Here is a 57,492-nt window from a genome sequence, read left to right as displayed (position 1 = left end):
GGGACGCGGGCCATGACGACGAGCAGGTCGGCGACGACGCCGTTGGTGGTCCACAGCTTCACGCCGTCCAGGACGTAGTGGTCCTCGCCGTCCGGGACGGCCGCCATCGCCATGCGGGCCGGGTCCGATCCGACGTCCGGTTCGGTCAGCAGGAACGCGGTGATGTCGGTGCGGGCGCACCGGGGCAGGAAGGCGTCCTTCTGCTCCTGGGTGCCGAAGATCTTCAGGGGCTGCGGCACGCCGATGGACTGGTGCGCGGAGAGCAGCGCACCGATCGCGGGGCTCGCGGAGCCGACGAGGGCGAGGGCCTTGTTGTAGTAGACCTGCGTGAGCCCGAGCCCGCCGTACTTCGTGTCGATCTTCATGCCGAGCGCGCCGAGCTCCTTGAGCCCGTTGATCACCTCGTCGGGGATCTTCGCCTCGCGCTCGATGCGGGCCCCGTCGATCTTCGTCTCGCAGAAGTCGCGCAGCTTGGCGAGGAACTCCTCACCGCGCTGCGCGTCCTCGTCGGGCGGCATCGGGTGCGGGTGGATCAGGTCGAGCCGGAATCGGCCGAGGAAGAGTTCCTTGGCGAAGCTGGGCTTGCGCCAGTCCTGCTCACGGGCGGCCTCGGCGACCTGCCGGGCCTCGCGTTCGCTCACGGACGGTTTGGGGGTTGGTGCGGTCATGAGGAGCTCACCTCGCCGCGAAGTGGGGCGGGCGGGCCCGGGGACCCGTCGCGCCCGGTCGGTTACTGACTGGTGCTACTGGATCGTTGGTACCCGATCCATCCCGACCTCACCAGTCTTCGCGCAGCGTTCGGCGCAGAGGGGGCCGTTCGGGGCGGCAGCCGGGGTGCGACTTCACTCCACGGTCTGCCCGTGCCGGCCGCGGCGAGGGCCGATCACCACCGGCGCTCGCGCCGGTCGCGTCCTTGGTGCTGGTTCGTCACGAGCCAGATGACGCCGAGGATCACGGCGCCGGTCACCCAGACGAAGATCAGCATGCCGGTACCGATCAGCGTGCCGAGGTCGTTGCCCGCGGCGCACGCGTCGTCCGCGCACGTCTCGCCCTCGCCGCTCGCCGCGTTGACGCCGACGACGACCCACACCAGCATGAGCGCGTTGAAGGCCAGGATCACCCAGGTCAGCACGCGCCAGTGCGGGCGTCGGAGGCGACCGTGCGTGCCGGGTGGCCGGTTCGGCGGGGGCGGGATCGGTCGGGACCACTGTGGGTGTGCGCCGTGCTGGGCCATGGCGAGCCTCCAGATGCGCAAAGGGCTCTTATCCGAACGATACGCCCGTACCGGGGAGTTCGGCCGGGCCGCCGGACCGGGACCTCGGACCCGAACCTCGGACCGCACACGAGAACGGCCGGAGCCCCCGCACAGTGGGCTCCGGCCGTTGGTTTGCGTGGGGCGGCGTTACAGGGCCAGGCCCGTCAGGACCATCACGCGCTCGTACGTGTAGTCGTCCATCGCGAAGCGGACGCCCTCGCGGCCCACTCCGGACTGCTTCACGCCGCCGTACGGCATCTGGTCGGCGCGGTAGGAGGGCGCGTCGCCGATGACCACGCCGCCGACCTCCAGGGCGCGGTGGGCGCGGAAGGCCGTCTGCAGGTCGTGGGTGAAGACGCCCGCCTGGAGGCCGTACTTGGAGTCGTTCACCGCGTCGAACGCCTCGGTCTCGCCCTCGACCTTCTTCAGGGTGAGGACCGGTCCGAAGACCTCCTCGCAGGAGATCGTCACGTCGGCCGGGACGTCGGCGAGGACGGTCGGCGCGTACGAGGCGCCGTCGCGCTCACCGCCGACGAGCAGGTTCGCGCCCGCCTTGACGGCCTCGTCGACCCAGGACTCCACGCGCTTGGCGGCGTCCTCGCTGACCAGCGGGCCGACCTCGGTCGCCGGGTCGGACGGGTCGCCGGTGACCTGGGCCTCGACGGCCTTGACCACGCGCGGCACCAGACGGTCGTACACCGCGGCGTCCGCGATGACCCGCTGCACGGAGATGCAGGACTGGCCGCCCTGGTAGTTGGAGAACGTCGCGATGCGCGAGGCCGCCCAGTCGAGGTCCTCGTCGGAGGCGTAGTCGGCGAGGACCACGGCCGCGCCGTTGCCGCCGAGCTCCAGCGTGCAGTGCTTGCGCGGCACCGAGTCCATGATCGCGTAACCGACCTGCTCGGAGCCGGTGAAGGAGATGACCGGCATCCGCTCGTCCTGGACGAGGGCGGGCATCTTGTCGTTGGCGACCGGCAGGATGCTCCACGCGCCGGCGGGCAGCTCGGTCTCGGCGAGCAGCTCGCCGATGATCAGGCCCGAGAGCGGGGTGGCCGGCGCCGGCTTCAGGATGATCGGCGCGCCGACGGCGATCGCCGGGGCGATCTTGTGCGCGCAGAGGTTCAGCGGGAAGTTGAACGGCGCGATGCCGAGGACGACGCCCTTGGGGAAGCGGCGGGTCAGCGCGAGACGGCCCTGGCCGCCCGCGTCGGTGTCCAGGCGCTGGGCCTCGCCGCCGTTGAAGCGGCGGGCCTCCTCCGCGGCGAACCGGAAGACGGATACCGCGCGGCCGACCTCGCCGCGGGCCCACTTGATCGGCTTGCCGTTCTCGGCGGAGATCAGCTGGGCGATCTCCTCGGTGCGCTCGACCAGGCGGTCGGAGACGTGGGCGAGGGCGGCGGCGCGGACGTGGGCCGGGGTCGCGGCGAACTCGTCGCGCACGGCGTACGCGGCGGCGACGGCCTCCTCGACCTGGGCGTCGGTCGGGACGGCGGCCTTGCCGACGAGCCGTCCGTCCCAGGGCGAGGTGACGTCGAGGGTGGTCTCGCCGGTGGTCTGGCGACCGGCGAGCCAGAAGGCGTGGATGGAAGTCATGTCGATTCCCGGCCCTTCCGCGGAGGTGTGTCTGGGGGGTACGTCCCTCACCGTAGGGGCAGGGGGAGGTAGGGGCGTTTGTCCGACGCGGAGTGCTGGCCGGGGGCCTCGCGCCGGTTTGTACGTGTCGCCCTTGTTTCCTCGCTCTTCCCCTGCGGGGCGCCGGGCGTGCGGGGTCGCTTGCTCTTCGGCCGCGAGTCCGCTGGGGCTGGGCGCGCCGTTCCCCGCGCCCCTGTCGGGGCGCCCCCTGCAGGTTTTCGTGCACCCCGCCCGGGGCCGTCAGTCCGAGCCCATCGAGGTTGCCTTCAAGGAGAGCCACAGCTCCATGCGGACGTCCGGGTCGTCCAGGGAGCGGCCCAGGATTTCTTCGACCCTGCGCATGCGGTAGCGCAGGGTGTGGCGGTGTACGCCCAGGTCGGCCGCCGCCGCGTCCCACTGGCCGTGGCGCGAGAGCCACGCCCGCAGCGAGGCGACGAGGTCGCCGCGGCCCGTCGCGTCGTGCTCGTGCAGCGCCCGCAGCAGCCCGTCCGCGAAGGCCCGCACCGCGTCGTCCGCGAGCAGCGGCAGGACGGAACCGGCGGCCAGCTCCTCGTGCTCGACGAGCGCGCGCCCGCGCCGCCGCGCGACGGACAGCGCCTGCTCGGCCTGCTTGTACGCGGTGGCCGCGGCGATCGGCCCGGCCGGCGCGGAGAGCCCCATCACCAGTTCGGCCTCCTCGCCGGATGCGGCCGGTTCGCGTCCCGAGGTCCCGCGCCCCGCCTCCAGGGCCGCCGCGTACTCCGCGCAGGCCGCCACACCCGAGCCGCCGTCCACCACGAGCAGCACGAGCCGTTCGCCGTACGGCACCACGAGCAGCGCCTCGCCGGAGCGCGCGGCCGCCGCCTCGACGACGTCGACGAGCGCGGCGAGCGGGTCGCCGCCGGCCGAGGCGTCGGCCACCGCGGCGCGCACCGCCGCCGACGCGCTGCCGGGTCCGGCCTCCGCGGCCCCCTCCCCCGAAGCCGAAGCCGATGCCGAAGCCGCCGCCGACGCCGCGTCGGCGCCCACCCGCACCCGCGCCGCCGAGGCCGACGCGACCTCCGCCACGATGAGCCGGAAGGGCGCGTCCAGGAGCCCGCCGTACAGGTTCCCGGCGACGGTCCGCGCGTGGTCGGGTTCGCCGGCGAGCAGCATCCGCAGCACCGCCGCGCCGATCCGCTGCTCGGCGGCGTGCAGCGAACGGGAGCGCTCCGTGGTGAGGGTGAGCAGCGCGATGGCGGAGTGCACCGCGTACCGCTCGGCGGTGCCGAGGGTCGATGCCGTGCCGACGGCGAGCGCGGCGCGCGGCCTGCGCCCGGTGCCGAGCGAGTGCAGCTCCACACGGTCCTCGGCGCCCGCGACGACGGAACTGGCGGGCGCCGGGCGCTCCCTGAGCCGTTCGACGTCGGCGGTGAGCCGGGCGGCCCGCCGGGTGGACCAGTCCGGGGCGGAGGCGACGACGGCGCCGGACGCGTCGTACAGCGCGGCCCAGCCGTCGACCTGCCCGGCGAGGGCGAGCAGCAGCCCCTCGGGGCCCGCGCTCAGCGCCTGCTTGGTCAGTTCGCGCTGGGCGGCGAAGCCGGCCGTCACGGCGCGGTACTGCTCGGCGGCGATGGCGGCGGAGACGGCCTTGCTGATGGCGAGGAAGGGGGTGCGCCGGGGCACCTCGATGAGCGGCAGCTCCGCTTCGGTGGCCGCGTCGAGGAGGGCCTTGGGGACGTCCGGATAGTGCACGCCGACGGCGAAGCCGAGGCCGACGACGCCGGCGCCCGCGAGCCGTTTCACGTAGCGCCGCATGGCCTGCGGATCCTCCGCGTCCAGCTTCAGCGCGGTGATCAGGAGCAGTTCGCCGCCCTCCATGTAGGGCACGGGGTCGGCGAGCTCACTGGCGTGCGCCCAGCGGACCGGGGCGTCCAGGTGTCCCTCACCCGCGCGCACGGTCAGCTTGAGCGCGGAGTGGTGGACGAGCGAGGCGAGCGTGGGCGGCATGGGACCTTCAGGTCTGCGGCTGGCGGGGCGGGCGGGCTTTTCGGCGCCCGGGGGTGCGGGCGGGCTTGTCGGCGCCCGGGGGTGCGGGCGCCGGGACGGAACTGCGTCGTACGGTTCGCCGTCTGGCGTTCTTCAGACGATGTGGATCTTTTGGCCGGTCCGTATGAACGACCTGTGTCGATTCTGCCTCACCGTACGGTCCGCTCGGGACCGAACACCACGTACGTGACGATCCGGAAACCTGTCCGCCGCAGGACCGGCCGGATACCCCCCGCCCCGCCGCTTCAGGCCCGCAGGTCCACGAGGAGCGGGGGCGCGTACTCCCCTCGTACGTCGGTCAGCGAGAGCACCGCGTGCCCCGGCGGCACCCCGTGCGCCAGCTCGGACGCGGACCACCGCTCACGCTCGACCTGGCGGACGGTGACGGCGCGGGCGGTCGGGGCGTTGCCGGTGATGACGCGGCGCAGGACGTGCACGGTCTTGCCCAGCGGGGTCTCGGCGATGATCTGCCGGTCGGTGACGTCGCGCGCCTCCGTCCACTCCTTGCCCCACACCTCCGCGAAGTCCTGGCCGTCCCACGGGGTGAGGCCGGACAGCGCCATACGGCAGCCGATCGCGCCGAGCAGCGGGGTGCGCAGCGGCCGCGGTACGTCGTCGAGCGTACGCAGGGTCATGACGACGCCCGCGTTGGCGGACCGCAGGCGCTGGATGCGGCGTACGGCCTCGGGCGTGACGGTGCCGGACGCGTCGTCCAGGACGAGGCAGGCGAAGAGCGAGCGGTCGTCGCGTGCGGCGGCGCTCGCCGTGAACTGCGCGAGGACGAGCCTGGCCAGGATCCGTGAGGCGTCCGCGTGGCCTCGTTCGGGCAGGTCGATGCGGACGCGCACGGGGTGGTCGAGGGCGCGCAGCGAGAACGGCGTGGTCTGGCCCGAGGTGTCGAAGAAGGGGGCGAAGGCGGGGCGGTCGAGCAGCGCGATGCGGTCGGCGAGGACCGCGCCTGGGTCACCGGGGTGCCCCAACTGGCGCTCGCGGGCGTCGAGTTCACGGATCATGCCGTCCTGCCCGGCCTGTTGCAGCGCCTTGCGCAGCGCGCTCAGGGGGGCGGGCGAGCCGTCGAGCAGGGCGCGGAGTTCCGGTACGGACGGGAAGCGCCCGTGCACGGCCCGGTAGGGGCCGAGGAGCTGGGCGAGGCAGGTCGTGGAGCGGCGGCTGTCACCGCTCGGGTGCGGGTCGACGAGGTCGCCCACGAGGGCCTCGGCGAGCACGGCGGCGGCCTCGTCCGGGTCGCTCGTGCCGCCGTACAGATCGAGGTCGTACAGCGAGTCGGGCTGTCCGACCCGCACCACCACGTCGTAGTCCTCGACGGGCCCGAGCCCCGCCCCCGCCGCGCCCACGACCACCACGGCGGCCCGTCCCGCGAGGGCGCCGAGACAGAGCGACTCGGCGAGCGGCCAGACCACCCGGGCGGTCTTGCCGGAGCCGCCGGGCCCGACGGCGAGCAGCGAGGTGCCGAGCAGATCGGGCCCGAGCGCGAGCCCGGTGGACCGGTAGGCGTACGGGTTACGGGGGTCGTCGACCGTCGTCCCGATCCGCACCTGCGCCGTGGCGAGGTCGTGGCGCGCGGCGCGCTGGGGCAGGTCACGGTCGCCCGAGGGGTGCATGCAGGCGCCGGCCCCGTCCCGTACGACCGCGTCGCTGAAGACGGCGAGCGGGCTGCGGCCGGCGCGCACGGAGCGCCAGGCGCGGGCGATCCGGGCGTGGTCCACGTCCCGCATCAGCCCGGCTCGGGCGTCGGCCGCGAGCCGGTCGGCGGCGGCTTCGGCGCCCGCGGCCCGCAGCTGGGGCCAGCGGGCGGGGTCCTCCTCTGGGGCGGGCGGCGGCGGGGGCGCGTCGGGGCGGCGCAGCCGGGGGGCGACGAAGCGGCGCCAGACCTCGGACCAGCGGCCGAGCCGGCCGACACCGATCATGATGGCGACCACGATGACCGTGTAGTAGCCGTACCAGACGACGGCGTTGCCGATCCGGTCGCTCGTGTAGATCCAGGCGTCGGGCAGGAACAGTTCGAGCGGCAGCACCCACCAGCCGCCCAGGTAGCCGTTCCAGAGCAGGGACCACAGGAGCCAGCCGACGAGGAAGGCGATCAGCGCGCCGCTGAGCAGCTGCCGGGTCGGGATGACCTCGGGCTCCTGCTCGGGGCGGGGCCGGTGCGCGAACCGCCAGACGCCGGGCGGCGCGGCGGGCCGTGGCGCCCTCAGCCAGGCGAGGAAGGCGGCCCCGTCGGGCAGCGGCGCCGCCCCGGGGGCCTGCGCGGGCCGGGGCGGCAGCCCGGGCTGCGGCGCCCCGCCCCGCGGCGCCGCAGCCCCTGGTGGAGAAGCCGCGGACCCCTGCGGAGGCGCCGCCGGGCGCGGCACCGGTGTGGCGTGAGTGCCGCGAGCGTCGTGCGTGCCGTCGGAGTCCATGCCCCTTGCCCCCTGACCAGCCGATCTGTCGTTTCGCGGGTCAATCTAGTGCCCCGGCAGGGGGAGTTCACCGAATACGCGCCCGGGCCTGCGGCGATCCGTGCCGCCGCGGCTCGACCGGCCGAGCCCCTCGCCGGCCCCGCGCGTACCCCCTCGCTATGTCCACCACGGACAACCGCCACGCCCGACGACTCCCCGATGGAGCATGCCCGCCCCCTGGCGCCGCCCCTAACCTGCGAAGAAAGCAGTGAAGCGTCCGTATCGTCGCCCACCCCCCAGGAGCCCTCATGACCGCCCTTCCGCAGGAGCGCCGCGTCCTCACCGCCATCCCCGGCCCGAAGTCGCAGGAGCTGCAGGCCCGCCGTACCGCCGTGGTCGCCGGTGGCGTGGGGTCCGTGCTGCCCGTGTTCGCCGCGCGCGCGGGCGGCGGGATCATCGAGGACGTCGACGGCAACCGTCTGATCGACTTCGGCTCCGGCATCGCCGTGACCTCCGTCGGCGCCTCCGCCGAGGCCGTGGTGCGCCGGGCGTCCGCGCAGCTCGCGGACTTCACGCACACCTGTTTCATGGTCACGCCGTACGAGGGCTACGTCGCCGTCGCCGAGGCGCTCGCGGAGCTCACGCCGGGTGACCACGAGAAGAAGTCCGCGCTGTTCAACTCGGGCGCCGAGGCCGTCGAGAACGCCGTCAAGATCGCCCGTGCGCACACCAAGCGCCAGGCCGTCGTCGTCTTCGACCACGGCTACCACGGCCGCACCAACCTGACGATGGCGCTGACCGCCAAGAACATGCCGTACAAGAACGGCTTCGGCCCGTTCGCCCCCGAGGTCTACCGCGTGCCGGTCGCCTACGGCTACCGCTGGCCGACCGGTGCCGAGAACGCCGGCCCCGAGGCCGCCAAGCAGGCCATCGACATGATCAACAAGCAGGTCGGCGCGGAGAACGTCGCCGCGATCATCATCGAGCCCGTGCTCGGCGAGGGCGGCTTCATCGAGCCGGCCAAGGGCTTCCTGCCGGACATCGTGAAGTTCGCCAACGACAACGGCATCGTCTTCGTCGCCGACGAGATCCAGTCCGGCTTCTGCCGCACCGGCCAGTGGTTCGCCTGCGAGGACGAGGGCATCGTCCCCGACCTGATCACCACCGCCAAGGGCATCGCGGGTGGTCTGCCGCTCGCCGCCGTCACCGGCCGCGCCGAGATCATGGACGCCGCGCACGCGGGCGGCCTCGGCGGCACCTACGGCGGCAACCCGGTGGCCTGCGCCGGCGCGCTCGGCGCCATCGAGACCATGAAGGAGCTCGACCTCAACGCCAAGGCGAAGCACATCGAGGCGACCATGAAGGCCCGCCTCTCCGCCATGGCCGAGAAGTTCGACGTCATCGGCGACATCCGCGGCCGCGGCGCCATGATCGCCATCGAGCTGGTCAAGGACCGCACCACCAAGGAGCCCCACCCGGAGGCCACCGCCGCCCTGGCCAAGGCCTGCCACGCGGAGGGCCTGCTCGTGCTGACCTGCGGCACGTACGGCAACGTCCTGCGCTTCCTGCCGCCGCTGGTCATCGGTGACGACCTCCTGAACGAGGGCCTCGACATCATCGAGGGCGCCTTCGCGGGCGTCTGACGCCCAGACCTTCGGCGAGCCGATGGCGGCCTCCCACCGTGGCCGGTCCGCCGTGACCTGCGCGGATTGCGTCCGGTGGGGCGGTCGCGGCCCCGCGTGACCGTCGGGGCGTGTGAAGAAGGTGTGCGGGCCCCATGTCGGGTTGCCGTTCCCGCTGTCGGGCCGCGACCAACCTGCCGTACGGTTTCCGCAGTTGAGAGGAACACCCCGCCCACGGGGGGCCGTGGGCGGTGCTTCGGCGGAGCCTCCCCAGCCCCGCCCTGGCCGTGCCCTTGCGCACACACCCGGAGTCTTCGGATCCGGAGATCCTCACCGATCGGACGGCCGCCCGCCCCAAACCCCCCGGGGCGCGCGGACCCCGATCCGGAAGGCCGCCTCGGCACCCCACCCGACGGACCCGCGTCAGCGGGCCGGTTCGGACAGGCCGGGCCGGTCGGCCACCGAAGGGCCGGCACACCCCCCCCTTGTGCCGGCCCTTCGGCTTGTTCACCCGGTGCGCGGCGGGGTTCTTCCGCCCCGGGCGTCGAGCGGGTTCCCCGAACGTTTGACCGTCCGCAGCGTCACGCAGCGGTCCACGGTCCGCACACCCTCCAGGCCGTCCTCGATCTGCGCCTCCAGGCGGGCGACCTCGGCCAGGCCCCGCATCCAGACGCAGACCACCAGGTTGTACGTGCCGATGGTGGAGAGCACCAGGCGCGCCTCCTCCAGGCGGGCCAGGCGCGCGGCGACCCCGGCCAGCCGCCCGGCGGGGACCTGGAGGAAGTACCAGGCCTGCACGGGCCGCCCGGCCAGCGTGCGCGAGACGTCCGTCCACAGCGCCACCCGGTGCCGGGTGAGCAGGCGGTGCACCACGTCGCGGGCCCGGCGCACGGGCACGCCGGTGCGGGCCGCGATGTCGGTGGCGGACGCGCGTCCGTCCTCGCGCAGGGCGGCGAGCACCGCACGGTCCAGCGCGCCCAGCGGGCGTACGGCGGCCGGGCCGCGCGGGCCGGGGCCGGTGAACCGTTCGAGCTGGTCCGGGCCGAGCTCTCCGAGCCGCCAGTCGACCGTCTCCTTGACGAAGGCGGTGACGAGCTGGGTGCGTACGGCGCGGGCCCGCGGCACGGTGCCGAGCCGGCGCAGGACGTAGTCGGCGAGCGCCGCCTCGTCGGCCGCGCCCACGCCGAGCAGCAGGTCGCGCCCGCCCGAGACGACGTCGATCGTGAGGCACTGCGGGTCGTCGGCGAGCGCCTCGGCGACCGCCAGCGGGTGGCCCGCGCACTCCATCTCCACGACGGCCAGCCGCCCCGGTCCTGGCCCCGGCTCGTACGCCGTCACCCAGGCGAGGCCCGCGGCCCGCAGCCGGGCCCAGCGGCGCGAGACGGTGACGGCGTCCACGCCGAGCACGGCGCCGACCTTCGCCCACGAGGCCCGCGGCTCGATCTGCAGGGCGTTGACGATGCGCCGGTCCAGGCGATCGGTCCCGAACTCCGTTACGGGGAACGGGCCTTCGCCTGCCGTCGGCGCATCGGTGCTCACAACTGCCTGTATAACGCGCCTTCCTGCGGTGCGCAGATCATTTTCGTCCGGATCCTGCACGGCACTCCGCTCCGTCCGGCGTCTGCACGAAGATCGCGGGGCGGGGCCGCCCTCACCGGCGCGGCCCTCCCAACTCGCTGACGGGGGAAGTCAGATGTCCATTCCGCACATGTCGCGCCGCCGGTTCCTGCAGACGACGTCGGCGGCCGGCGCCGTCGCCACGACGGGCGCGCTCACCGCCGCCACCACCGCTTACGCGGCGCCCGCCACCGGCCCCACCACGGCCGGCAGGGCAGCAGCCGCCGGCGCCACCCTGCGCTTCACCGCGACCACCAACGGCGCCGCCTCCCTGGCCGGCGACCGGCTGGTCGCCGAGGTGCAGGGCGTGCTGTGGTCCCTGCCGCGCGCGGGAGGCGAGGCCGCGCCGATCACCCCGCCGGACCTGGAGCCGTCGCGTCCGGTGCACTCCCCGGACGGCCGGCTGATCGCCGTCTGCGCGTTCCGTACCGGCACCTTCCACATCTGGACGCTGAAGCCGGACGGATCCGAGCTGACCCAGCGCACCGAGGGCCCGTGGGACGCCCGCGGCCCCGCCTGGTCGCCCGACGGCAAGCGGATCGCGTTCGCCTCCGAGCGCGGCGGCGATCCGGTGACGGGCGCCCCCTTCCGCATCTGGACCCTGGAGCTCGCCACCGGCCGGCTCACCCGGCTGACCGGCCTGCCGGACCAGCGGGGGCCCGTACAGGACGGCGCGTGGGAGGACTTCGACCCCACCTGGTCGCCGGACGGCAAGCGGGTGCTGTTCGTCCGCGCCGCGCTCAAGGGCGGCGCGCTCGACGCCCGTACGATCGCCTCCGTGGCCGCCGACGGCAGCGGCCCCGTCACCGTGGAGCACACCGACACCGGTACCGCCCAGGTCTTCGTGCCCGCGCTCTCCCCGGACGGCACGCTCGCCTACCTGCGGTCGACGCCCGCGCCGAACGCCGGCTGCGCCCTCGTCGTGGCCGGTGAGCCGGTCGCGGTGGGCGGCGACATCGAGGCCGCGCCGCCCCGCTGGATCTCCGCCAAGGAGCTGCTCCTGACGGTGGACGGCCACTTCACCGTCGTACGGCCCGCGGACCCGGGAGAGCGCGAGGAGATCCCCTTCACCGCGCCCCTGCCCGTCGACCGCCCGAGCTACCGGCTCAAGTCCTTCGACCTGGACGGCACCGCGCGCCGGCCCGTCCGCGCCTACGACCTGCCGGTGCTCTCCCCCGACGGCAGGCAGGTGGCGTTCACCGCCCTCAACTCCCTCTGGGTGGGCGAGACTTCGGGCGGCCGGGCGCCGCGCCGGGTGACGCGGGCCAAGGCGACCGGTTACCTCTACGCGGCCGCGTGGACGCCCGACGGCACGGCGTTGCTGTACTCCGACGACCGCGACGGCATGCCCGCCGTCCACCGGCGGGAGCTCGCGGACGGCAAGGAGACGGTGCTCGCCCCCGGCGGGCGCATCCAGCCGGCCCTCTCCCCCGACGGCCACCGCCTCGCCTGCTTCGACCTCGCCACCAACCTGCTGGTACGGGACCTGCGTACGGGCGAGGAGAAGGTGCTGGCCACCAGCCCGCCCGGTGGTGAGCTGTCCGGCCGGCCCAGCTGGTCGCCGGACGGCCGGTACGTGGCGGTCAGCTTCCGCAACCGGATCAACCAGCGCTTCCGCGAGGGCCACAACCTCATCCGGGTGATCGACACCGCCGACGGCTCCACCGCCACCCACGCGGTGGCGCCGCACGCCTCCATCTCCGACCGCAACAGCAACGGCCCGGTCTGGTCGCCCGACGGCCGGTACATGGCGGTCGTCGTCGAGTCCGCGCTGTGGCTGCTGCCGGTGCGCGCCGACGGCACCCCCGACGGCGAACCCCGCACCTTCCCCGCCGAGGCCGCCGACCACCCCACCTGGTCGGGCGACAGCCGCCACGTCCTCTACCTCTCGGCGGGCCGGCTCCGGCTCCGCACCGTCGCCGACGGGAGCGTCCGCACGGTCAGGGTGCCGCTCGACCACCGGCGCCCGGCGCCCGCGGACACCGTCATCCACGCCGGCCGCTTCTGGGACGGCAGCGGCGGCGACGACTCCGTGCGCGAGAACGTCGACATCACCCTGCGCGGCGGCCGTGTCGCCGCCGTAGGGCCGCACCGGCCGGGACGCGGCGCCGCCCGCCGCGTCGACGCCTCGGAGCAGACCGTGATCCCCGGCCTGTGGGACGCGCACATGCATCCGCAGCCCGGTCTGTACGGCGGCAGGCAGGCCGCCCTGTTCCTCTCCTACGGTGTCACCAGCGCGATGTCGATGGGCGGTGCCGGTTACGAGGGGGCGCGGCTGCGCGAGGCCGTCGCCTCCGGTGAGCTGGCCGGGCCCCGGCTCGTCACGGCCAGCGAGGTGCTCGACGGGAGCCGCATCGCCTGGGACAACCGCGTGCACGCCACCCGCGAGGGCCTGCGCAGGACTCTCTCCCGCGGCAAGGCCCTCGACTGGGACTTCGTCAAGACCTATGTGCGGGCCCCGGCCTGGGTGATGGAGGAGGCCGCGCGCTTCGCCCACGAGGAGATGGGCGTGCGCTGCGGCAGCCACAACCTCTCCCCCGGCATCCAGCTCGGGCAGGACCTGACGACCCATCTGCAGGCCACGCAGCGCGCCGAGTTCGGGCACGCGACGTCCATCGGCGAGTTCGCCTACCAGGACGTCACGGAGATCTACACCGCCACCGGCGACTTCCATCTGATCGCCACGCCCTTCTCGGCCGCTCCACTCATCGGCGCGGCGCCCGCCCTCGCCGACGACGAGCGGGTCACCCGCCTGATGCCGCCGTGGGAGACCGCACAGGTGCGGGACCTGGCCGCGCAGCCGCCCACCGGGGCCCAACTGGCCACCCTGAACCGGGAGATCGACATCTACCGCCGCATCGCGGCGGCCGGCGGACTGCTCGCCGTCGGCACGGACTCCCCGGGCATCCCGACCGGCCTGGGCGTCCACCTCGCCCTGCGCGCCCTGCGGCGCGGCGGCCTGACGGTCGCCGAGACGCTGCGCACGGCGACCCTCGCCCCCGCGCGGATCTTCGGCCTCGACCGCGACCTCGGCACGCTGGAGGTGGGCAAGCTCGCCGACCTCGCGGTGGTCGACGGGGACCCCTTCACCGACTTCGACGCGCTGGTGCGGACGGTGTCGGTCATGCGGGGCGGAGTGCCGTACCAGGTGAAGGACCTCGTCTCCGCGGTCCCGGCGGTGCCGGTGACGGCGCGGGAACGGAAGCACTGGGCGCGTACGGGCGAGAAGCTGCGGGGGCGGTGCTGCGAGCACGGGGGGTGAGTACGGGGGGGTGAGTACGGGGGCCGGGGCGGGGTGGCACGGGTACTGAGTCCGGGGCGGGGCGCGCGCTCGGGCGGCGCTCTCCGGCGTGAGGCGCCACGCGCCGACCCGCCCCGCCCCGCGCGCGCCCCCGGGCGATCATCCCTGGAAGGCTGGGGCCATGTCCGCATCCCCGCCCCCGTCTCCGGCCTCCCGGGGCGTGCCCGCCCCGCCGGAGGGCCGGTCGCCCGCGCCGCGCCGCCCGGCCCTGGTCGTCTCCCTCTGCGTCCTCGCCTTCGCGCTGCTCACCTGGCAGGTCGTCGCCGGTGGCCCGCTGCGCCGCGCCGACGAACGCGCGGGGCGCGCCCTCACCGGCAGCCGGCTCCCGGACCGGGCCGCCGAGCTCCTCGCCGACCTCGGCAACGCCACGGTCGCCGTGCCGGTCCTCGTCGCCGTCGCCGCGTACACCGCGTGGCGCGCGCGGCGCGGCGGCACGGACCGCTGGTGGCTGCCCGCGGCGGCCGCGCTGCTCGCCATGGCGGCGGTGCCGGCGCTCGTGGTCTCCCCGCTGAAGGTGCTGGTCGCCCGCACGGGGCCGCCCGGCATGGCGGGCGACGGCTACTTCCCCTCGGGCCACACGGCGACGGCCTCCGTCGCATACGGCGCGGCGGCCCTGCTCCTGCTTCCGCTGCTCCGCGGCGCGTACGGCCGTCGCGAACTGCTCATCGGCTGCTGCCTGTTGAACGTCGCGGTCGGCTTCGGCCTGGTGCGACGGGGGTACCACTGGCCGCTGGACGTCGCGGCCAGTTGGTGCCTCTCCGTGGCGCTGCTCCAGGTCGTACTGGTGGCGGTCAGCCGAAGTACGCGTCGAAGTTCTTCGAGAACTCCCAGCCGTTGAAGCGGTCCCAGTTGATCGACCAGGTCATCAGGCCGCGCAGGTCCGGCCAGGTGCCGTGGGTGCGGTACGTGCCGCAGGACGTGCCCTTGGTCAGACAGTCCAGGGCCTTGTCGACCTCCGCCGTGGACACATGGCCGTTGCCCGCGTTGACCGAGGCGGGCATGCCGATGGCGACCTTCCCCGGCGGCAGGGGCGGGAAGACGTTGTTCTTGTCGCCCGCCACCGGGAAGCCGGTGAGCAGCATGTCGGTCATGGCTATGTGGAAGTCCGCGCCGCCCATGGAGTGGTACTGGTCGTCCAGGCCCATGACGGGACCGGAGTTGTAGTCCTGGACGTGCAGCAGCGTCAGGTCGTCGCGCAGGGCGTGGATGACCGGGAGGTACGCGCCCGCCCGCGGGTCCTGGCCGCCCCACTTCCCGGTGCCGTAGAACTGGTACCCGAGCTGCACGAAGAAGGTCTCGGGCGCCATGGTGAGCGTGAAGCCGGAGCCGTACTTCGCCTTGAGGGTCTTCACCGCGGAGATCAGGTTGACGATCGCCGGGGTCTTCGGGTTCTTGAAGTCCGTGTCGTCGGCGTTCAGGGAGAGCGAGTGGCCCTCGAAGTCGATGTCCAGGCCGTCGAGTCCGTACCGGTCGATGATCGCGGAGACCGACGAGACGAAGGTGTCGCGGGCCTGCGCCGTGGTGAGCCGCACCTGGCCGTTCTGGCCGCCGATGGAGATCAGCACCTTCTTGCCCGCCGCCTGCTTGGCCTTGACCGCGGCCTTGAACTCCGCCTCGGTCTCGACGTTCGGGCACTCGGACGCGGGACAGAGGCCGAAGCGGATGTCGCCGGAGGTCGCGGAGGTCGGCTCGCCGAAGGCGAGGTCGATGATGTCCCAGCTGTCGGGGGTGTCGGCAAGGCGGGTGTAGCCGGAGCCGTTGGCGAAGCTGGTGTGCAGATAGCCGACCAGGGCGTGGTCGGCGGGGGCGGCCGGGGCCCCGGTGGGGGCCGGCTGTTCCGGGGCGGCCGTCGCGCGGGTGGAGAGCAGGCCGGACGCGGTGAGCGCGCAGGCCGCGACGGCGACCGCGGCGAGGCGTCTGACGCGGCTTGCTCGGCCGGTGGGGGGCAACAAGGGACGGTCCACAACTGCCTCCGGGCATGGGGGGGATTGGAGGGCGGATCGCGCTCAACTTGGTCCAGACCAATCGAGTTGTCAAGAGGTCCGGCACCTCACTCGGGACATCGGCATCTCGCTCGTCGTCTCCGGCGCCTCACGCGTCATGTCCGGCGCCTCACTCGCCGTTCTCCCCGCTCTCCCGCGCTCCCCTGCCCTCCCAGCCCTGCCTGCCCTCCCGCGCGAGACGCGCCGCCGCCTCGTGCATCGCGCGTTCGAGCAGTGCCGGATCCGTGAGCGTGCCCGAGCCGTCGGGCAGGACCAGCCAGCGGACGCCGCCCGAGGCCCGTCCGGGGTAGGGCACGACGATCCACGTGCCGTCGCCGGCGCCCCGTACGCCCGTGGCCAGCCAGCGGGACGCGGTGCCCGGCGGCACGAAGAACCCCAGGCGCTCGTCACCGGGGCCCACGAGCACGGGGCCCGGCCGGTCCACGCAGCGGGTCAGCACGTCGAGCGTGGCGTAGCCGAGGCCGCCGGGCAGGATCAGCACGTCCCAGGCCCGCCCGGCCGGCAGCAGCGCGACCCCCAGGGGATGGCGCTCCCACTCCCAGCGGCAGGCCTCCGGGTCCGGCGCCACCGACACGAGCCATTCGACGGCCGCCCGCATCCCGGTGCCACCGGACCCCCCTGAGCCACCGAACCCACTCGTGCCACTCGAACCACCCGAGCCAGTCATGACAGAACCTCTCTCCTCTGCGACGACGGTGCGCGACAGCGCGCGTCACAAGGGAGAGAGGCTCCGGGGCCGGGCATTACGCGGGTTCCTGCTACCAGTTGGTAGCGAAACGGGGCGCGAGGGGCGGGCGGGGCGTGCGCCGGTCACGTACACCCCGCTCAGTCACCCTTCGGCCACGCCACCCCACAGCCGTCGGGCGTCCGCCGCTCAGCTGTCGAAGCCGAGGCCCAGCTTGTCCATCGTCTTGAGCCAGAGGTTGCGCCTGCCGCCGTTGGCGTCGGACCGGGCGAGCGACCACTTGGTCAGGGCGACGCCGGTCCACGCGAACGGCTCGGGCGGGAACGGCAGCGGCTTCGTGCGGACCATCTCCAGCTCCGTACGCTCCGTGCGCTCGCCGGAGAGCAGGTCCAGCATGACGTCGGCGCCGAACCGGGTGGCCCCGACACCGAGGCCCGTGTACCCGGCCGCGTAGGCGACGCGGCCCTTGTGCGCCGTGCCGAAGAACGCCGAGAAGCGCGAGCACGTGTCGATCGCGCCGCCCCACGCATGCGTGAAGCGCACCCCCTCCAACTGCGGGAAGCAGGTGAAGAAGTGCCCGGCCAGCTTGGCGTAGGTCTCCGGCCGGTCGTCGTACTCCGCCCGCACCTTGCCGCCGAACGGATAGATCGCGTCGTAGCCGCCCCACAGGATGCGGTTGTCGGCGGAGAGCCGGAAGTAGTGGAACTGGTTCGCGCTGTCGCCGAGGCCCTGGCGGTTCTTCCAGCCGATGGCCGCCAGCTGCTCGTCGGTCAGCGGCTCGGTCATCAGCGCGTAGTCGTAGACCGGGACGGTGTACGGGCGCAGCCGCTTGACCAGCGAGGGGAAGATGTTCGTGGCGAGGACGATCTGGCCGGCGAAGACCCTGCCGTACGGCGTGCGGACCGCCATCCCGGCGCCGGACGAGGCCAGTTCGAGGGCGGGCGTGTGCTCGTGGACGCGTACGCCCTTTTCCAGACAGGCCCGCTTCAGGCCCCACGCCAGCTTCGCCGGGTTGAGCATGGCGACGCCGTCGCGGTCCCAGAGGCCGCCGAGGAACGTCGGCGAGTCGACGTGCTCGCGCAGTGCGTCCGCGTCGAGCAGCTCGGAGCCGTCGGCGAGGCCGTGCTCGGCCATCTCCGCGTACATCTCGTGGAGTTCGGCCAGCTGGTGCGGCTCGGTGGCGACGTCGATCTCGCCGGTGCGCTCGAAGTCGCAGTCGATGGAGTACCGCTTGACGGCCGCCTCGATCTCGTCGAGGTTGCGCGCGCCGAGCTCCTCCAGCTTCGCGATCTCGCCGGGCCAGCGGGACAGGCCGTTGCCGATGCCGTGGGTGAGCGAGGCGGCGCAGAAGCCGCCGTTGCGGCCGGAGGCGGCCCAGCCCGCCTCTTTGCCCTCGACGAGGACGACGTCGCGGTGCGGGTCGCGCTCCTTGGCGATGAGCGCGGTCCACAGGCCGCTGTACCCGCCGCCGACGACGAGCAGGTCGCACCGCTCGTCGCCGGTGAGGGCGGGCTCCGGGGAGGGCCGGGCGGGGTCGTCGAGCCAGAAGGACACCGGCTTGGCGTCGGAAAGGGACTCGGTGAAACGGGTCATGGCACCAGGGGCCATGATTTCCACTCCTTCAAGGGTTACCGGCCAGGCCATGGCCGGGTATTTCGGGGTACTACCGGGACTGCCTGTTGCGGCGTTTGCCGATGAGCATTCCGGAGAGCACAAGCAGGACGGCGACGAGGAACATCGCCGTACCGATCACATTGATCTGAACGGGCGTGCCCCGCTGCGCCGATCCCCAGACGAACATGGGGAACGTCACGGTCGAGCCCGCGTTGAAATTCGTGATGATGAAGTCGTCGAAGGAGAGCGCGAAGGCGAGCAGCGCACCCGCCGCGATGCCGGGCGCGGCGATCGGCAGCGTCACCCGCAGGAACGTCTGCACGGGACCGGCGTAGAGGTCCTGCGCGGCCTGTTCCAGACGGGGGTCCATCGACATGACGCGCGCCTTGACGGCGGTCACCACGAAGCTGAGGCAGAACATGATGTGGGCGATGAGGACCGTCCAGAAGCCCAGCTGCGCGCCCATGTTGAGGAAGAGCGTGAGCAGCGAGGCGGCCATGACGACCTCGGGCATCGCCATCGGCAGGAAGATCAGCGAGTTGATGGCGCCGCGCGCGCGGAACCGGTAGCGCACGAGCGCGAAGGCGATCATCGTGCCGAGCACGGTCGCGCCGATCGTCGCCCAGGTGGCGATCTGCAGGCTCAGCGAGAGCGAGCCGCACATGTCGGCGACGCCGCACGGATTCTTCCAGGCGTCGAGCGAGAATTCCTGCCAGGAGTAATTGAAGCGCCCCTTCGGCTTGTTGAAGGAGAACACCGTCACGACGACGTTGGGAAGCAGCAGATAGGCGAGCGTCAACAGGCCCGCGATGACGACGGCATTGCGTCGCAGCCAGCGGAAGAAGGCGGCCATCAGACGAGATCCTCCGTCCCTGACTTGCGGATGTAGAAGGTCACCATGAAGAGGATGGCGGCCATGAGGATGAAGGAGAGCGCGGCGGCCGTCGGGTAGTCCAGGATGCGCAGGAACTGCGTCTGGATGACGTTGCCGACCATGCGCGTGTCGGTGGAGCCGAGGAGGTCGGCGTTGACGTAGTCGCCCGCCGCCGGGATGAAGGTGAGCAGCGTCCCGGAGACGACGCCCGGCATGGAGAGCGGGAAGGTCACCTTGCGGAAGGTCGTGGCGGGCGTGGCGTACAGGTCGCCCGCGGCCTCGTGCAGCCGCCCGTCGATGCGCTCCAGCGAGGTGTAGAGCGGCAGGATCATGAACGGCAGGAAGTTGTACGTGAGGCCGCAGATCACCGCGAGCGGGGTGGCGAGGACCCGGTCGCCGGCCGTGACGCCCAGCCAGCTGGTGACGTCGAGGACGTGCAGCGAGTTGAGGGCGCCCACCACCGGGCCGCCGTCGGCGAGGATCGTCTTCCACGCCAGCGTGCGGATGAGGAAGCTGGTGAAGAACGGCGCGATGACCAGGACGAGGATGATGTTGCGCCAGCGGCCCGCGCGGAAAGCGATGAGGTAGGCGAGCGGATAGCCCAGCAGCAGGCACAGGACGGTGGCGGCGCCCGCGTAGAGCACCGAGCGCAGGAACTGCGGCCAGTAGTCGGTGAGGGCGTCCCAGTAGGTGGCGAAGTGCCAGGTGACCTTGAAGCCCTCTTCGAGCGAGCCGGTCTGCACGGAGGTCGACGCCTGGTAGACCAGCGGCAGCGCGAAGAAGACGATCAGCCAGAGGATGCCGGGGAGCAGCAGCCAGTAGGGGACGAGGCGGCCGCGCTTGCGGGGTGCGCGCGCGGGTGGCTCCTGTGGTGCGGGCGCCGTCGGCGGTGGTGCGTCGGTCACGGTGGTCATGCGGAGGTGTCCTCCTCGACCTTCTCGACGCCAGCCTGGACGTCCTGGGCGGCGTCCAGGGCGAAGGTGTGCGCGGGGTTCCAGTGCAGGACGACCTCGGCGCCGGGGGTGAGCCTGCCGTCGCGCTCCACGTTCTGCGCGTACACCTCGAAGGAGGGGCAGAGCGGGCTGCGGACGACGTACTGGGTGGAGACGCCGATGAAGCTGGAGTCGGCGATGCGGCCGGTGATGCGGTTGCGGCCGTCGGGGATCTGCCCGGCGTCGTCGGCGTGGGTGAGGGAGATCTTCTCCGGGCGGACGCCGACGAGGACCTTCGCGCCGGTGGCGGTGGGCCCGGTACATCGCGCGGCGGGGAGCGTCAGCTTGCAGTCGCCCGCCTTGACGACGAGGTCGTCGCCGCCGCCCTGCACCTCCGCCTCGATGAAGTTGGAGGTGCCGAGGAAGTTGGCGACGAAGGTGGTGCGCGGGTTCTCGTACAGGTCGGCGGGGGCGCCGAGCTGTTCGACCCGGCCGCCGTTCATCACGGCCACGGTGTCGGCCATCGTCATGGCCTCCTCCTGGTCGTGCGTGACGTGCACGAAGGTGATGCCGACCTCGGTCTGGATGCGCTTGAGCTCCAGCTGCATCTGGCGGCGCAGCTTGAGGTCGAGGGCGCCGAGCGGCTCGTCGAGGAGGAGCACCTTGGGGTGGTTGATGAGCGCGCGGGCGACGGCGACGCGCTGCTGCTGGCCGCCGGAGAGCTGGTGCGGCTTCTTGCGGGCCTGCTCGCCGAGCTGGACCAGGTCGAGCATCTCGCCGACCTTGTCCTTGACCGACTTGATGCCGCGCCGGCGCAGTCCGAAGGCGACGTTCTCGAAGATGTCGAGGTGCGGGAAGAGCGCGTACGACTGGAAGACGGTGTTCACCGGCCGCTTGTACGGCGGCAGGGCGGTGACGTCCTGGTCGCCGAGGTGCACGGTCCCCGAACTGGGCTCCTCCAGGCCCGCGATCATGCGGAGCGTGGTGGTCTTGCCGCAGCCGGAGGCGCCGAGCAGCGCGAAGAAGGAGCCCTGCGGCACGGTGAGGTCGAGCGGCTGCACGGCGGTGAAGGAGCCGTACGTCTTGCTGATCCCGCTGAGACGGACATCGCCGCCGTGTTCTTGAGCAGTGGTCATGGTGGGTCCAGGGAGAGTCGAGGGGAGAGGAGGGGCTGCCCCGCGAGGGGCGCACAAGGGGCGCGGGGAACTGCGCGACAAGCCACGACGGGCCGCAGCCGCGGCCGAGAAACCACGGCCGGCCACGGCGCGGCCGGCTACGTTCCCGTGAGCCTCGCGAACTTCTCTTCGTACGCGGTCTCTTCCTTCGACGTCAGCGAGCGGAAGGCACGGGACTTCTCCTTCATCTCCTTGTCGGGAAGGATCAGCGGGTTCGCGGCGGCGTCCGGGTCGATCTTCGCGAGCGCGTCCCGCACCCCGTCCACCGGGCAGACGTAGTTGATGTAGGCCGCGAGGCGGGCCGCCGGTTCCGGCTCGTAGTAGTAGTCGATGAGCCGTTCGGCGTTGCGCTTGTGGCGCGCCTTGATGGGGACCAGCAGGTTGTCGGTGGAGGTGACGTAGCCCCGGTCGGGGATGTGGAAGCCGATGTCGGGGTTGTCGGCCTGCAGTTGCACGATGTCACCGGCCCAGCCGAGGCAGGCGGCCATGTCGCCCTTGGCCAGGTCCGAGGTGTAGTCGTTGCCGGTGAAGCGGCGGATCTGCTTCTTGTCGACGGCCTTCTGCAGGCGGGCGATGGCCGCGTCGAAGTCATCGTCGGTGAAGTCCGCGGGATCCTTGCCCATGTCGATGAGCGTCATGCCGACGCTGTCGCGCATCTCCGAGAGGAACCCCACGCGTCCCTTCAGCTTGGGATCGTCGAGCAGCTCGGAGACCGAGGTGATCTTCTTTCCGCCGGTCGCCTTCTTGTTGTACGCGATGACCGTGGAGATGCCCGTCCAGGGGTAGGAGTAGGCGCGGCCGGGGTCCCAGTCGGGGTCGCGGAACTGGGCGGAGAGGTTGCTGTACGCGTGCGGCAGGTTGGCCGGGTCCAGCTTCTGCACCCAGCCGAGGCGGATGAGCCGGGCCGCCAGCCAGTCGGTGACGCAGATGAGGTCGCGCCCGGTGTCCTGGCCCGCCGCGAGCTGCGGCTTCAGCTTCCCGAAGAACTCGACGTTGTCGTTGATGTCCTCGGTGTACTTGACCTCGATCCCGGTGCGCTCGGTGAACGCCTCCAGGGTCGGCCGCCGGTTCTTGTCCTTCTCGTCGACGTCCATGTACTCGGTCCAGTTGGAGAAGGAGATCCGCTTCTCCTGGCCCGAGTGGTCCTCGGACGAGACCTCGCCCTGGCTCTTGCCCGCCGCGGGGATCCCGCAGGCGCTCAGGCCCCCGAGTCCGCCGACGGCGAGCGCGCCGCCCGTGGAGGCGCGCAGCAGGGTACGGCGGGTCAGGGCGGCCCTGCCGTGGGTGAGGCTGCGGTGCATGGCGGCCCGCTGGGCCGGGGAGAGGCGTTCGGGCTCGTACTGCTCCATGCGCGTGATTGCCCTTTCGGGAGGAAGGCGGCCGCCGGTCACGCGGCCTGGGTCGACGTGGCTACCTGACTACCGGTCCCCGAAGATCGTGCGGTGCCAGTCCTTGCGGACCACCGCGGTGTTGTCGAACATGACGTGCTTGACCTGCGTGTACTCCTCAAACGAGTACGCGGACATGTCCTTGCCGTAGCCGGACGCCTTGTAACCGCCGTGCGGCATCTCGCTGAGGATCGGGATGTGGTCGTTGACCCAGACGCAGCCGGCCTTGATCTCGCGGGTGGCGCGGTTGGCGCGGAAGACGTCGCGGCTCCAGGCGGAGGCGGCGAGGCCGTACGGGGTGTCGTTGGCGAGCCGGATGCCCTCGTCGTCGGAGTCGAAGGGCAGCACGACGAGCACCGGCCCGAAGATCTCGGCCTGCACGATCTCGCTGTCCTGCGCGGCGTCGGCGACGAGGGTCGGCTTGTAGTACGCGCCGGGGTGGGTGAGCGCCTCGCCGCCGGTCACCACGCGCGCGTAGGAGCGGGCCCGGTCGACGAACCCGGCGACGCGGTCGCGGTGCGCGTGCGAGATGAGCGGCCCCATGTCGGTGCCGGGGTCGAACGGGTCGCCGAGCCGCACGGTCTCCATGAGGTCGGCGACGCCCTGCACGAAAGCGTCGTACAGCGGACGCTGCACGTACGCGCGCGTGGCGGCCGTGCAGTCCTGCCCGGAGTTGATGAGCGCGCCGGCGACGGCGCCGTGCACGGCGGCCTCCAGGTCGGCGTCGTCGAACACCACGAAGGGCGCCTTGCCGCCGAGCTCCAGGTGCAGCCGCTTGACGGTGGCGGTGGCGATCTCGGCGACGCGCTTGCCGACGCCGGTGGAGCCGGTGAAGGAGGTCATGGCGACGTCGGGGTGGCCCACCAGGTGCTCGCCGGCGTCCTTGCCCGCGCCCGAGACGATGTTGAGGACGCCGTCGGGGATGCCGGCCTCGGTGGCGGCCTGCGCGAACAGGAGCGAGGTGAAGGGGGTCAGCTCGGCGGGCTTCAGGACGATGGTGTTGCCCGCGGCGATCGCCGGCAGGACCTTCCAGGCGGCCATTTGGAGGGGGTAGTTCCAGGGCGCGATGGAGCCGACGACGCCGATGGGCTCACGGCGTACGTACGAGGTGTGGTCGCCGGTGTACTCGCCGGCCGACTGGCCCTGCAGATGGCGGGCCGCACCGGCGAAGAAGGCGGCGTTGTCGACCGTCCCCGGGACGTCGAACTCGCGGCTCAGCTTGATCGGCTTGCCGCACTGCACCGACTCGGCCTGCGCGAACTCCTCGGCACGGTCGGCGAGCACGCCCGCGAAGCGGTGCAGGGCGTCGGAGCGCTCGCCCGGGGTGGCGCCCGCCCAGCCGGGGAAGGCCTCGGCAGCCGCGGCGACGGCGGCATCCACGTCGTCTCTTCCGGCCAGCTCGTACGTGAGGACGTCGTCGCCCGTGGCGGGGTCGACGACGGCGTGGGTACGGCCCGAGGTTCCCTTGGTCAGCCGGCCGGCGATGTACTGCGCGCCGTCCGCGAAGTGGTCCTGCGCCTGGAAGTTGTGCATGACGCTCTCCTCCGCCGCCCTCCCCGTCCCGCGGGGGTCGGCGTAGCTCCAGATCGATTTGAGTGCCGATCCTGACAGAGCCGTGATAGCCCAACAAGTGATTCCGTTGTTGCCTTTTGGTTACGCGACGAATTCTGTCGACCAGGTGTCGAGTGCTCGCGGAAAACCAGGGACGGAGTGTCAGTGGTGCCTGCCACACTCGCGTGCATGACGGAGATCGAGGCGGTGCGCTCGGTGGAGACGCTGGTCCGGGCGGTGCGCGCCGGCGAGAAGGTGAAGTACCTGCCCTTCTGGGGCCACACCCCGCGCCGCGACGGCACCCTGGGGGCGAGCTGTCTCAGCCAGTGGTGGCCGGCGCCGTTCACGGTGGACGGCGTGGCGTACGCGACGGCCGAGCACTGGATGATGGCCGCCAAGGCCCGCCTCTTCGGCGACGCGGACGCGGAGCACGCGGCGCGCACGGCCCGCACCCCCGCGGAGGCGAAGAAGGCGGGACGGCTCGTACGGGACTTCGACGAGGCGACCTGGGCCCGTGAGCGGTACGGGATCGTGGTCGAGGGCAGCGTCCACAAGTTCACGTCGGACCCGGCGCTCGGGGCGTTCCTGCGGGGGACGGGGAGTCGCGTCCTGGTCGAGGCGAGCCCCCTGGACCGCGTCTGGGGCGTGGGCCTGGCGGCGGACGACCCACGGATAACGGACCCGGCCCGATGGCTCGGGCCGAACCTGCTCGGCTTCGCGCTGATGGAGGCGCGGGGGCGGATGGGGTGACCTGTGGGGCTAGCGCCCCAGGGTCGACGAGGTGGCGACGGCCGGGGCCTCGGAGCGCGCCGCGTCGGTGTCCTCGTCCGGCACCACGAGCAGGATCACCAGGACGGCGATGCTCAGGACGATCCCCGCCGCCCCGCAGATGATGCCCGCGAGGGCCTGTCCTCCGTTGGTCGCCTCGCCTCGCCGCGCCTTCCGGCGCCCGATCGCGCCGAAGATCACCGCGAGGATGCCGACGACGATCGCCAGCGGCCACAGACAGAAGCCGACCGCCGCGATGATCCCCAGGACGAGTCCGGCCACGCCCATGCCGTTCGCTGGCGCCATCGGCATGGCGGGCCATCCGTACCCGGGCGCGCCCGGGGCCCCCTGGTAGCCGGGGTACCCCTGCTGACCCGGGTAGCCGTACCCCGGAGCGCCGCCGGGCGGCCCCGGATACCCGTACCCGTGTCCGTGCCCGTACTCATACCCGTACGGCATCCGGCCCGGTCCGTCCGGCGAGATCGGGGGTGGCGGCACGGGCTCGCCGGGCGCGGCGAAGGGGTTGCCGACGGGAGGTGCCGCGTGCGGGCCCGGCCCCTGGACCGGAGGGGGGTAAGCCCCCGGCATCGACGTGACCGTCCACTGGTCGTGCACGGACGCGGAACCACCGGACGGACCCGACCCCCGACCCGGCGCCTTCGCGTCTTCAGCCGGCGGCGCCCAAGGATCCCGTTCTTCCGGCGCCTCCGCACCGCCCTCGTTGTCGCCCTCGGAACCGGCGGACATCACGGGTCACCTCTTTCATCCGTTTTCCTACGCTCCGTCATGTTTCCTACGCTCCGTCATGCTGCGGCCCCGGCCCGCCCCATCCGGCCCATCCGGCCCGCCGCCTACGATGATCCCCGACCCATCGATCAGCCGATCAAGCCCGTTCCTGGGGAGGAAACCGTGACCGACCAGCAGACCGCGGCCAGCACCGCCGCAGACCCGCACGCCTTCATCGAGGGCCTGCCCAAGGCGGAACTGCACGTGCACCACGTGGGATCGGCCTCCCCCCGCATCGTCTCCGAGCTCGCCGCCCGGCACCCCGACTCGGCGGTGCCGACCGACCCCGAGGCGCTCGTCGACTACTTCACGTTCACGGACTTCGCGCACTTCATCAAGGTGTACCTCTCCGTCGTGGACCTGATCCGCACCCCGGACGACGTCCGCCTGCTCACCTTCGAGGTGGCCCGCGACATGGCACGGCAGAACGTCCGCTACGCCGAGCTGACCATCACCCCGTACTCCTCCGTCCGCCGCGGCATCGACGACCGCGCCTTCATGGCCGCCATCGAGGACGCCCGCAAGGCCGCCGAGGCCGAGTTCGGCACCGTACTGCGCTGGTGCTTCGACATCCCCGGCGAGGCCGGGCTCGAGTCGGCCGAGGAGACGGTGCGGCTCGCCACCACCGACGCGCTGCGCCCCGAGGGCCTGGTCTCCTTCGGGCTCGGCGGGCCCGAGATCGGCGTGCCGCGCCCGCAGTTCAAGCCGTACTTCGACCGCGCCATCGCCGCGGGCCTGCACTCCGTCCCGCACGCCGGCGAGACCACGGGACCCGAGACGGTCTGGGACGCCCTCACCCACCTGCGCGCCGAGCGGATCGGGCACGGCACCACGTCCGCCCAGGACCCGAAACTCCTCGCCCACCTGGCCGAGCACCGCATCCCGCTGGAAGTCTGCCCCACCTCGAACATCGCGACCCGCGCCGTGCGCACCCTCGACGAGCACCCGATCCGTCAGTTCGTCGACGCCGGGGTGCTCGTGACGGTCAACTCCGACGACCCGCCGATGTTCGGCACCGACCTGAACAACGAGTACGCGGTGGCCGCCCGCCTCCTGGACCTCGACGAACGCGGCATCGCGGCGCTGGCGAAGAACGCCGTCGACGCGTCCTTCCTCGACCCGGCAGGCAAGGCCCGGATCGCCGAGGAGATCGACACGTACACGGAGGCGTGGCTCGCCCGCTAGGAACAGCGGCACCACAATGGGCCCATGCGCACCGTGACTGCTGTGGCCCACCGAGGCGACCCCTACCGCGTCCGTGAGAACACCCTGCCCTCCCTGCGCTCCGCGCTCGACCGGGGCGCGGACGCGGTGGAGGTCGACGTCCGCCTGACCAGCGACGGCGTGCCCGTCCTGCTGCACGACACGACACTCGAACGCCTGTGGGGATACGCGCGGCCGCTCGCCGCGCTCTCCGCCGCCGAGGTCGAAGGGCTGACCGAGGGCGGCGTGCCGACCCTGGAGGCGGCCCTCGCGGCGACCGCGGGGCACCGGCTCATGATCGATCTGCCGGGCGCGACGTACGACGACGTCCGCGCGGTCGTCGGCGTCGTCGCGCAGAGCGGCGCGGCGGAGCGCGTGTACTACTGCGCGGGCGGACGGACGATGCTGGCCGTGCGCGAGGCGGACCCGGCCGCCGAGATCGCGCTGACCTGGACGACCCTGGCGCCGCCCCGCCCCGTCCTGCTGGACGCGGTGAAGCCGCGCTGGCTCAACTACCGCTTCCCGCTGGTCACCCGCGACCTGGTCGCCCAGGTGCACCGGCAGGGCCTGCTCGTCTCGGCGTGGACCCCGGACACCCGCCGCTCGATGCGGCGGCTGCTCGACACGGGCGTCGACTCGATCACCACCAACCGCGTCGACGTCCTGACCGCACTGCGCACTCCCTGACACTTCGGGGTACCCGGGCCGGATGAGCGAGATTCTGGTGGGGACCTGTTCGTGGACGGACCGCGCGCTGATGGCCAGCGGCTGGTACCCGCGCGGGCGCAAGGACGCCGAGGGCAGACTGCGGCACTACGCCGACAACTTCCCCGTGGTGGAGGTCGACTCGACGTACTACGCGCTCCCGCAGAGCCGCACCTGCCGGCTGTGGGCGGAGCGCACGCCGGACGGTTTCCGCTTCGACGTGAAGGCGTTCTCGCTGCTGACCGGACATCCGACCCGGCAGACGGCGCTCCCGCCCGAGCTGCGCGGCCGACCACTGGACCCCGAACTGCTGGACACCGTCTGGCAGCACTTCCGCGACGCCCTCGAACCGCTGCGCGCGGCGGACCGACTCGGAACCCTGCTCTTCCAGTTCCCGCCGTGGTTCACGCCGGGCGCCCGCGCGGAGAACGCGCTGAAGGAGTGCGCGCGCCGCACCGCGGGCTGGCCGGTGGCGGTGGAGTTCCGCCACCCGGACTGGTGGGACGAGGACCACGGGTCCCGTACGACGGCGCTCCTGTCGGAGTTGGACCTCTCGGCGGTGGCTGTCGACACGGCGCAGGGCCTGCCGCACTCCATGCCCCCGACGGCCCCGGTCACCTCGCCCCGCCACGCGGTGATCCGTTTCCACGGCCGGAGCGAGGCGTGGGGCACGGGCTCCAAGGAGGACAAGTTCCGCCACGCCTACACGGAGGCGGAACTCACCCAGTGGCTCCCCCGCATACGGTCGATGGCGGAGCGCGCGGACGAGGTCCACGTCCTGTTCAACAACTGCTGCGGGGACGCGGCGGTGCGGGCGGCGGAGAGGATGGACCGGCTGGTGGGCGGGGCGGCCGTACACAGGTGAGGTCGGCCCGCCCCGGGCAGGCGCCCCGGGAAGACGTCCCGGGAAGGAAGGTTGACCGTGACAGCCGAGTGAAACTGATGCGGCTGCCGGACCGCGGACAGCGCGGCTTCGCGTACACCGCGGCCGGCACAGCGGCCCGGATGAACGGCACCCTCACCCCCGAGCTGTACGCCGCCCTGCGGGCGGAGGGCCACCGCGGATTCGCCGAGACGGCCGTCGACGACACCCTCGACCACGTGCCGTTCCGCGAGCTGCCGCTGTGGTTCAAGTGGCGCGTGGTCGCGTCGAAGGTGCTGGACAAGCTGGCGACGTGGCGGCTGGAGCTGACGTACGCGGCACAGGACGCCGGCAAAGCCCTGCGGCGACGCCGCTGACGCGGGCTGCCGGGTGGGGCGGGGAGGGCGACGAGGGCCTGCCCCCTACAACCCCACCAACGCATTCCACCGCTTCGCGAACTCCGTCCGCTCCTTCGACGTGATGTCCCGCGCGATCGCCAGGCGCCCCCGCATCGCGTCGTCCGGGAAGATCAGCGGGTCCTCCGCGAGGGCCGCGCGCTCCTTGTCCTTGGAGGAGGCGAGGATGTCGCGGGCGGCCGGGACCGGGCAGACGTAGTTGACCCAGGCCGCGAGCTCCGCCGCGACCTCCGGCTCGTAGTAGTAGTCGACGAGCCGTTCGGCGTTGCGCTTGTGGCGGGCCAGGTTGGGGATCATCAGGGACTCCGCCCACAGCTCGGCGCCCTCCTCGGGGACGACGAACTCGATGTCCGGGTCGTCCGCCTGGAGTTGGATCACGTCGCCGCTGTAGGCCTGGCAGGCCAGCACGTCGCCGCTGGAGAGGTCCTTGATGTAGTCATTGCCGGTGAAGCGGCGGATGTGGTGGGAGTGCACCATCTTCTCGACCTTGTCGCACATCCGGTGGAAGTCGTCCGCCGTCCACTTCGTGATGTCGACGCCGTCGCCCTGCAGCAGCAGCGCGAACGCCTCGTCCAGGCCGGAGAGGAGCGTGACCCGCCCCTTGAGGTCGTCGGCCCACAGGTCGGAGACGTGCTTGATCTCCCGGCCGACCTTGCGCTTGTTGTACGCGATGCCGGTGATGCCCGACTGCCACGGCACGGAGAACTTCCGGCCCGGGTCGAAGTGCGGCGAGCGGAGCAGTGGGTCCAGGTACTTGGTGACGTTCGGCTGGCGCGCCCGGTCCATCTCCTGGACCCAGCCGAGCCGCACGAACCGCGCGCACATCCAGTCGCTGATGACGATGAGGTCGCGGCCGGTCTCCTGGTGGTTCATCAGGGACGGGCTGATCTTGCCGAAGAACTCGTCGTTGTCGTTGATCTCCTCCGTGTAGCGGACGTCGATGCCGGTCCGCTTCTCGAAGGCGTCCAGCGAGGGGCGCTTCGTCTTGTTGTCGTCGTCGGTGTCGATGTACAGCGGCCAGTTGGCGAACGTCAGCCTCTTGTCGCGCGCCGAGCGGTCGCCCGCCGCCCGGTCCCCCGGCGCGATGTACGCGGCGGGCACCCCGCATCCCGCGAGCGTGCTGACGGCCGCGCCGCCGCCGAGGGCGCGCAGCAGGGAACGGCGGGACACGGGGGAGGCTATGGGGCCGGGGTTCGCTCGCACCCCGGCAGCATGCGCCCGCCCGCGGGGCACCCGCAATGGACGCAGCGTCGAGCCCCGCCGCCCGGAGCCGACACCTTGTCGATCAGCTGCCCATTTCGAGCGCCGGTTGCGGCTGCCCGTTTCCGCCGCCCGTTTCGAGCGGCGGTGGCGGCTACCCGTCTCCGCTGCCCGTTTCAAGCGGCGGTGGCGGCTGCCCGTCTCCGCTGCCCGTTTCGAGCGGCGGTGGCGGCTGCCCATTTCCGCCGCCCGTTTCGAGCACCGGTTACGGCTGCCCGTCTCCGCTCCCGATTCGAGCACCGGTTGCGACTGCCCGTCTCCGCCGCCCGTTCCAGCCTCCGCTCAGCGGACCAGGATCACTCCGCCGGCTCCAGCCACCCCGCCAGATCCCCCGCCGTGACCCGCTCCAGCGGCGCCCCGTCGACCGGCCCCGGGTAGAGCCGGTACGCCGTGCCGGACGCGACCCCCTCCGCGCCCGCCAACTCCCCGTGCAGCAGGGCGAGAAGGGCCCGCCGACCAGCGAGCTCCGGCCCCGGCTCCGCGCGCGGCGCGTCCGGCTCCCAGCCGTCCCGTATGCGCAGCGCGAAGTCGGCCCGCGGCTCGTCCTCCGCGCGGCGGTAGCCCCACAGGACGTGGCCGCGGCCGCGCACGTACACGTCGCCGTCGGTGCGGGCCGCCGCCGTCCAGCAGGCCAGGTCCCAGAGGGTGGCGCGGCCGCACGGCTGGAAGGTGTCGAGCAGGTCGTTGCCCGCCCGGCCGATCTGCTTGCGGTAGCGCCACACGTCGTGGCCGAGGCCCGTGGTGGCGAGGGTGACGTCGGTCCACCACGCGCGCCGCGTCCGCAGGTCGACGATCATCGGCACGCCCAGCTTCGCGTCGCCCGCGAGGTCGAAGCGCTGCCGGACCGTGCGCGGGTCGTAGACGGCCCGCTCCTTGCCCTCGACGGCCATGAACCCCGCGAAGGCGTCCGGGAGTTCGTCGAAGGGGATGTCGTTGTACGAGAGGACGACGGGCACCACGAACCGCACCCCGGTGTGCGCGAGGCGCGCCGGGTGGAGGTCCAGGTACTCGGTCGCGCCGTGCGGGGCGGGCGCGGAGGTCAGGTCCCCGGAGTGCCGGGCGGCGCCGCCCGCGTACTCCAGGTTCGTGTAGTCGCAGAGGCCGATGAAGCGCCACAGGTCGTCGTAGAGGGCGACGGACAGGTCGAGGTCGACGCGCGTGCCCTGGGGCTGGGTCCAGTGCAGGAAGAGCCGTACGGTCTCGCTGTCCGCGGGCAGGGGCAGCGAGCTGCCGCGAGGGACGGCGACCAGCGACGCGGCCGAGGCGCGCTCGGCGAACGGCACCGGCAGGTCGGCGAGCGCGGCGTCCAGGACGGCCACGTCGTACCGCTCCCCCGCCCGTGCGGCCAGCCGCCGCACCGCCTCCGCCTCGATCAGCTCGCCCGCGCGGCCCGCGACCCGGGCGGGCAGCGGCGGCCGGTGGTCCTCGATGGCGTACGCCTTGGTCACCCGCCCGCGCGGGAAGAAGACGCGGCGGTGGCCCGGCACCGCGCGGATCTTCATCCGGCCGTACGCGCCGAGCAGCGGGCCGGGGCCGGAGCGCGGCAGGACGTCGGCGAGCGCCGCGCCGACGGTGTCCGGCAGCGTCGTCGCGCCCGAGCGGGCCAGCAACACGTCGAGGCGGCGCAGGAGTTCGCCGGGGCGCTGGCGCAGCAGCGGGACGGCGGCCTCGGTGTCCCAGCGGGCCAGCGCCTCCTCGACGCGGGCCTGCCAGGTGACGATCCGCAGCCGGTCGCCGGCGAGGCGGACGTCGTCGTGCCGGGCGGCCTCGGCGAGCAGCACCTCGCCGAGCGCGTCGTCGCCGACGCGGGTGGAGCGCAGGGCGGCGAAGGCGAGCGCCACGCGCGCGTGGCGGTGGGCCTGCTCGAAGGGGTGCAGGATCTCACCGGCCCGCTGCCACGCGCGCGGGTGGCGTGCCATGTCCTCGGCGAGGCGCCGGAAGTCGAACCCGTCGAGCAGGGTGAGGAGTTCGCGGCGCACGGGGCGCGGGAGGCCGCGCAGGCGCGGGAGTTCGAGCAGGTCGGGGTCGCCGCCGGAGCGTACGACGAGGATGCGCAGCACGTCGGTGGCGGTGTCCGCGTACCGCGCGACCAGCGGCCGCACCGCCGGCAGGTCGAGGAGCGGCGCGAGGGCGAGCGCCTTGCTCTCGCGCAGCGGGACGGCCGGCGGCAGCCAGTCGGCGGCGGCGGCCGGGTCGAGGTGGCCGAGGAGCAGGACGAGGTCGTCGTGGTCCTGCCGGTTCAGCGGGGTGCGGCGGGCGAGCAGCGCGGCGAGTTCGGCGGCGGCGTCGCCGGGCGCGCCGAGGCGCAGGGTGCGCAGGACGGGGCCGCCGTCACCGCCGGGCCCGGCGCCGGTGTCGAGCCACGGTTCGGTGGGCCCGTCGGTCTCGTAACGCCGGTCGCAGATCGGGCACGCGTACCACTCGCAGCACTGGTCGCAGCAGTTCCAGGGGACCTTCTTCGCGCCGAGGCAGTCGTCGCAGAGGAGGTGGGCGCAGGGGTCGAGCGCGCGCACGCGTGCCGTGGCGCTCGCGCAGTTCATGCAGGGCTGGTGCGGCTGGGCGGCGAGGTGCTCGGCGACGACGGAGGTGTAGCGCTCGTACGCGGGCTGGTAGGCGGTCTCGGCGGGGAACCGCTCGAACAGCGGCGCGTGGCGCCGGTCGGAGCCCATCAGGGCGTCGACGCCGGCGAGCAGTGCGCGCCCGGTCGCCGCGAGGTCCTCGACGGACAGCCGGGTCAGCGCGCGGCGCAGTGGTGCGGTCAACAGGTGGCCGCGGTCGGCGAGTTCGGCTTCGAGGACGACGACGCCTGCCTCGGTCACGGCGGACGGCCCGGAGCCTTCGGGCACGTACACGCTCTGCCCGCGGCGCAGCAGCAGACCGGAGAGCGTGTCGGTCGTCGTCATCAGGTCCCACCCCCGTGGTGCAGAAAGAAGCGGGGACGGAGAGTGGGTGCGCTACGAATCTTTTAGCAGAAGAAGAAAGAAGGAAGCACACCACGGAGCCGCCCCCGCGTACGCAACGGTACGCGGGGGCGGCTCCGGGGTCACACGATTTACCTCCGCCCTCGGCCCGCCTGTCCCGGCGAGCGGGTGGACGGAGAGGCGTAAGGGCTCAACCCTCGAGGGCTCAACCCTCGATGGACGTCATCACGTGCTTGATGCGCGTGTAGTCGTCGAACCCGTACGACGACAGGTCCTTGCCGTAGCCGGACTTCTTGAAGCCACCGTGCGGCATCTCGGCGACGAGGGGAATGTGCGTGTTGATCCACACGCAGCCGAAGTCGAGCACCTTGGACATCCGCATCGCGCGCGCGTGGTCCTTGGTCCACACCGAGGACGCGAGCGCGTACTCGACGCCGTTCGCGTACTCGACGGCCTGCGCCTCGTCCGTGAAGGACTGCACGGTGATGACGGGGCCGAAGACCTCGTTCTGGATGATCTCGTCGTCCTGCTTGAGGCCCGAGACGACGGTCGGCGCGTAGAAGTAGCCCTTCTCGCCGACCCGCTGACCGCCCGCCTCGACCTTGGCGTGGGCCGGGAGGCGGTCGATGAAGCCGGAGACCTGCTTCAGCTGGTTGGCGTTGTTGAGCGGGCCGAAGAGCACGTCCTCGTCGTCCGGCTGGCCGGTCTTCGTGTCGGCGGCGGCCTTGGCGAGCGCCGTCACGAACTCGTCGTGGATGGACTCGTGGACGAGCACGCGCGTGGCGGCCGTACAGTCCTGGCCCGCGTTGAAGAAGCCCGCGACCGAGATGTCCTCGACGGCCTTGGCGATGTCGGTGTCCTCGAACACGACGACCGGCGCTTTGCCGCCCAGCTCCAGGTGGACCCGCTTGAGGTCCTTGGAGGCGGACTCGGCGACCTGCATGCCGGCGCGCACGGAGCCGGTGATGGAGGCCATCGCGGGGGTGGGGTGCTCGACCATGGCGCGGCCGGTGTCGCGGTCGCCGGTGACGACGTTGAAGACGCCGGGCGGCACGATGGAGCCGATGATCTCGGCCATCAGGACGGTCGACGCGGGCGTCGTGTCCGACGGCTTGAGGACGACCGTGTTGCCCGCGGCGAGCGCCGGGGCGAACTTCCAGACGCCCATCATCATGGGGTAGTTCCACGGCGCGACCTGCGCGCAGACACCGATCGGCTCACGGCGGACGATGGAGGTCAGACCCTCCATGTACTCGCCGGCCGCGCGGCCTTCGAGCATCCGGGCCGCGCCCGCGAAGAAGCGGATCTGGTCGACCATGGGCGGGATCTCCTCGGACCGGGTGAGTCCGATCGGCTTGCCCGTGTTCTCGACCTCGGCCGCGATGAGCTCCTCGGCCCGCTCCTCGAACGCGTCGGCGATCTTGAGCAGGGCCTTCTGCCGCTCGGCGGGCGTCAGGTCGCGCCAGGCGGGGAACGCGTCGGCGGCGGCCTTCATCGCGGCGTCCACGTCGGCCTGACCCGACAGCGGCGCGGTGGCGTAGGCCTCGCCGGTCGCCGGATTGATGACCTCGGTGGTCCGTCCGTCGGCCGCGTCCCGGAATTCTCCGTTGATGTAGTTGCGCAGACGGCGCAGCTCGGTGGTCACTTCCGCGGCCCTCCAAGTCAGATGTCCAGTGGATGAGACACCCACCCTAGTCGCTATACCGACGCTTTCAACATACCCAGCGGCCCAGAACTGCGGAATCCGTGATGATTGAAGCCACAGACAACGAATTTCATCGATCTGGCCTTGCGGAAGTGACGAGACGTCGTGCACAGTGAGGTCGTGGCCAGTCGCAGCGCAGACCCCAGCAGCCCCCGCGGCTCCCGCACCGGAAACCCGGGCGGAAGCGGCAATGGGAACGGCACTCCCCCCGTGGACGCCGTCTCCCTGGCGATCATCGAGCAGCTCCAGGAGGACGGACGCCGCCCGTACGCCGCCATCGGCAAGGCCGTGGGCCTGTCCGAGGCGGCCGTGCGCCAGCGCGTCCAGAAGCTGCTCGACCAGGGCGTCATGCAGATCGTCGCCGTCACGGACCCGCTCACCGTGGGCTTCCGCAGGCAGGCGATGGTCGGCATCGACGTCGAGGGCGATGTGGACCCGGTCGCGGACGCCGTGGCCGCCATGCCGGAGGCCGAGTACGTGGTGATGACCGCGGGCTCGCACGACCTCCTCGTGGAGATCGTCTGCGAAGACGACGACCACCTGCTCGAAGTCATCAACAAGCGCATCCGCGCCCTCCCCGGCGTGCGCTCCACCGAGAGCTTCGTCTACCTCAAGCTCAAGAAGCAGACCTATATGTGGGGAACCCGATAGCCGTGAGCAAGGACCTCAGCCGAACCGCGTACGACCACTTGTGGATGCACTTCACCCGCATGTCGGACTACGAGAACGCACCCGTGCCCACCATCGTGCGTGGCGAGGGCACCTACATCTACGACGACAAGGGCAAGAAGTACCTCGACGGCCTCTCCGGCCTCTTCGTGGTCAACGCCGGCCACGGTCGTCACGAGCTCGCCGAGACCGCGTACAAGCAGGCTCAGGAGCTCGCCTTCTTCCCGGTGTGGAGCTACGCCCACCCGAAGGCCGTCGAGCTCGCCGAGCGCCTCGCGGACTACGCTCCGGGCGACCTGAACAAGGTCTTCTTCACCACCGGTGGCGGCGAGGCCGTCGAGACCGCGTGGAAGCTGGCGAAGCAGTACCACAAGCTCACCGGCAACCACACGAAGTACAAGGTCATCTCCCGCGCGGTCGCCTACCACGGCACCCCGCAGGGCGCCCTGTCCATCACCGGCCTGCCGGCCCTCAAGGCCCCCTTCGAGCCGCTGGTCCCCGGCGCCCACAAGGTGCCGAACACCAACATCTACCGCGCCCCGATCCACGGCGACGACCCCGAGGCCTTCGGCCGCTGGGCCGCCGACCAGATCGAGCAGGAGATCCTCTTCGAGGGCCCCGAGACGGTCGCCGCCGTCTTCCTGGAGCCGGTGCAGAACGCGGGCGGCTGCTTCCCGCCCCCGCCCGGCTACTTCCAGCGCGTGCGCGAGATCTGCGACCAGTACGACGTGCTGCTCGTCTCGGACGAGGTCATCTGCGCCTTCGGCCGCCTCGGCACGATGTTCGCGTGCGACAAGTTCGGCTACGTCCCGGACATGATCACCTGCGCCAAGGGCATGACCTCGGGCTACTCCCCGATCGGCGCCTGCATCATCTCGGACAGGCTCGCCGAGCCGTTCTACAAGGGCGGCAACACCTTCCTGCACGGCTACACCTTCGGCGGCCACCCGGTCTCGGCCGCGGTCGGCCTCGCCAACCTCGACGTCTTCGAGAAGGAGGGTCTCAACCAGCACGTGCTCGACAACGAGGACGCGTTCTACCAGACCCTGCGCAAGCTGCACGACCTGCCGATCGTCGGCGACGTCCGCGGCAACGGCTTCTTCTACGGCATCGAGCTCGTGAAGGACAAGGCCACCAAGGAGACGTTCAACGACGAGGAGACCGAGCGCGTCCTGTACGGCTTCCTCTCCAAGGCGCTCTACGAGAACGGCCTGTACTGCCGTGCCGACGACCGCGGCGACCCGGTCGTCCAGCTCGCCCCGCCGCTGATCTCCACCCAGGAGACCTTCGACGAGATCGAGGGCATCCTGCGGCAGGTCCTCACCGAGGCGTGGACCAAGCTCTGAGCCGACAGGCACCGCTCGTCGCCGACCTGTGTTGTCGTGTGATCGAGTGATCAACACCGGCCCCGGGGGCGTCCGTTCGAGTGAGAACGGGCGCCCCCGGGCCGCGTCGTTTCCGGGCATGTCCGCCCGAATCCATAGCGTGCCCAGTGACCGATCGGCCCCGCCTTCGTTCCCCCGTACGGGGGAGTCGAGCTGATCTGAACCGAGGTGTACGCCATGGTGGCCCCGCCGGACAACGACGTGCTGTGGGCACGCGCACTGCACGTCACACACAACGGCTCCCCCGCCCTCACCGGCGTTTCGCTCGGTGTCCGCGAGGGCGAGATCCTCGCCGTCAACGGCCCGCGCGGCTCCGGCAAGACGACGCTCCTGCAGTGCCTGTCGGGCCAGCGGCTGCCCCAGCAGGGCGAGGTCTGGTTCAACAGCACCCCCGTCCACACGAAGGGCGCGCTCGTGCGGGAACGGCTGCGCCGCGACCGCTTCGGCTGGATCGACCCCGAACCGCAGCTCGTCCCCGAGCTCACCGCCTGGGAGAACGTCGCCCTGCCGCTGATGCTGCGGGGCGCGTCGCACCGGACCTCCAAGCCCGCCGCCCTGGAGTGGCTCGAGCGCCTGGACATCGGCGGATGCGCCCGCAAGCGTCCGCACGCCCTGCTCCAGGCCGAGCGGCAGCGCGTCGCCATCGCCCGCGCCCTGGTCACCACGCCGGACGTGCTCTTCGCCGACGAGCCCACCGCGACGCTGCACCGCGCGGACCGCGCCCACGCGCTGCGCACGCTGACGACGGCGGCCCGCTCGCACGGCATCACCGTCGTCCTCGCCACGCACGACGCGGAGGTCGCCACCCTCGCCGACCGCACGGTCACCCTGCTCGACGGCCGCCGCGTCAACACGGTCCACCTGCCGGGGGCGGCACCGACTGGTGCGGCCGGCGCGGCTGATGCGGCTGGTGCGGCTGGTGCGGCTGGTGCGGCTGGTGACGGTGACGTGGTCGCTGGGGGGAGCGGGGCCGAAGCTGATGCCAGTGCTGATGCCGGTGCCGGTGCGGATGCCGTGCGTACGGCGGTGACGGCCAGTACGGGTACGGGGAGTACTAGTACGGCGAGTAGCGATACGGCGAGTACTGGTACGTCCAGTACGAGTACGCCCAGTACGGGTACGTCCAGTACAGGGAACACGGTCGCCACCGCCACCTCCACCGCCCCCACGACGGAAGGTCGGGCCGCGTGCTCGCTCTCCGTCTAGCCCGCGGCGCCCACCCGCTCGTCCTGCTGCGGCGCCTCCTCGTGGCCGCCGCGTCCGCCGGCACCGGCTTCCTGCTGCTGTGCACCCTGGCGTACGCGATGGAGCACCCCGGAGCGGGGGCCGTCCTGCGGCTCGCCTGGTGCGTCGCGCCGATCGCCGCCACCGTGTACTTCGCCGTCGCCGTGGCCCGTACCGATCCGGCGACCCGGCCGCGCAGCGGACTCTCCGCGGTCGGCCTCGGCCCAGGCCGCCTGATGGTGCTCGCCGCGATCTCCACCGCCGTGTCCTGCGTCCTCGGCTCGATGGTGGCGCTGCTCTTCTTCCTGCATCTGCGCGGCGACATCAGCGGTCTGCCCTTCGACGGGGCCGCGACCGACCTGCTCGCGGGCGGGCGCCCGCTGCCGCTCGCCGGCGCGCTCACCCTGCTCTCCCTCGTCCCGATCACCGCGTCGGTCGCCGGCGCCGTGGTGCTGCGGCCCCGGCCCGTCAAGGCCACCGGTGCGGAGGCGGGCACGGAACCCGTCGGGGAACCGGGCGCTCCGGCCCGACCGCCGGGCGGACTGCCCTGGGGGGTCGCGCTGCTCGCGGCGGGCCTCGCGGTCGAGACGTACGCGAGCCGCTCCGACGTCCGGCCGCGCACCGGATTCCCCATGCCGGGCGGCGCCGACGGCAGCCCAGCGGGTGTCCTCGCCGGCTGGGCGCTGACCGCCCTCGGCCTCGTCCTGGCCGGCCCCGGCCTCACGTATCTCAGTGGCCGGATCCTGCAGGCCGCACGCCCCGGCGCGCTGCGGCTGCTCGCCGGGCGCGTCCTGCAGGAGGAGGCGCGGCGCATCGGGCGGCCGCTCGGCGTGCTGTGCGCGGTGGCGTCCGGCGCGTACGCCTCGATCGCGCTGTACGCGGGGCCGAGCCCCGAGTTCGGGCCGCTCACCGCGCTCGGCGGGCTGCTCGTCGCGGGGTGCGCCGCACTGACCCTCGCCACGTCGGCGGTCGAGGCGCGGCAGGCCCGTACGCGGACGACGGACGCGCTGCTGCGGCTCGGGGCGCCCGCGACGCTGCTGCGCGGCTCGGCGGCGCTCCGCGCGGGCGCGCTCGCCGCCGTGTTCGTCCCGTTGACCTGGATCGTCGCGGAGTTGGCGGCGGTCCCGCTGGCCCGCTGACGGCCCGTGGGATGCCCGCGGAGAAAAGTGCGCGACCGGCGATGAGTTCCGCGTCGAACGGGTGTCTACCCCTCCGTAAGGCACACGCGTAAGGCACACGCACTCACCGGGAGAGACACTCATGTACCAGCAGATGATCTTCGTGAACCTGGCCGTGAACGACGTCGCCGCGTCGAAGAAGTTCTTCACGGAGCTGGGGTACACGATCAACCCGCAGTTCACGACCGACGAGTGCGCGTGCGTGGTGATCAGCGACACCATCATCGCGATGATGCTGAGCAAGGAGCACTACGCGAACTTCACGCAGAAGGAGATCGCGGACGCCACGAAGACGAGCGAGACGCTGATCTGTCTGAGCGCGGAGAGCCGCGAGAAGGTCGACGAGCTCGTCGACGCGGCCGTCGCCGCGGGCGGCACGGCCGGCCAGGTCCAGGACTACGGCACCATGTACGGCCGTGCCTTCGACGACCTGGACGGCCACACCTGGGAGATCATGTGGATGGACCCCTCGCAGGTCCAGGGCTGAGCGAGGCCCCGGTGGGTGCCCCTGCTTAGCATGGGCGGATGCAGCCGACTCCCGAACACGCATCCGCCCCGCAACCTCCGCAACTCCCCGGCGACGACCGCGAGATCGAGACCCTCGCCGAGTTCGACGCCGTCTGTGGCCGCGGCGCCCTCGCGGGCTGCCGCGTCCAGGCCGTCGACCTGACGGAGCGCACCTCGGCGCTCCTCGCGGCGGACGTCGCGGGCGCCGTCTTCCTCGGCTGCCCGATGCGCGAGGACGCGGCGGCGAAGGTGCGGGCCGGCGGCGCGCTGGTCTTCCCGCCGGTCCCCGGTCTGCCGTTCAACCCCTACCGCGGGCTGCTGTACTCCCCCGACGACCTGTTCGCCGGCCTCGCCGAGGGCGGTTACGAGGCGACGCCGGACTCCCACGCGTACGCCTGGTTCCAGCGGACCAAGGCCGACGGCGACGTCTTCTCGTCGATGCTGCGCGCCATCCACGACGACTCCATCTCCGACGCCCTCGACGAACACCTCGTCGGCGCGCGGGTGGTGGGCGTCATGGGCGGCCACGCGATGGCCCGCGGCACGGACGCCTACGCGGGGGCGGCGCGGCTCGGCCGCGCGCTGGCCCGCACGGGGTTCACCGTCGCGACGGGCGGCGGTCCGGGTGCGATGGAGGCGGCGAACCTCGGCGCCTACGCGGCCGCCTTCGGCGAGGCGATGCTGGACGAGTCCCTCGAACTCCTCGCCAAGGTGCCCTCGTTCACGCCCTCGATCACCGACTGGGCGCGCGCGGCGTTCGCGGTGCGCGAGCGCTGGCCGACCGGCGGCTCCTCGGTGGGCATCCCCACCTGGTTCTACGGCCACGAGCCGCCGAACGCGTTCGCCTCGCACCTGGGCAAGTACTTCGCCAACGCCACCCGCGAGGACGGTCTCCTGGCCCGCTCGAACGCGGGCGTCGTCTTCCTGCCGGGCGCGGCGGGCACGGTCCAGGAGGTCTTCGACAACGCGACCCCCAACTATTACGGTTCCCGCGGCGAGCCCACTCCCATGGTCCTGGTCGACCGCACCCACTGGACCGAACACCTGCCGGTGTGGCCCCTGTTGCAGTCACTGGCCAAGGACCGCCCGATGGCGTCACGGATCGCCCTGGTGGACCGCGTGGAGGACGCACCGGACGCGCTGCGCGAGCTCAGCGGGTCGGCGGCGGCGAGCTGACGGGGTCGGGGTGAGCCGACGAGGTCACCCGAACGACGCCCGCTCCAGCCAGAAGTCGAGCAACTCCCGCTCCCCCAGCACCTCCACGCGCCCGCTCTCCAGCGGCCGTCGGCGGTAGAAGGCGAGCAGCACCTCCGTGAGCGGGCCGCGCAGGGTCACATCCGCCTTCGCGTGCCCGCGCCGCCAGGTGAAGGCGTCCTCGCCGAACTCGATGAGCCACTCGGCGTCGAGGCCGCCGAGTCCGTCGGGGACATCGGTGGCGTGCAGGTGGATGCTGCGGCCCGCGCCCCTGAGTTCGACCGCGCTGTCGTCGGGGTCGGTGCGCTGGGCGAGGGCGACGAGGTCCAGCCATTCGTCGATGGCGTCGGCCGCGACGTCCGGCTCGGCCTCGTACGCGGCGCCGGTGGTGAGGGCCGCGTCCGCGCGGTGGATCAGCAGCTCGTGCGTCATGCGCCGGGCCCAGAACCCGGCTCGGCGGTCGCCGCTCCAGGACCAGACGGGGGCGTCGGGGCCCGCGGCACGAAAGGTCTCGGCGCCGAGCTCGGCGGTACGGGCCAGCCAGGCGTCGAGGGCGACCGGATCGTCGCCCGCGGGCCCTTCGCACTCCGGGATGTCCTCTTCCGGGATGTCCCGCTCGGCGCGGGTCGCGACCAGCCGCTCACTCCAGCGCACCGCGCCGCCGGTGTGCCGGACGAGCTCGGCGAGCGTCCAGTCGGGGCAGGTCGGTACGGTGGCCGAGAGGTCCGCCCCCTTCAAGGCCGCTCTCAACAGGTCGATCTGCCGGGCGACTTCGTCGCAGTACCGCCCGTGGCTCAGTGAGGTCATGGGCGAACAGTAGATCGATCTTTGCGGGACGGCACCCGCATTACGGCCGAGGGCTCGGCACCCGCATCACGGCCAAGGGGCCGGCACCCGCCTTATGGCCGAGGGCTCAGCGGATCCGCATGACGGCCGACGGCTCAGCCGAGCACCACCACGTCGTCCGCGTCGAACCCGACCCCCACCGTCTCCCCCACCTCCGGCGCCTCGCGCAGCGCGCACGCCGCCTCCAGGCGCGGGCCCTCCTTCGGCTGCAGGCGCACGGCGACATGCGTGCCGCGGAACGTGCGCGCCACCACCTCGCACCGCAGCCCCTCGTCCGGAGCGACGAGCCGCACCCCGGCGGGCCGCACCAAAATCGTGTGCCGCCCGGCGGACGTCCCGGACGGCACCGGGACCGTGCCCCACGCCGTGGCGGCGACCGCGCCCGTCACTGTCGCCTCGATGACGTTGTCGAAGCCGAGGAAGCGCGCCACGAACTCGTCCGCCGGATGCCGCCACACCTGAAGCGGCGTGCCGGACTGGGCGATGCGGCCCTCGCGCATGACGACGACCCGGTCGGCGAGCGCGAAGGCCTCGCCCTGGTCGTGCGTCACGGCTAGCACCGTCGTCCCCAACTCGTCGAAGAGCTCGCGCAGTTCGACGACCAGACGCTCCCGCAGCGAGCGGTCGAGCTGACCCAGCGGCTCGTCCAGCATCAGCAGCCTCGGCCGCGGGGCCAGCGCCCGCGCGAGCGCCACCCGCTGCTGCTCACCGCCCGACAGCGAGGCCACCGCGCGGCGCTGCGCGTTCGGCAGGCCGACGAGCTCCAGCAACTCGGCGACCCGGTCGGCCTGTTCGCCCCGCGACGCGCCGTGCATGCGCAGGCCGAACGCGACGTTCCCCGCCACGTCGCGCTGCGGGAAGAGCTGGTGGTCCTGGAACATCAGGCCCACGCCCCGCTTGTGCGCGGGCACCCCACGCTGGTCGCGCCCGGCGAGCAGCACCTGCCCCGCGTCGAGCCCCTGCAACCCGGCGACCGCCCGCAGCAGCGTCGACTTCCCGCTGCCGCTCGGCCCCAGGACGCAGACGATCTCGTGCTCGGCGACGTCGAGGTCCACGGCGTCGAGCGCGGGCCGCGCCCCGAAACGTACCGTGGCCTCCCGCAGGCTCAGCAAGGCGTCCGTCATCAGAACTCCCCCGTCGTGCGCTCGGTCCTGACGCGTTCGAGGAGCAGCAGGGACACCGCGCACACCACCATCAGGATCGTCGAAAGGGCCATCGCCTGGCCGTAGTTGAGGTCGCCGGCCCGGCCGAGCAGCCGCGCCACGGCGACCGGCAGCGTCGGGTTGTCCGGCCGCGCGATGAAGACGGTCGCCCCGAACTCGCCGAGGGAGACCGCGAAGGCGAACCCGGCGGCGATCAGCAGCGCCCGCCGCACCATCGGCAGGTCGACCTCCCGCCACGCCCGCAGCGGCGACGCCCCGAGCACGGCCGCCGCCTCCCGCAGCCGCCCGTCCACCGCGCGCAGCACCGGCAGCATGGTCCGTACGACGAAGGGCACGCCGACCAGCGCCTGCGCGAGCGGCACCAGGATCCAGCTGGCCCGCAGGTCGAGCGGCGGCTTGTCCAGGGTGATCAGGAAGCCGAAGCCGACGGTCACCGCGGAGACCCCGAGCGGCAGCATGAGCAGCGCGTCGAAGCCGCGGACGAGCCGCCCGGCGCGCCGGGTGAGCGCGGCGGCCGCGAGCCCTCCGATGACGACGGCGATGGCGGTGGCCACGACCGCGTACTGCAGCGAGTTCCCGATCGCCTCGATCGGCGGCACGAGGAAGGCGCCGCCGTCCGCCGAGGTCAGCTCACGGTAGTAGGTGAATCCGTAGCCGTCGGGGCCGTCGAGGGAGCGCTGGATCAGCACCCCGAGCGGCAGCAGGATCAGCAGGGCGACCGTCGCCATGACCGCGCCGAGCAGCGTCCACTGTCCGGCGCCGCGCGGACGGCGCGCCACCGCCGAGGCGTCGACGAGCTTCAGCGCACTCTCGCGCCGCCGCACCGTCCACGCGTGGATCGCGAGGATCAGGCCCACCGCCACGAACTGGACGATGGTCAGGACGGCGGCCGTCGGCAGGTCGAGGAGCTGGGCGGTCTGCCGGTAGATCTCCACTTCGAGCGTCGAATACGCGGGTCCGCCGAGGATCTGCACGACGCCGAAGGAGGTGAAGGTGAACAGGAAGACCATGAGCGCGGCGGCGGCCACCGCGGGGCCAAGGGCGGGCAGCGTCACCGTCCGCCACGCCGTCCAGCGCGAGGCGCCGAGCATCCGCGCGGCCTCCTCCTGGCGCGGGTCGAGCTGGGACCAGAGGCCGCCGACGGTGCGCACGACGACCGCGTAGTTGAAGAAGACGTGCGCGAGGAGGATCGCCCAGACCGTGGTGTCCAGGCGTACCCCCCACAGCTCGTCGAAGAGCCCGCCGCGCCCGATCAGCGCGAGGAACGCGGTTCCGACGACGACCGTGGGCAGCACGAACGGCACGGTGACGACCGCCCGCAGCAGCTGCTTGCCGGGGAAGTCGAAGCGCGCGAAGACGTACGCGCCGGGGAGCGCGATCAGCAGCGTGAGCGCGGTCGAGGCGAGCGCCTGCCAGGTGGTGAACCACAGCACGTGCCGGATGTCGGACTGCCCGAGGACGTCCACGATCCGGCCGAACCGCCAGCCGCCGTCGATGTGCAGCCCGCGCGCGACGATCGCCGTGACCGGGTAGGCGAAGAAGAGCGCGAAGAACGCGACGGGCAGGGCCATCAGGCCGAGCCGCGCCGCACTCCCCGGGCCGGGGCCCCCGCGGGGCTTGGCCTTGGCCGCTACTTCAGTACGAGCGAGGTCCACGACTTGATCCACGGCTCGCGGTTGTCGGCGATCTTCTTCGGATCCATGGTCTGCGGCTTGTCGACCGTGACGCCGTGCTGGGTGAAGAGTTCGGGCAGCTTCGCGCCCTCGCGCACCGGGTTCACGAACATGTTCAGCGGCATGTCCTCCTGGAACTTCTGGCCCGCGAGGAAGTCCAGGAGCGCCTTGCCGCCCTTGGTGTTGCCCGCGTGGCTGAGCAGACCCGCGTACTCCACCTGACGGAAGCAGGTGCCGGTGGCGACGCCGGTCGGCGCCTCCTTGGGCCGCGGCTTGCCGTAGAGCACCTCGACGGGCGGCGAGGAGGCGTAGGAGACGACGAGCGGCCGGTCGCCCTTGGCCTTCTTGCCGCCGGCCGACCCGGAGAACTCCTCGTTGTAGGCCTGCTCCCAGCCGTCGACGACCTTGACGCCGTTGGCCTTGAGCTTCGTCCAGTACCCCTCCCAGCCCTTGTCGCCGTACTTCGCGGCGGTGCCGAGCAGGAAGCCGAGTCCGGGCGACGAGGTGGAGGTGTTCTCGGTGACGAGCAGGTTCTTGTAGGCCGGCTTCGTCAGGTCCTCGAAGGACTTCGGCGGCGCGAGCTTCTTGTCGGCGAAGTACTTCTTGTCGTAGTTCACACAGATGTCGCCGCTGTCGACGGGCGTCACCCGGCTCCTGTCCCCGTCGGCCAGGAACTCCGGCTTGATCTTCTCCGCGCCCTTGACCCGGTACGACTGGAAGAGCCCGTTGTCGAGCGCCCGCGACAGCAGGGTGTTGTCGACGCCGAAGAAGACGTCGCCCTGCGGGTTGTCCTTGGAGAGGATCGCCTTGTTCACGGCGGCGCCCGCGTCGCCGTCCTTGAGGACCCTGACCTTGTACCCGGACCGCTTCTCGAAGTCCTTCAGCACGTCCTTGGAGACGTTGAAGGAGTCGTGACTGACGAGGGTGACGGTCTTGGAGTCGGTCTTCCCCGACCCCCCGTCGGAGCTGCCGCACGCGGAGAGGGCGACGAGCCCGATGCCCACCGCCACCGCGGTGGACGTGACCTTCTTGGTGGTGCTCACTGGATTTCCTCCTGGGTGACCAGGAAGAGACGCGGCCCTGCCCGCGGGCCAAGGGCACGCGGGCAGGACGCTACAGCTTGAGTGATGCCCGAACTTCCTACCCAGAATGACCTGGGCGAGGTTCAGAGGGTCTGCGGCCCACCTGTCCAAGGTGCCGCACTCTCAGCGCTGTGGCGCTCCCCTGTCGGAATATGCAGATGTGTGTACGAGGCGTACGCCCGCACGCCCGTCAGACTACCTCTCGGCCGCGGCGAGCTGTCCGCACGCTCCGTCGATCTCCTGGCCCCGGGTGTCCCGGATGGTGACCGGCACGCCATGGGCGGCGATGGCCTCCACGAACGCCTTCTCGTCCTCGGGCCGCGAGGCGGTCCACTTCGAGCCCGGCGTCGGGTTCAGCGGGATCAGGTTGACGTGCACCGGCTTGCCCTTGAGCATCCGCCCGAGCCGGTCACCACGCCATGCCTGGTCGTTGATGTCCCTGATCAGCGCGTACTCGATGGACAGGCGTCGGCCCGACTTCGCGGCGTACTCCCAGCCCGCGTCGAGCACCTCGCGCACCTGCCAGCGCGTGTTCACCGGGACGAGGGTGTCGCGCAGCTCGTCGTCCGGGGCGTGCAGCGAGATGGCCAGGCGGCACTTGAAGCCCTCGTCGGAGAGCCGGTGGATGGCGGGCACGAGCCCCACCGTCGACACCGTGATCCCGCGCTGCGAGAGGCCGAGGCCGTCCGGCTCCGGGTCGGTGAGCCGGCGGATCGCGCCGGTCACCCGGTTGTAGTTGGCCAGCGGCTCGCCCATGCCCATGAAGACGATGTTGGAGAGCCGCGCGGGGCCGCCCGGGATCTCGCCGTCCCGCAGCGCCCGCATGCCGTCCACGATCTGGTGCACGATCTCGCCGGTCGACAGGTTCCGGTCCAGGCCGGCCTGTCCGGTGGCGCAGAACGGGCAGTTCATGCCGCAGCCCGCCTGGGAGCTGATGCACATGGTCACCCGGTCCGGGTAGCGCATCAGGACGGACTCGACGAGCGTCCCGTCGAAGAGCCGCCAGAGCGTCTTGCGGGTCGTGTCGTCGTCGCAGCTGATGTGCCGCACCACGGACATCAGATCGGGCAGCAGCGCCTCACGCAGCTTCTCGCGCGACCCGGCCGGGATGTCGGTCCACTCGGCCGGGTCGTGCGCGTACCGCGAGAAGTAGTGCTGCGAGAGCTGCTTGGCGCGGAACGGCTTCTCGCCGGTGGCGGCGACGGCTTCCTTCCGCTCGGCGGGCGTGAGGTCGGCGAGGTGCCGCGGCGGCTTCTTGGCTCCGCGGGGCGCGACGAAGGTGAGTTCTCCGGGCTTAGGCATGGTCCTTCCAGTGTCGCAGACATACGAGGAGGGGCCCGCCGCCCTGTGGACAACGGACCCCTCACCCACGAACACGCAGGTCAGACGGTGTGCACCTCAGCCTGACCCGACGAAGAGAACGAGCAGCAGCCACACCACGGGCGCCGTCGGAAGGAGCGAGTCCAGACGGTCCATGATGCCGCCGTGGCCCGGCAGCAGCGTGCCCATGTCCTTGATGCCGAGGTCCCGCTTGATCATCGACTCGCCGAGGTCGCCGAGCGTCGCGCTCGCCGCGACCGCGAAGCCGATCACCAGGCCCTGCCACCACGCACCGTCGTCGATGAGGAACTGCAGGCAGAGCGCGCCCGCCGCCATCGCGAAGGTGACCGCGCCGACCAGGCCCTCGCGGGTCTTGCCGGGGCTGATGCGCGGCGCCAGCTTGTGCTTGCCGAAGCGCCAGCCGATCGCGTACGCCCCGGTGTCGCTGACCACGGTCAGGAGCAGGAAGGTGAGCACCCGGTACGGGCCGTCGTCGGCGGTGAGCATCAGCGCCACGAACGTCGCGAGGAACGGGACGTAGAAGGCCGCGAAGACCCCCGCCGTGACGTCCTTCAGATAGCCCTCGGGCGGCTCGGTCATCCGCCAGACGAGGACCGCGAGCGCGGTCAGGGCCATCGCGACCCACGCGCCCTCGGTGCCGCGCACATAACCGGCGACGACCATCGCCGCGCCGCCCACCGCGAGCGGCACGAGCGGCGCCTTGATGCCCTTGCGCTCCTCCAGCCGCGAGGTGAGCTCCCAGAGGCCGACGACGACGGCCACCGCTATGACGCCGATGAAGACGGCCTTCACGATGAACAGCGACGCGACGATCACCGCGCCGAGTCCCACACCGACTCCTATGGCCGCCCCGAGGTCGCGTCCCGCGCTCTTCTTCTGCGGGGCGGCCGGGGCCGGCTGCGGCTGTGGTGCGCTGGGCATGGGCTCCTGCGAGGGCTCGTCACGGAACAGGGGGCCGCCCATCCGAGTGGCCCCCCGGCCGTCGTCCTGGTGTGAGCCGGTCACGGGTACGTCGGGCACGATGGGCATGGGCTGCGTCTCGGACGGAAACAGCGCGTCCTGCGCATCGTACGCGGGACCTGGCGGGGTCGCCCCCTGACCGGGTCCCTGGTCGGGCGGCCCCCAATACCCGGCTCTGGGCGGCGCCCCCCAGGAAGAGTCGTTCACGAATCGGTTCCCTGATTCCTCGGACTCGAGCCTCAGACTTCGAGCAGCTCGGCTTCCTTGTGCTTGAGCAGCTCGTCCACCTGCGTGACGTACTTCGCGGTGGTGTCGTCGAGCTCCTTCTCGCCGCGGCGGCCCTCGTCCTCGCCGATGTCGCCGTCCTTGATCGCCTTGTCCAGGGCCTCCTTGGCCTTGCGACGGATCGAACGGATCGAGATCTTGGAGTCCTCGGCCTTGGTCTTGGCGACCTTGATGAACTCCTTGCGGCGGTCCTGGGTCAGCTCGGGGAACGTCACCCGGATGATGTTGCCGTCGTTGCTCGGGTTGACGCCGAGGTCGGAGTCGCGGATCGCCTGCTCGATGTTGCGCAGCGCGCTCTTGTCGAACGGGGTCACCACGGCCATCCGCGGCTCGGGCACCGAGAACGAGGCCAGCTGGTTGATCGGCGTCAGCGCGCCGTAGTAGTCCGCCACGATCTTGTTGAACATCGCCGGGTGCGCACGGCCGGTGCGGATCGCGGCGAAGTCCTCCTTGGCGACCACGACGGCCTTCTCCATCTTCTCCTCGGCCTCGAGGAGGGTCTCTTCGATCACCACTTGCTCCTGCGTGTCTTGAGTAGGCCCGGCTAGCACGGGGCGGCCGGCTGCGTCGCGTCTCTTTCCTGCACGGTGTCCGACCGGCAGGGCTTTGTCCATCCCTCTCAAGTGACGTCTCGCGCCCGTCGCTTGAGGCAGGCCCAGGTCCCTGGGGTCAGGCCCGGTTTCCCTGGTCGCCCACGAGTGTGCCGATCTTCTCACCCTTGACGGCCCGGGCGATATTGCCCTCGGAGAGCAGCTCGAAGACCAGGATGGGCAGCTTGTTGTCCCGGCACAGCGTGATCGCGGTCATGTCGGCGACCTTGAGGTCGCGCGTGATGACCTCGCCGTAGCCGAGGGCGTCGAACTTCACCGCGTCGGGGTTGGCCTTGGGGTCGGAGTCGTAGACGCCGTCCACGCCGTTCTTGCCCATGAGCAGCGCCTCGGCGCCGATCTCCAGGGCGCGCTGCGCGGCGGTGGTGTCGGTGGAGAAGTACGGCATGCCCATGCCCGCGCCGAAGATGACCACACGGCCCTTCTCCAGGTGGCGCACGGCACGCAGCGGGATGTACGGCTCCGCGACCTGGCCCATCGTGATGGCGGTCTGGACGCGGCAGTCGATGCCTTCCTTCTCCAGGAAGTCCTGCAGGGCGAGGCAGTTCATGACGGTGCCGAGCATGCCCATGTAGTCCGAGCGGGCCCGGTCCATGCCGCGCTGCTGCAGCTCGGCGCCGCGGAAGAAGTTGCCGCCGCCGATGACGGCGGCGACCTGCGCGCCGTCCCGTACGACCGCCGCGATCTCACGGGCGATGGCGTGCACCACGTCGGGGTCGACCCCGAGGCCGCCTCCTCCGGCGAACGCCTCGCCGGAGAGCTTCAGCAGAAAGCGTCCGGCAACTTTGTCGTCGTCACTCTTCGAGTCGGCCTTGGTGGTCATGTGGTTCTCGCTTCTCTTACTTGGCACACATGCGAAGAAGGCCACTGCCGGCGGGGGTGTCGTTCGCATCCCATGCTCGGCAGTGGCCTCCTCGTCAGATCCTGCGGTCGTACGTCGCGCACGAGGACCGTGCGCGGGCGACCGCTGTCGACCCTAGCGGGGTCTACCGTCGATCGCGGTACGGACTCAGATGCCGACCTTGATGCGCGAGAAGCGCTTCAGGGTGACACCGGCCTCGGCGAGAACCTTCTCGACCGACTTCTTGTTGTCCAGCGCGTACGGCTGGCCGAGGAGGGTGGCCTCCTTGAAGAAGCCGTTGACGCGACCCTCGACGATCTTCGGGAGGGCGGCCTCGGGCTTGCCCTCGGCGCGCGTGGTCTCCTCGGCGACGCGACGCTCCGACTCGACGACGTCCGCCGGGACGTCCTCGCGGGAGAGGTACTTCGGCGCGAAGGCGGCGATGTGCTGGGCGATGCCCTTGGCCACGTCGGCGTCGGCCTTGTCGAGCTCGACGAGGACACCGATCTGCGGGGGCAGGTCGGGCATCGTGCGGTGCATGTACGCGGCGACGTACGCACCCGAGAACTGCGCGAAGCGGTCCAGGACGATCTTCTCGCCGAGGTTGGCGTTGGCCTCGTCGACGTACGCCTGGACGGTCTTGCCGGCCTCGATCTCGGAGGCGAGCAGCGCCTCGAGGTCGGCCGGGGAGGTCTTGGCGATGTGGGCGGCGAGGTTGTTCGCGACGGCCTGGAACTTGTCACCCTTGGCGACGAAGTCCGTCTCGCACTTCAGCTCGACGATGACACCGGAGGTGTTGTCGTCGGCGATGAGGGAGACCACGGCGCCGTTCTCGGCGGAGCGGCCCTCGCGCTTGGCGACGCCCTTCTGGCCCTTGATGCGGAGCGCCTCGACGGCCTTGTCGACGTCGCCCTCGGCCTCGTCGAGCGCCTTCTTGCAGTCCATCATGCCGGCGCCCGTGAGCTCACGGAGCTTCTTGACGTCGGCGGCGGTGTAGTTCGCCATGATCGAAATTTCTCTCTCGGAGTCTGAAAGATCTACGAAGGTCTACGGGTGAACGGCGGGGGCCGATCGGGCCCCCGCCGTCACTCACCGAACCTGAGGTCAGGCCTGCTCGGCGTCCGCGGCGGCGGCGGGGGCCTCGGCCTGCTCGGCGGCGGCGGCCTTCTCCGTCTCGGCGGACTTCTGGACCTCGACCTCGGCCTCGGCCTCGGCGGCCTTCGGCTCCTCGGCCTTGGCGTCCTCGGAGTCCGCCTTCTTCTCGCCCTCGAGCAGGTCGCGCTCCCACTCGGCCAGCGGCTCGCCCTGGGCCTTCTCGCCCGGCTTCGAGTCGCCGGTGGCGACGCCGGAACGGGCGATGAGGCCCTCGGCGACGGCGTCGGCGATCACGCGGGTGAGCAGGGTGACGGAGCGGATCGCGTCGTCGTTGCCCGGGATCTTGTAGTCGACCTCGTCGGGGTCGCAGTTGGTGTCGAGGATGGCGACGACCGGGATGTTGAGCTTCCGGGCCTCACCGACCGCGATGTGCTCCTTCTTGGTGTCCACGATCCAGACGGCGCTGGGCACCTTGGACATCTCGCGGATACCACCGAGGGTCTTCTCCAGCTTGGCCTTCTCGCGCGAGAGCACGAGAAGCTCCTTCTTGGTCAGACCGGAAGCGGCGACGTCCTCGAAGTCGATCTGCTCGAGCTCCTTGAGGCGCTGCAGACGCTTGTAGACGGTCGAGAAGTTGGTGAGCATGCCGCCCAGCCAGCGCTGGTTGACGTAGGGCATGCCGACGCGGGTGGCCTGCTCCGCGATGGCCTCCTGCGCCTGCTTCTTCGTGCCGACGAACATGACCGTGCCGCCGTGGGCGACGGTCTCCTTGACGAACTCGTAGGCGCGGTCGATGTACGACAGCGACTGGAGCAGGTCGATGATGTAGATGCCGTTGCGCTCCGTGAAGATGAAGCGCTTCATCTTCGGGTTCCAACGACGGGTCTGGTGACCGAAGTGGACGCCGCTTTCCAGCAGCTCCCGCATCGTGACGACGGCCATGGCCGTTCTCCTTGAGAATCTCGGTTGTGCCGCGTGTGCCGGACGGCACTCGCGCCTGACGCCCGCAGTGCGCCTTGCCCACGAGGGACCGAGGGGCGCTGACACCGGCTTTTTCATGGCCAGGTGCCGGGGCGTGCGAAGTCGACCCGGTGACCCGGATCGCCACCAGAAGTGTACGGGACCCACGGGGTGGCAGGTGACGCCGCCGTCGGGGTACGGCACACGGCCGGGTGACGGCGTTGTCCACAAGTGCCGGGCCGTCCACAGATCCGGACCATGATCCCCACGGCGGAGCCCGGCGGAGGACGGTTCTCCCATGCGCCTGGAACTGTTGCTGCCCGCGTTGGCAGCCCTGCTCGCCACCGTCCTGCCCCCGCGCGCGGTCCCGCCCGCGCCCCTGCCGTCGGCCACCGTCCGGCCGGTCGGCGTCCGCCCGCCGGTCGTCCGCGCCTGGGACCCGCCCGCGACGCCGTACGGGGCGGGCCACCGCGGCGTGGACCTGACCGCGCCGCCGGGCGGTCCGGTACGGGCGGTGGCCGCGGGCCGGATCGCCTTCGCGGGGCGGGTGGCGGGCCGGGGCGTGGTCTCGGTGGAGCTGGACGGCACGGGCGATCCGCCGCTGCGCACGACGTACGAGCCGGTGCGCGGGTCGGCCTCGCTGAAGAAGGGCGCGCGGGTGGCGGCCGGCGAGGTGGTGGGCACCCTGGAGTTCCCGACGGGTCACTGCCCGGGGAGTTGTCTGCACTGGGGCCTGCGCAGGGCAGGGACCTATCTGGATCCGCTGAGCCTGCTGTCCCCGCGGCTGCGGCACCGCGGCCCGTCCCGGCTCCTTCCGGTGCACACCGACGTGCACACCGACGTGCACGCCGGCGGACGAGGCCTCAGCCCCGGACGCCCCGCAGAGCCATGGCCACCGCCGCCTCGGTGATCGCGGTGGGGTCCTCGGCGGCGCCCAGCTCGATCCGCCGCACCGCCGCGTCCACGATGCCCTGCAGCAGCATCGCCGCCATCCTCGGCTGCCCGTGGCCCAGGCTCTCCAGGGCCTCGACGATCATGGCGATGAGACCGCCGTGCGCGGCGCGGATCTTCTCCCGCGCCCCCGCGTCGAGCTCGCTCGCGGAGATGGCGACCACGGCGCGGTGGCGCCGGTCCCCCACCAGAGCCAGCTGCCGGCGCACATACGCCTCGACCTTGCCCTCGGCCGACTCCGCGCGCTCCATCGCGGCCGACACCTCCGCCGCCCAGACGGGGAAGTCGACCTCGCACAGCTCTTCCACCACGGCGGCCCGCGACCGGAAGTACTCGTACACGGACGACCGGGCGAGCCCGGTGCGCTCGGCGAGGGCGGGGAAGGTCAGCGCCTCCGTACCGCCTTCGGACAGCAGGGAACGCGCGGCGTCCAGCAGGGCGCCGCGCTGCATCGACCGGTGCTCGGCCACTGAGGCCGCTCGAATCCTTGGCACGGCTCCACCTTACGGACGGGGCGCCGCGCACGGGAGCCGCCGCCGTGCGCCCACCGCCGGAGGCAGGGACGATTCAGCGCGCTCAGCGTCCAAAACTCGCCAGCTTCGCCCTCAGCTGCAGCACGGATTTGGTGTGGATCTGGCTCACCCGGCTCTCGGTCACCCCGAGGACGTTGCCGATCTCGGCGAGGGTGAGGCCCTCGTAGTAGTAGAGCGTGACGACGGTCTTCTCGCGCTCCGGCAGGGTGTTGATCGCCCGTGCCAGCAGCCGTCGCAGCTCCCGGTCCTCGGCGACCTCCACGGGGTTGTCGGCCGCGTGGTCCTCGAGCGTGTCCATCAGGCTGAGCCGGTCGCCGCCCTCGCCGCCGACGTGCAGCAGCTCCTCCAGGGCCACCACGTTCGCCAGCGACAACTGGCTGAAAACCGCGTGCAGTTCTTCCAGCGCGATGCCCATCTCCGCGGCGACCTCCGCCTCGGAGGGGGTGCGCCGCAACTGCGCCTCCAGGGTGGCGTAGGCCCGCTCCACGTTGCGCGCCTTCTGCCGTACGGACCGGGGGATCCAGTCGAGCGCCCGCAGTTCGTCGATCATCGCCCCGCGGATGCGGGTGATCGCGTACGTCTCGAACTTGATGGAGCGCTCGATGTCGAACTTCTCGATCGCGTCGATCAGCCCGAACACCCCGGACGAGACGAAGTCGGCCTGCTCCACGTTGGGCGGCAGCCCCACGCTGACCCGCCCCGCCACGTACTTCACCAGCGGCGAGTAGTGCAAAATCAGCTGCTCCCGCAGCCGCCCGTCACCCGTCTCCTTGTACGAACGCCACAACTCGTCCAGCGACGAGGGCGCGGGGGGCCGCTCCTGCTCGCCGCTACGGGCGGCGGGGGGAACCGCTGCCCGGTCGGACCCTGAGGTGTGCTGGGGCATTCGTCGCCTTGAGCCGTTCTGCCGTGAACTGGTGAGGTCGGGGGATCCCGTGCGGTCGCGCGACGCGGGGAGGTCGCGTGAACCGGTGGGATCGCGGGGTTCGGGGAGGTCGCGCGAGCCGGTGGGGGCGCCGGTGTCGCTCGGTTCGGTGCGGTGGGGAGTGTGCGTGGGGTGAATGAGGTCGTCCGCCTGATTGCCTGTCCGTGCCGGAATCCACGTGAGCGTAGCGTGACTGTCGTGTCGCAGTGTGCGAAGAGTATGGGATCGCGCGTGCGCAGATACGTTCCGCTTGACGCCTCGGAGTGTGCAACCGATCGCTCAGAGTGACGGTGTCGGCGTATCAACTGCCTGATTTCCCAAGGTTGTCGGGGGTCATCCGTCCGGCGGAACACGCTCGGTCACGAACCCTTTTCAGCCGCCGACACGGTCGGATTCACCTGGCGTGTCAACTGCCAGCCGTCGCCGTGTCGTTCGACGAACCCCAACGACTGAAGCTCGTACAGCCGCCCGACCGCGTCGTCCTCGGTGGTCCCGGCGCCGACCGCCACGTCCCGTACGGCCACACGCCCCCGCGCGGGCAGGGCCGCCAGGACCCGCTGCACGCCGGGACCGAGCAGGTCACGCGGCACGACGGGCCCCCGCCGGACCGGTGCCAGCTCCCCCATGTCGCCGACCAGCTCGACGACTTCGGCGGCGTCGGTCACCAGCACACCGTCGCCCCGCAGCAGTTCATGCACCCCGGCCGACAATCCACTGGTCGCGGGCCCCGGCACCCCCATGGTGAAGCGCCCCAACTCCTGGGCGCTGCGCGCCGTGGCGAGCGCCCCGCTGCGGTACGCGGCCTCCACGACCACCGTCCCCCGGGTCAACGCCGCGATCACCCTGTTCCGCAGGATGAATCTGCTCGGCGTCGGATGGTCGCCCGGCGGCAACTCGCTGACCACGAGCCCCTGTTCCGCGATCCGGTCGATCAGTTCGGTGTGCCCGCGCGGATAGGCCCGGTCGACGCCGCAGGCGAGCACGGCCACGGTGGCACCGCCGGCCCCGAGCGCACCGCGGTGCGCGGCCCCGTCCACGCCGTACGCCCCGCCCGAGGTCACGACCCAACCCCGCTCCGCGAGCCCTGCGGCGAGCCCGGCCGCCATGTGCGCGCCGTACTGCGTACAGGCCCGCGCCCCCACGACGGCCACCGACCGCAGCCCCCACATCCGCAGCGACGGCCGCCCCCGCACCCAGAGCCCGACCGGCCGCGCGTCCCCCAGGTCGTCCAAAGTCGCAGGCCACTCCGCGTCCCCCGGGCACACGAACCTCCCCCCGACATCCCGTGCCGCGGCCAGGTCCTGCTCCGGCCGCGCCTTGGCCCTCCTCGCCCGCAACCCCTCCCACCGTCGCGCACTCACCCCCGGCAGCCGCTCCTCGTCACCGCCGAGCCGGCGCAGCACCTCCTGGGCCCCGGTCTCGCGCATCCAGCGCCCGCCGATCGCGTCCCCCGGTTCCAGCACCCGCGTCAGGGCGATCCGGGCGAGCCGTTCCCCCGGTGACGGTTCATCGCTCATGTCGACGCCCCGATCACCATCGGCACGCCGCGCGAGATGCCGGTCCGCAGCTGCAGGGCGAGCGCGACGTCCTGCGCGCCGGGCCGGTCGCGTCCCGCCAGGTCCGCGACGGTCCAGGCCACCCGCAGGACACGGTCCAGGCCGCGGGCGGTCAAGAAGCCCCGCTCCAGGTCCAGCTCGGCCGCGTCCAGCGCCCCGGGAGCGGCGGGCCAGCGGGTCCTGAGCGCATGGCCGGGGACCTCGCTGTTGGTCCGCCAGCCCGTCCCGGCCAGCCGGGCCGCCGCCCGCTCCCGCGCGACGCGCACCCGGTCGGCGACGGTTTTGGTGGACTCCCCGCGGGTGCCGTACCCGGCGAGCTCGGAGCGGGTGACGGCCTCCACCTCGACCTTCAGGTCGACGCGGTCGAGCAGCGGGCCCGAGAGACGGGCCTGGTAGCGGCGGATGACGGAGGGCGGGCATTCGCAGCCGTCGCCCAGCAGGGTGTGCCTGCCGCACGGGCAGGGGTTGGCGGCGAGCACCATGAGGAACTTCGCGGGCAGCCGCACCACCCCGGCGCTTCGCGCGATCACCACGTGGCCCGCTTCGAGGGGCTGGCGCAGGGAGTCCAGGGTCTGGGTGCTGAATTCGGGCGCCTCGTCGAGGAAGAGCACTCCTCGATGGGCGAGGGACACCGCTCCCGGCCGCGCGATTCCCTTGCCGCCCCCCACCAGGGACTGCATCGTCGCGGAGTGGTGCGGCGCACAGTACGGCGCGACGTCCACCAGGGGCCTGCCCGGGGGCAGCATGCCGGCCACCGAGTGGACCGCGGTGACCTCCAGGGACTCCTCCCTGGTCAGCCGGGGCAGGACGGCGGGCAGCCGCTCCGCGAGCATCGTCTTGCCGGCCCCCGGTGGTCCTTGCAGGAAGAGGTGGTGCGCTCCCGCCGCGGCGACCTCGACGGCCGTCCGGGCCGAGGCCTGGCCGACGACGTCGGCGAGGTCCAGCGCATGGGCGTCGTCGAAGGCCTCGCCCAGCCCGGTGCCGATGCCGGTGCCGGGGACACAGAGTCCGGCGAGCATCGGATCGGGCCGCCCGGTCTCGTCCGGCTCCTCCTCCGGCACCGGCTCGTCGGTGAGCACCGCGATGAGCTGGCGCAGGCTGCGCACGCCGAGGACGGAGACGCCGGGAACCAGCGCGGCCTCCGCCGCCGTGCACTCGGGGACGACCACCTGTTCGTACCCCGCGTCGGCCGCCGCGAGGACGGCCGGCAGCACGCCACGGACCGGCCGCACCCGGCCGTCGAGGCCGAGCTCCCCGATCATCACGATGTCGGCGAGGACCTTGGGATCGATCCGCTCCGCCGCCCCGAGGACGGCACAGGCGACCGCGAGGTCGAACCCGCTGCCGCCCTTCGGCACCGACGCGGGGCTCAGCCCCACCGTGAGCTTCTTCTGCGGCCACTCGCCGCCCGAGTTGACCACGGCGGCCCTCACCCGGTCGCGGCTCTCGCTCAGGCTCTTGTCCGGCAGGCCGACCAGCGTGAACGCCGCGACACCGGGCTCCAGATCGGCCTGCACCTCGACGACCACGCCCTCGACGCCGACCAGGGCGACGGAACACGTACGCGCGAATCCCATCAGGCCACCCCCCGCGCGTGCTCGACCACGGGGACCCCGCGTCGCGGGATCAGGACGCCGATCAGATCGATGCGGACGCCGCCCGGCGGTGGGCCGCCGCGCTCCTCGATCCACCGCTCGGCGAGCCTGCGCAGCCGCTCCGCCTTGGTCCGGCCCACGGCCGCCATCGGATGCTCGAACGGCACGGCGCCCGGCCCGGCCGCCCTGCGCGTCTTGACCTCGCAGACGACCAGGGCCTCACCGTCCATGGCCACGATG

At 72.2% G+C, this 57,492-nt stretch carries 46 protein-coding genes and 2 pseudogenes (2 of these 48 cut by a window edge); 15 read left to right on the top strand and 33 right to left on the bottom strand.

Annotated features, from left to right (window positions below; translation table 11 throughout):
• The 5 genes from ACZ6CV_RS26785 to ACZ6CV_RS26765 all read right to left on the bottom strand — a co-directional run.
• Positions 1–668: the beginning of an acyl-CoA dehydrogenase family protein gene (locus tag ACZ6CV_RS26785; protein WP_469253202.1), read on the bottom strand. It extends 1,279 nt beyond the left edge of the window; 668 of the gene's 1,947 nt are visible here — the first part of the coding sequence; the start codon lies at positions 666–668; its stop codon lies beyond the left edge, outside the window.
• Positions 669–883: 215 nt separating this feature from the next.
• Positions 884–1,132: a hypothetical protein gene (locus tag ACZ6CV_RS26780; protein ID WP_469253201.1), complete on the bottom strand. Its 249-nt coding sequence runs from the start codon at positions 1,130–1,132 to the stop codon at positions 884–886.
• Between the two features lie 270 nt (positions 1,133–1,402).
• A complete protein-coding gene (locus tag ACZ6CV_RS26775) occupies positions 1,403–2,848 on the bottom strand; it encodes an aldehyde dehydrogenase family protein (RefSeq protein ID WP_358773886.1) in 1,446 nt (481 codons plus the stop codon).
• A 279-nt stretch (positions 2,849–3,127) separates the two neighbouring features.
• On the bottom strand, positions 3,128–4,855 hold the full coding sequence (locus ACZ6CV_RS26770) for a PucR family transcriptional regulator ligand-binding domain-containing protein (RefSeq protein WP_469253200.1): 1,728 nt from the start codon (positions 4,853–4,855) through the stop codon (positions 3,128–3,130).
• Between the two features lie 284 nt (positions 4,856–5,139).
• Positions 5,140–7,314, bottom strand: a complete 2,175-nt coding sequence (locus ACZ6CV_RS26765; RefSeq protein WP_469253199.1) for an ATP-binding protein — start codon at positions 7,312–7,314, stop codon at positions 5,140–5,142.
• 287 nt (positions 7,315–7,601) lie between these two features.
• Between ACZ6CV_RS26765 and gabT the strand changes: the two genes are divergently transcribed.
• On the top strand, positions 7,602–8,936 hold the full coding sequence (gene gabT / locus ACZ6CV_RS26760) for a 4-aminobutyrate--2-oxoglutarate transaminase (protein WP_469253198.1): 1,335 nt from the start codon (positions 7,602–7,604) through the stop codon (positions 8,934–8,936).
• Between the two features lie 486 nt (positions 8,937–9,422).
• Here gabT and ACZ6CV_RS26755 read toward each other — a convergent pair whose 3' ends face one another.
• Positions 9,423–10,454, bottom strand: coding sequence for an Lrp/AsnC family transcriptional regulator (locus tag ACZ6CV_RS26755; RefSeq protein WP_469253197.1), 1,032 nt, complete (start codon positions 10,452–10,454; stop codon positions 9,423–9,425).
• Between the two features lie 154 nt (positions 10,455–10,608).
• Between ACZ6CV_RS26755 and ACZ6CV_RS26750 the strand changes: the two genes are divergently transcribed.
• Both ACZ6CV_RS26750 and ACZ6CV_RS26745 read left to right on the top strand, forming a co-directional pair.
• Entirely contained in the window at positions 10,609–13,794 is a 3,186-nt protein-coding gene (locus ACZ6CV_RS26750; protein ID WP_469253196.1) for an amidohydrolase family protein, read from the top strand.
• 160 nt (positions 13,795–13,954) lie between these two features.
• Entirely contained in the window at positions 13,955–14,671 is a 717-nt protein-coding gene (locus ACZ6CV_RS26745) for a phosphatase PAP2 family protein (RefSeq protein ID WP_469253195.1), read from the top strand.
• On the opposite strand, the pseudogene ACZ6CV_RS26740 reads toward ACZ6CV_RS26745, so the two are convergent.
• The 8 genes and pseudogenes from ACZ6CV_RS26740 to ACZ6CV_RS26705 all read right to left on the bottom strand — a co-directional run.
• Positions 14,625–15,632: pseudogene (locus ACZ6CV_RS26740) on the bottom strand (chitinase); the annotation flags it as partial. The gene ACZ6CV_RS26745 and the pseudogene ACZ6CV_RS26740 sit on opposite strands and share 47 nt — an antisense overlap.
• A gap of 313 nt (positions 15,633–15,945) precedes the next feature.
• Positions 15,946–16,434, bottom strand: a complete 489-nt coding sequence (locus tag ACZ6CV_RS26735) for a hypothetical protein (RefSeq protein WP_469253194.1) — start codon at positions 16,432–16,434, stop codon at positions 15,946–15,948.
• A gap of 276 nt (positions 16,435–16,710) precedes the next feature.
• Positions 16,711–18,129 carry an NAD(P)/FAD-dependent oxidoreductase gene (locus tag ACZ6CV_RS26730; RefSeq protein WP_469253193.1) on the bottom strand — a complete coding sequence of 473 codons (1,419 nt, stop codon included), beginning with the start codon at positions 18,127–18,129 and terminating at the stop codon, positions 16,711–16,713.
• Positions 18,130–18,184: 55 nt separating this feature from the next.
• Complete coding sequence (locus ACZ6CV_RS26725) at positions 18,185–18,988, bottom strand: ABC transporter permease (RefSeq protein WP_362374123.1); 804 nt, start codon at positions 18,986–18,988, stop codon at positions 18,185–18,187.
• Entirely contained in the window at positions 18,988–19,923 is a 936-nt protein-coding gene (locus tag ACZ6CV_RS26720) for an ABC transporter permease (protein ID WP_469253192.1), read from the bottom strand. The genes ACZ6CV_RS26725 and ACZ6CV_RS26720 overlap by 1 nt, the downstream gene beginning before the upstream one ends.
• The gene (locus tag ACZ6CV_RS26715) at positions 19,920–21,077 is read right to left on the bottom strand and encodes an ABC transporter ATP-binding protein (RefSeq protein WP_469253191.1); all 1,158 of its coding nucleotides are present in this window, start codon (positions 21,075–21,077) and stop codon (positions 19,920–19,922) included. The genes ACZ6CV_RS26720 and ACZ6CV_RS26715 overlap by 4 nt, the downstream gene beginning before the upstream one ends.
• Before the next feature lie 137 nt (positions 21,078–21,214).
• On the bottom strand, positions 21,215–22,465 hold the full coding sequence (locus ACZ6CV_RS26710) for a polyamine ABC transporter substrate-binding protein (protein WP_469253190.1): 1,251 nt from the start codon (positions 22,463–22,465) through the stop codon (positions 21,215–21,217).
• A gap of 69 nt (positions 22,466–22,534) precedes the next feature.
• Entirely contained in the window at positions 22,535–24,037 is a 1,503-nt protein-coding gene (locus tag ACZ6CV_RS26705; protein ID WP_469253189.1) for a gamma-aminobutyraldehyde dehydrogenase, read from the bottom strand.
• Positions 24,038–24,244: 207 nt separating this feature from the next.
• Between ACZ6CV_RS26705 and ACZ6CV_RS26700 the strand changes: the two genes are divergently transcribed.
• Positions 24,245–24,805: an NADAR family protein gene (locus ACZ6CV_RS26700; protein ID WP_469253188.1), complete on the top strand. Its 561-nt coding sequence runs from the start codon at positions 24,245–24,247 to the stop codon at positions 24,803–24,805.
• Between the two features lie 9 nt (positions 24,806–24,814).
• Here the strand turns inward: ACZ6CV_RS26700 and ACZ6CV_RS26695 are convergent, their stop codons facing one another.
• Positions 24,815–25,135: a DUF4190 domain-containing protein gene (locus ACZ6CV_RS26695; RefSeq protein ID WP_469253187.1), complete on the bottom strand. Its 321-nt coding sequence runs from the start codon at positions 25,133–25,135 to the stop codon at positions 24,815–24,817.
• A gap of 597 nt (positions 25,136–25,732) precedes the next feature.
• Between ACZ6CV_RS26695 and ACZ6CV_RS26690 the strand changes: the two genes are divergently transcribed.
• The 4 genes from ACZ6CV_RS26690 (at position 25,733) to ACZ6CV_RS26675 (ending at position 28,756) form a co-directional block, all read left to right on the top strand.
• The gene (locus tag ACZ6CV_RS26690) at positions 25,733–26,794 is read left to right on the top strand and encodes an adenosine deaminase (protein ID WP_469253186.1); all 1,062 of its coding nucleotides are present in this window, start codon (positions 25,733–25,735) and stop codon (positions 26,792–26,794) included.
• Positions 26,795–26,818: 24 nt separating this feature from the next.
• Positions 26,819–27,499: a glycerophosphodiester phosphodiesterase gene (locus ACZ6CV_RS26685; protein WP_469253185.1), complete on the top strand. Its 681-nt coding sequence runs from the start codon at positions 26,819–26,821 to the stop codon at positions 27,497–27,499.
• Between the two features lie 22 nt (positions 27,500–27,521).
• Positions 27,522–28,382, top strand: a complete 861-nt coding sequence (locus tag ACZ6CV_RS26680) for a DUF72 domain-containing protein (RefSeq protein ID WP_469253184.1) — start codon at positions 27,522–27,524, stop codon at positions 28,380–28,382.
• A 68-nt stretch (positions 28,383–28,450) separates the two neighbouring features.
• A complete protein-coding gene (locus ACZ6CV_RS26675; protein WP_469253183.1) occupies positions 28,451–28,756 on the top strand; it encodes a hypothetical protein in 306 nt (101 codons plus the stop codon).
• Between the two features lie 45 nt (positions 28,757–28,801).
• Here ACZ6CV_RS26675 and ACZ6CV_RS26670 read toward each other — a convergent pair whose 3' ends face one another.
• The 3 genes from ACZ6CV_RS26670 to ACZ6CV_RS26660 all read right to left on the bottom strand — a co-directional run bounded on the left by ACZ6CV_RS26670 (position 28,802) and on the right by ACZ6CV_RS26660 (position 34,621).
• Positions 28,802–29,965: an ABC transporter substrate-binding protein gene (locus ACZ6CV_RS26670; protein ID WP_469253182.1), complete on the bottom strand. Its 1,164-nt coding sequence runs from the start codon at positions 29,963–29,965 to the stop codon at positions 28,802–28,804.
• Between the two features lie 386 nt (positions 29,966–30,351).
• A complete protein-coding gene (locus ACZ6CV_RS26665; RefSeq protein ID WP_469253181.1) occupies positions 30,352–32,958 on the bottom strand; it encodes an MXAN_6230/SCO0854 family RING domain-containing protein in 2,607 nt (868 codons plus the stop codon).
• 223 nt (positions 32,959–33,181) lie between these two features.
• Complete coding sequence (locus ACZ6CV_RS26660; protein WP_469253180.1) at positions 33,182–34,621, bottom strand: gamma-aminobutyraldehyde dehydrogenase; 1,440 nt, start codon at positions 34,619–34,621, stop codon at positions 33,182–33,184.
• Between the two features lie 165 nt (positions 34,622–34,786).
• Between ACZ6CV_RS26660 and ACZ6CV_RS26655 the strand changes: the two genes are divergently transcribed.
• From ACZ6CV_RS26655 to ACZ6CV_RS26630, 6 genes and pseudogenes are all read left to right on the top strand, one after another.
• A complete protein-coding gene (locus ACZ6CV_RS26655) occupies positions 34,787–35,332 on the top strand; it encodes an Lrp/AsnC family transcriptional regulator (RefSeq protein ID WP_355811804.1) in 546 nt (181 codons plus the stop codon).
• On the top strand, positions 35,317–36,696 hold the full coding sequence (locus tag ACZ6CV_RS26650; RefSeq protein WP_362374098.1) for an aspartate aminotransferase family protein: 1,380 nt from the start codon (positions 35,317–35,319) through the stop codon (positions 36,694–36,696). Before ACZ6CV_RS26655 ends, ACZ6CV_RS26650 begins: the two co-directional genes overlap by 16 nt.
• A gap of 216 nt (positions 36,697–36,912) precedes the next feature.
• Positions 36,913–37,662: pseudogene (locus ACZ6CV_RS26645) on the top strand (ABC transporter ATP-binding protein); the annotation flags it as partial.
• Between the two features lie 260 nt (positions 37,663–37,922).
• A complete protein-coding gene (locus ACZ6CV_RS26640) occupies positions 37,923–39,098 on the top strand; it encodes a hypothetical protein (RefSeq protein ID WP_469253179.1) in 1,176 nt (391 codons plus the stop codon).
• Between the two features lie 121 nt (positions 39,099–39,219).
• Entirely contained in the window at positions 39,220–39,624 is a 405-nt protein-coding gene (locus tag ACZ6CV_RS26635) for a VOC family protein (RefSeq protein WP_469253178.1), read from the top strand.
• Positions 39,625–39,662: 38 nt separating this feature from the next.
• Positions 39,663–40,820, top strand: a complete 1,158-nt coding sequence (locus ACZ6CV_RS26630) for an LOG family protein (protein ID WP_469253177.1) — start codon at positions 39,663–39,665, stop codon at positions 40,818–40,820.
• 24 nt (positions 40,821–40,844) lie between these two features.
• Here the strand turns inward: ACZ6CV_RS26630 and ACZ6CV_RS26625 are convergent, their stop codons facing one another.
• From ACZ6CV_RS26625 to rpsB, 10 genes are all read right to left on the bottom strand, one after another.
• Complete coding sequence (locus ACZ6CV_RS26625; RefSeq protein ID WP_469253176.1) at positions 40,845–41,645, bottom strand: maleylpyruvate isomerase family mycothiol-dependent enzyme; 801 nt, start codon at positions 41,643–41,645, stop codon at positions 40,845–40,847.
• Positions 41,646–41,779: 134 nt separating this feature from the next.
• Complete coding sequence (locus ACZ6CV_RS26620) at positions 41,780–42,808, bottom strand: ABC transporter ATP-binding protein (RefSeq protein ID WP_469253175.1); 1,029 nt, start codon at positions 42,806–42,808, stop codon at positions 41,780–41,782.
• Entirely contained in the window at positions 42,808–44,502 is a 1,695-nt protein-coding gene (locus ACZ6CV_RS26615) for an ABC transporter permease (RefSeq protein WP_469253174.1), read from the bottom strand. The genes ACZ6CV_RS26620 and ACZ6CV_RS26615 overlap by 1 nt, the downstream gene beginning before the upstream one ends.
• Positions 44,478–45,563, bottom strand: a complete 1,086-nt coding sequence (locus tag ACZ6CV_RS26610) for a thiamine ABC transporter substrate-binding protein (RefSeq protein ID WP_469253173.1) — start codon at positions 45,561–45,563, stop codon at positions 44,478–44,480. Before ACZ6CV_RS26610 ends, ACZ6CV_RS26615 begins: the two co-directional genes overlap by 25 nt.
• Positions 45,564–45,797: 234 nt before the next feature.
• Entirely contained in the window at positions 45,798–46,904 is a 1,107-nt protein-coding gene (rlmN, locus tag ACZ6CV_RS26605; protein WP_362374083.1) for a dual-specificity RNA methyltransferase RlmN, read from the bottom strand.
• A 96-nt stretch (positions 46,905–47,000) separates the two neighbouring features.
• Positions 47,001–48,110 carry a phosphatidate cytidylyltransferase gene (locus ACZ6CV_RS26600; RefSeq protein ID WP_362374081.1) on the bottom strand — a complete coding sequence of 370 codons (1,110 nt, stop codon included), beginning with the start codon at positions 48,108–48,110 and terminating at the stop codon, positions 47,001–47,003.
• A 32-nt stretch (positions 48,111–48,142) separates the two neighbouring features.
• Complete coding sequence (frr, locus tag ACZ6CV_RS26595) at positions 48,143–48,700, bottom strand: ribosome recycling factor (RefSeq protein WP_355811774.1); 558 nt, start codon at positions 48,698–48,700, stop codon at positions 48,143–48,145.
• Positions 48,701–48,857: 157 nt separating this feature from the next.
• The gene (pyrH, locus tag ACZ6CV_RS26590) at positions 48,858–49,619 is read right to left on the bottom strand and encodes a UMP kinase (RefSeq protein ID WP_362374079.1); all 762 of its coding nucleotides are present in this window, start codon (positions 49,617–49,619) and stop codon (positions 48,858–48,860) included.
• A 186-nt stretch (positions 49,620–49,805) separates the two neighbouring features.
• On the bottom strand, positions 49,806–50,642 hold the full coding sequence (gene tsf, locus ACZ6CV_RS26585; protein ID WP_358773920.1) for a translation elongation factor Ts: 837 nt from the start codon (positions 50,640–50,642) through the stop codon (positions 49,806–49,808).
• A 99-nt stretch (positions 50,643–50,741) separates the two neighbouring features.
• Positions 50,742–51,674: a 30S ribosomal protein S2 gene (rpsB, locus tag ACZ6CV_RS26580; protein WP_469253172.1), complete on the bottom strand. Its 933-nt coding sequence runs from the start codon at positions 51,672–51,674 to the stop codon at positions 50,742–50,744.
• 316 nt (positions 51,675–51,990) lie between these two features.
• Here rpsB and ACZ6CV_RS26575 point away from each other — a divergent pair, with 316 nt between their 5' ends.
• A complete protein-coding gene (locus tag ACZ6CV_RS26575) occupies positions 51,991–52,602 on the top strand; it encodes a murein hydrolase activator EnvC family protein (protein WP_469253171.1) in 612 nt (203 codons plus the stop codon).
• Here ACZ6CV_RS26575 and ACZ6CV_RS26570 read toward each other — a convergent pair.
• From ACZ6CV_RS26570 to ACZ6CV_RS26550, 5 genes are all read right to left on the bottom strand, one after another.
• Positions 52,556–53,113 (bottom strand): TetR/AcrR family transcriptional regulator, encoded by a 558-nt coding sequence (locus ACZ6CV_RS26570; protein ID WP_355812014.1) that lies wholly within the window; start codon positions 53,111–53,113, stop codon positions 52,556–52,558. The two genes, ACZ6CV_RS26575 and ACZ6CV_RS26570, sit on opposite strands and share 47 nt — an antisense overlap.
• 106 nt (positions 53,114–53,219) lie before the next feature.
• Positions 53,220–54,062 (bottom strand): RNA polymerase sigma factor WhiG, encoded by an 843-nt coding sequence (whiG, locus tag ACZ6CV_RS26565; RefSeq protein WP_355811761.1) that lies wholly within the window; start codon positions 54,060–54,062, stop codon positions 53,220–53,222.
• 398 nt (positions 54,063–54,460) lie between these two features.
• A complete protein-coding gene (gene dprA, locus ACZ6CV_RS26560; protein WP_469253170.1) occupies positions 54,461–55,618 on the bottom strand; it encodes a DNA-processing protein DprA in 1,158 nt (385 codons plus the stop codon).
• Complete coding sequence (locus ACZ6CV_RS26555) at positions 55,615–57,234, bottom strand: YifB family Mg chelatase-like AAA ATPase (protein ID WP_469253169.1); 1,620 nt, start codon at positions 57,232–57,234, stop codon at positions 55,615–55,617. Before ACZ6CV_RS26555 ends, dprA begins: the two co-directional genes overlap by 4 nt.
• Positions 57,234–57,492, bottom strand: the 3' portion of a protein-coding gene (locus ACZ6CV_RS26550) for a YraN family protein (RefSeq protein WP_469253168.1). It continues 149 nt past the right edge of the window; the window shows 259 of its 408 coding nt (coding positions 150–408); its start codon lies beyond the right edge, outside the window — the gene reads right to left on this strand; it ends in the stop codon at positions 57,234–57,236. The genes ACZ6CV_RS26555 and ACZ6CV_RS26550 overlap by 1 nt, the downstream gene beginning before the upstream one ends.

The organism is Streptomyces sp. NPDC041713, assembly GCF_055591085.1.
The sequence above is the reverse complement of the archived record's forward strand: the minus strand, read 5'-3'. Positions and strand labels throughout refer to the sequence as shown.

Coding starts and splice junctions, on each gene's coding strand:
- ACZ6CV_RS26725 (WP_362374123.1), bottom strand. CDS start 18,988: ATGGCCGCCTTCTTCCGCTGGCTGCGACGCAATGCCGTCGTCATCGCG.
- ACZ6CV_RS26680 (WP_469253184.1), top strand. CDS start 27,522: ATGAGCGAGATTCTGGTGGGGACCTGTTCGTGGACGGACCGCGCGCTG.
- gabT (WP_469253198.1), top strand. CDS start 7,602: ATGACCGCCCTTCCGCAGGAGCGCCGCGTCCTCACCGCCATCCCCGGC.
- ACZ6CV_RS26700 (WP_469253188.1), top strand. CDS start 24,245: ATGACGGAGATCGAGGCGGTGCGCTCGGTGGAGACGCTGGTCCGGGCG.
- ACZ6CV_RS26730 (WP_469253193.1), bottom strand. CDS start 18,129: ATGGCCCCTGGTGCCATGACCCGTTTCACCGAGTCCCTTTCCGACGCC.
- ACZ6CV_RS26685 (WP_469253185.1), top strand. CDS start 26,819: ATGCGCACCGTGACTGCTGTGGCCCACCGAGGCGACCCCTACCGCGTC.
- ACZ6CV_RS26620 (WP_469253175.1), bottom strand. CDS start 42,808: ATGACGGACGCCTTGCTGAGCCTGCGGGAGGCCACGGTACGTTTCGGG.
- whiG (WP_355811761.1), bottom strand. CDS start 54,062: ATGCCCCAGCACACCTCAGGGTCCGACCGGGCAGCGGTTCCCCCCGCC.
- ACZ6CV_RS26555 (WP_469253169.1), bottom strand. CDS start 57,234: ATGGGATTCGCGCGTACGTGTTCCGTCGCCCTGGTCGGCGTCGAGGGC.
- ACZ6CV_RS26705 (WP_469253189.1), bottom strand. CDS start 24,037: ATGCACAACTTCCAGGCGCAGGACCACTTCGCGGACGGCGCGCAGTAC.
- rlmN (WP_362374083.1), bottom strand. CDS start 46,904: ATGCCTAAGCCCGGAGAACTCACCTTCGTCGCGCCCCGCGGAGCCAAG.
- rpsB (WP_469253172.1), bottom strand. CDS start 51,674: ATGGCCGTCGTCACGATGCGGGAGCTGCTGGAAAGCGGCGTCCACTTC.
- ACZ6CV_RS26715 (WP_469253191.1), bottom strand. CDS start 21,077: ATGACCACTGCTCAAGAACACGGCGGCGATGTCCGTCTCAGCGGGATC.
- ACZ6CV_RS26770 (WP_469253200.1), bottom strand. CDS start 4,855: ATGCCGCCCACGCTCGCCTCGCTCGTCCACCACTCCGCGCTCAAGCTG.
- ACZ6CV_RS26635 (WP_469253178.1), top strand. CDS start 39,220: ATGTACCAGCAGATGATCTTCGTGAACCTGGCCGTGAACGACGTCGCC.
- ACZ6CV_RS26735 (WP_469253194.1), bottom strand. CDS start 16,434: ATGCGGGCGGCCGTCGAATGGCTCGTGTCGGTGGCGCCGGACCCGGAG.
- ACZ6CV_RS26765 (WP_469253199.1), bottom strand. CDS start 7,314: ATGGACTCCGACGGCACGCACGACGCTCGCGGCACTCACGCCACACCG.
- ACZ6CV_RS26695 (WP_469253187.1), bottom strand. CDS start 25,135: ATGCCGATGGCGCCAGCGAACGGCATGGGCGTGGCCGGACTCGTCCTG.
- ACZ6CV_RS26625 (WP_469253176.1), bottom strand. CDS start 41,645: ATGACCTCACTGAGCCACGGGCGGTACTGCGACGAAGTCGCCCGGCAG.
- ACZ6CV_RS26710 (WP_469253190.1), bottom strand. CDS start 22,465: ATGGAGCAGTACGAGCCCGAACGCCTCTCCCCGGCCCAGCGGGCCGCC.
- dprA (WP_469253170.1), bottom strand. CDS start 55,618: ATGAGCGATGAACCGTCACCGGGGGAACGGCTCGCCCGGATCGCCCTG.
- ACZ6CV_RS26750 (WP_469253196.1), top strand. CDS start 10,609: ATGTCCATTCCGCACATGTCGCGCCGCCGGTTCCTGCAGACGACGTCG.
- tsf (WP_358773920.1), bottom strand. CDS start 50,642: ATGGCGAACTACACCGCCGCCGACGTCAAGAAGCTCCGTGAGCTCACG.
- pyrH (WP_362374079.1), bottom strand. CDS start 49,619: ATGACCACCAAGGCCGACTCGAAGAGTGACGACGACAAAGTTGCCGGA.
- ACZ6CV_RS26720 (WP_469253192.1), bottom strand. CDS start 19,923: ATGACCACCGTGACCGACGCACCACCGCCGACGGCGCCCGCACCACAG.
- ACZ6CV_RS26630 (WP_469253177.1), top strand. CDS start 39,663: ATGCAGCCGACTCCCGAACACGCATCCGCCCCGCAACCTCCGCAACTC.
- ACZ6CV_RS26575 (WP_469253171.1), top strand. CDS start 51,991: ATGCGCCTGGAACTGTTGCTGCCCGCGTTGGCAGCCCTGCTCGCCACC.
- ACZ6CV_RS26745 (WP_469253195.1), top strand. CDS start 13,955: ATGTCCGCATCCCCGCCCCCGTCTCCGGCCTCCCGGGGCGTGCCCGCC.
- ACZ6CV_RS26665 (WP_469253181.1), bottom strand. CDS start 32,958: ATGACGACGACCGACACGCTCTCCGGTCTGCTGCTGCGCCGCGGGCAG.
- ACZ6CV_RS26775 (WP_358773886.1), bottom strand. CDS start 2,848: ATGACTTCCATCCACGCCTTCTGGCTCGCCGGTCGCCAGACCACCGGC.